The 43272-nt window shown below is 58.4% G+C and carries 41 protein-coding genes and 4 pseudogenes; 27 read left to right on the forward strand and 18 right to left on the reverse strand.

All coding sequences use genetic code 11. The features are described from left to right. Positions 1-301, reverse strand: a 301-nt coding sequence (locus tag NKH70_RS31080; protein WP_353027135.1) for a hypothetical protein, incomplete at its 3' end; no start/stop codon positions are given. Between NKH70_RS31080 and NKH70_RS31085 the strand changes: the two genes are divergently transcribed. From NKH70_RS31085 to NKH70_RS31095, 3 genes are all read left to right on the forward strand, one after another. Beyond that, positions 226-384: a CoA transferase gene (locus tag NKH70_RS31085; RefSeq protein WP_353027077.1), complete on the forward strand. Its 159-nt coding sequence runs from the start codon at positions 226-228 to the stop codon at positions 382-384. The genes NKH70_RS31080 and NKH70_RS31085 overlap by 76 nt on opposite strands. Positions 385-1094: 710 nt before the next feature. Next, positions 1095-2744 (forward strand): N,N-dimethylformamidase beta subunit family domain-containing protein, encoded by a 1650-nt coding sequence (locus tag NKH70_RS31090; RefSeq protein WP_353027079.1) that lies wholly within the window; start codon positions 1095-1097, stop codon positions 2742-2744. A gap of 236 nt (positions 2745-2980) precedes the next feature. Next, entirely contained in the window at positions 2981-3673 is a 693-nt protein-coding gene (locus NKH70_RS31095; protein ID WP_353027081.1) for an aspartate/glutamate racemase family protein, read from the forward strand. A 178-nt stretch (positions 3674-3851) separates the two neighbouring features. Here NKH70_RS31095 and NKH70_RS31100 read toward each other — a convergent pair. Together NKH70_RS31100 and NKH70_RS31105 are read right to left on the reverse strand one after the other, a co-directional pair. After that, positions 3852-4093 (reverse strand): annotated as a pseudogene (locus NKH70_RS31100) (cysteine peptidase family C39 domain-containing protein); the annotation flags it as partial. Positions 4094-4474: 381 nt separating this feature from the next. Continuing rightward, entirely contained in the window at positions 4475-5452 is a 978-nt protein-coding gene (locus NKH70_RS31105; protein WP_353027083.1) for a GlxA family transcriptional regulator, read from the reverse strand. Positions 5453-5576: 124 nt separating this feature from the next. Between NKH70_RS31105 and NKH70_RS31110 the strand changes: the two genes are divergently transcribed. The 6 genes from NKH70_RS31110 (at position 5577) to purU (ending at position 12457) form a co-directional block, all read left to right on the forward strand. Then, the gene (locus tag NKH70_RS31110; RefSeq protein ID WP_353027132.1) at positions 5577-6827 is read left to right on the forward strand and encodes a sarcosine oxidase subunit beta family protein; all 1251 of its coding nucleotides are present in this window, start codon (positions 5577-5579) and stop codon (positions 6825-6827) included. A gap of 9 nt (positions 6828-6836) precedes the next feature. Next, positions 6837-7127: a sarcosine oxidase subunit delta gene (locus NKH70_RS31115; RefSeq protein ID WP_353027085.1), complete on the forward strand. Its 291-nt coding sequence runs from the start codon at positions 6837-6839 to the stop codon at positions 7125-7127. Continuing rightward, positions 7124-10057, forward strand: coding sequence for a sarcosine oxidase subunit alpha family protein (locus NKH70_RS31120; RefSeq protein WP_353027087.1), 2934 nt, complete (start codon positions 7124-7126; stop codon positions 10055-10057). Before NKH70_RS31115 ends, NKH70_RS31120 begins: the two co-directional genes overlap by 4 nt. Beyond that, positions 10050-10616 (forward strand): sarcosine oxidase subunit gamma, encoded by a 567-nt coding sequence (locus NKH70_RS31125; RefSeq protein WP_353027089.1) that lies wholly within the window; start codon positions 10050-10052, stop codon positions 10614-10616. The genes NKH70_RS31120 and NKH70_RS31125 overlap by 8 nt, the downstream gene beginning before the upstream one ends. After that, complete coding sequence (gene folD / locus NKH70_RS31130) at positions 10613-11503, forward strand: bifunctional methylenetetrahydrofolate dehydrogenase/methenyltetrahydrofolate cyclohydrolase FolD (protein ID WP_353027091.1); 891 nt, start codon at positions 10613-10615, stop codon at positions 11501-11503. The genes NKH70_RS31125 and folD overlap by 4 nt, the downstream gene beginning before the upstream one ends. 69 nt (positions 11504-11572) lie before the next feature. Continuing rightward, complete coding sequence (purU, locus tag NKH70_RS31135; RefSeq protein ID WP_353027093.1) at positions 11573-12457, forward strand: formyltetrahydrofolate deformylase; 885 nt, start codon at positions 11573-11575, stop codon at positions 12455-12457. Positions 12458-12842: 385 nt separating this feature from the next. On the opposite strand, the gene NKH70_RS31140 is transcribed toward purU, so the two are convergent. Beyond that, complete coding sequence (locus NKH70_RS31140) at positions 12843-12971, reverse strand: hypothetical protein (RefSeq protein ID WP_353027133.1); 129 nt, start codon at positions 12969-12971, stop codon at positions 12843-12845. A gap of 53 nt (positions 12972-13024) precedes the next feature. Between NKH70_RS31140 and NKH70_RS31145 the strand changes: the two genes are divergently transcribed. The 9 genes from NKH70_RS31145 to NKH70_RS31185 all read left to right on the forward strand — a co-directional run bounded on the left by NKH70_RS31145 (position 13025) and on the right by NKH70_RS31185 (position 22158). Then, the gene (locus NKH70_RS31145) at positions 13025-13186 is read left to right on the forward strand and encodes a hypothetical protein (protein WP_353027095.1); all 162 of its coding nucleotides are present in this window, start codon (positions 13025-13027) and stop codon (positions 13184-13186) included. Positions 13187-13252: 66 nt separating this feature from the next. Next, on the forward strand, positions 13253-14032 hold the full coding sequence (locus tag NKH70_RS31150; RefSeq protein ID WP_353027097.1) for an ABC transporter permease: 780 nt from the start codon (positions 13253-13255) through the stop codon (positions 14030-14032). 37 nt (positions 14033-14069) lie between these two features. Next, on the forward strand, positions 14070-15077 hold the full coding sequence (locus NKH70_RS31155; RefSeq protein ID WP_353027098.1) for an ABC transporter substrate-binding protein: 1008 nt from the start codon (positions 14070-14072) through the stop codon (positions 15075-15077). 86 nt (positions 15078-15163) lie between these two features. Further along, positions 15164-15964, forward strand: a complete 801-nt coding sequence (locus tag NKH70_RS31160) for an ABC transporter permease (protein WP_353027100.1) — start codon at positions 15164-15166, stop codon at positions 15962-15964. Next, on the forward strand, positions 15961-16818 hold the full coding sequence (locus tag NKH70_RS31165; RefSeq protein WP_353027102.1) for an ABC transporter ATP-binding protein: 858 nt from the start codon (positions 15961-15963) through the stop codon (positions 16816-16818). The genes NKH70_RS31160 and NKH70_RS31165 overlap by 4 nt, the downstream gene beginning before the upstream one ends. Before the next feature lie 394 nt (positions 16819-17212). Continuing rightward, positions 17213-18823: a GMC family oxidoreductase gene (locus NKH70_RS31170; protein ID WP_353027104.1), complete on the forward strand. Its 1611-nt coding sequence runs from the start codon at positions 17213-17215 to the stop codon at positions 18821-18823. 262 nt (positions 18824-19085) lie between these two features. Further along, positions 19086-19271, forward strand: a complete 186-nt coding sequence (locus NKH70_RS31175; RefSeq protein ID WP_353027106.1) for a helix-turn-helix domain-containing protein — start codon at positions 19086-19088, stop codon at positions 19269-19271. 763 nt (positions 19272-20034) lie between these two features. Beyond that, complete coding sequence (locus NKH70_RS31180; RefSeq protein WP_352596149.1) at positions 20035-20691, forward strand: antitoxin Xre/MbcA/ParS-like domain-containing protein; 657 nt, start codon at positions 20035-20037, stop codon at positions 20689-20691. A gap of 315 nt (positions 20692-21006) precedes the next feature. Further along, positions 21007-22158, forward strand: coding sequence for a porin (locus tag NKH70_RS31185; protein WP_352819061.1), 1152 nt, complete (start codon positions 21007-21009; stop codon positions 22156-22158). 579 nt (positions 22159-22737) lie between these two features. On the opposite strand, the gene NKH70_RS31190 is transcribed toward NKH70_RS31185, so the two are convergent. From NKH70_RS31190 to NKH70_RS31245, 13 genes and pseudogenes are all read right to left on the reverse strand, one after another. Beyond that, positions 22738-22974 carry a hypothetical protein gene (locus NKH70_RS31190; protein ID WP_353027108.1) on the reverse strand — a complete coding sequence of 79 codons (237 nt, stop codon included), beginning with the start codon at positions 22972-22974 and terminating at the stop codon, positions 22738-22740. A gap of 63 nt (positions 22975-23037) precedes the next feature. Next, on the reverse strand, positions 23038-23166 hold the full coding sequence (locus NKH70_RS31195; protein ID WP_353027110.1) for a hypothetical protein: 129 nt from the start codon (positions 23164-23166) through the stop codon (positions 23038-23040). 159 nt (positions 23167-23325) lie between these two features. Further along, the gene (locus NKH70_RS35895; protein ID WP_502908437.1) at positions 23326-23439 is read right to left on the reverse strand and encodes a hypothetical protein; all 114 of its coding nucleotides are present in this window, start codon (positions 23437-23439) and stop codon (positions 23326-23328) included. 126 nt (positions 23440-23565) lie between these two features. Then, a pseudogene (locus tag NKH70_RS35900) lies at positions 23566-23998 on the reverse strand (IS66 family transposase); the annotation flags it as partial. Beyond that, a pseudogene (locus NKH70_RS35905) lies at positions 23965-24189 on the reverse strand (IS66 family transposase); the annotation flags it as partial. The pseudogenes NKH70_RS35900 and NKH70_RS35905, both read right to left, overlap by 34 nt. A gap of 148 nt (positions 24190-24337) precedes the next feature. Then, entirely contained in the window at positions 24338-24814 is a 477-nt protein-coding gene (locus NKH70_RS31210) for an IS66 family transposase (RefSeq protein ID WP_353027114.1), read from the reverse strand. Positions 24815-24863: 49 nt separating this feature from the next. After that, positions 24864-25214 (reverse strand): IS66 family insertion sequence element accessory protein TnpB, encoded by a 351-nt coding sequence (tnpB, locus tag NKH70_RS31215; RefSeq protein ID WP_353027116.1) that lies wholly within the window; start codon positions 25212-25214, stop codon positions 24864-24866. Beyond that, positions 25211-25651: an IS66-like element accessory protein TnpA gene (gene tnpA, locus NKH70_RS31220; RefSeq protein WP_353027118.1), complete on the reverse strand. Its 441-nt coding sequence runs from the start codon at positions 25649-25651 to the stop codon at positions 25211-25213. Before tnpA ends, tnpB begins: the two co-directional genes overlap by 4 nt. Positions 25652-25808: 157 nt before the next feature. Next, positions 25809-27215, reverse strand: coding sequence for an amidase (locus NKH70_RS31225; RefSeq protein WP_353027119.1), 1407 nt, complete (start codon positions 27213-27215; stop codon positions 25809-25811). Between the two features lie 176 nt (positions 27216-27391). Then, positions 27392-27775 carry an arginase family protein gene (locus NKH70_RS31230; RefSeq protein ID WP_502908438.1) on the reverse strand — a complete coding sequence of 128 codons (384 nt, stop codon included), beginning with the start codon at positions 27773-27775 and terminating at the stop codon, positions 27392-27394. Positions 27776-28029: 254 nt separating this feature from the next. Then, positions 28030-29646 (reverse strand): phytoene desaturase family protein, encoded by a 1617-nt coding sequence (locus NKH70_RS31235; protein WP_353027120.1) that lies wholly within the window; start codon positions 29644-29646, stop codon positions 28030-28032. Between the two features lie 156 nt (positions 29647-29802). Next, entirely contained in the window at positions 29803-30201 is a 399-nt protein-coding gene (locus tag NKH70_RS31240) for a RidA family protein (protein WP_353027121.1), read from the reverse strand. Between the two features lie 113 nt (positions 30202-30314). After that, positions 30315-31799, reverse strand: a complete 1485-nt coding sequence (locus tag NKH70_RS31245) for an FAD-dependent oxidoreductase (protein ID WP_353027122.1) — start codon at positions 31797-31799, stop codon at positions 30315-30317. 188 nt (positions 31800-31987) lie between these two features. Here NKH70_RS31245 and NKH70_RS31250 point away from each other — a divergent pair, with 188 nt between their 5' ends. From NKH70_RS31250 to NKH70_RS31280, 7 genes are all read left to right on the forward strand, one after another. After that, a complete protein-coding gene (locus NKH70_RS31250) occupies positions 31988-32770 on the forward strand; it encodes a 2-keto-4-pentenoate hydratase (RefSeq protein WP_353027123.1) in 783 nt (260 codons plus the stop codon). Positions 32771-33450: 680 nt separating this feature from the next. Then, positions 33451-34296, forward strand: a complete 846-nt coding sequence (locus NKH70_RS31255) for a fumarylacetoacetate hydrolase family protein (protein WP_353027124.1) — start codon at positions 33451-33453, stop codon at positions 34294-34296. Between the two features lie 182 nt (positions 34297-34478). Beyond that, the gene (locus tag NKH70_RS31260) at positions 34479-35390 is read left to right on the forward strand and encodes a dihydrodipicolinate synthase family protein (RefSeq protein WP_353027125.1); all 912 of its coding nucleotides are present in this window, start codon (positions 34479-34481) and stop codon (positions 35388-35390) included. A gap of 200 nt (positions 35391-35590) precedes the next feature. Continuing rightward, positions 35591-37138, forward strand: coding sequence for a UxaA family hydrolase (locus tag NKH70_RS31265; RefSeq protein WP_353027126.1), 1548 nt, complete (start codon positions 35591-35593; stop codon positions 37136-37138). A gap of 20 nt (positions 37139-37158) precedes the next feature. Next, positions 37159-38178, forward strand: coding sequence for a histone deacetylase family protein (locus NKH70_RS31270; protein WP_353027127.1), 1020 nt, complete (start codon positions 37159-37161; stop codon positions 38176-38178). A gap of 148 nt (positions 38179-38326) precedes the next feature. Continuing rightward, positions 38327-38878, forward strand: a complete 552-nt coding sequence (locus tag NKH70_RS31275; RefSeq protein ID WP_353027128.1) for a GNAT family N-acetyltransferase — start codon at positions 38327-38329, stop codon at positions 38876-38878. Between the two features lie 201 nt (positions 38879-39079). Next, positions 39080-40735 carry an MFS transporter gene (locus tag NKH70_RS31280; protein WP_353027129.1) on the forward strand — a complete coding sequence of 552 codons (1656 nt, stop codon included), beginning with the start codon at positions 39080-39082 and terminating at the stop codon, positions 40733-40735. A 502-nt stretch (positions 40736-41237) separates the two neighbouring features. Here the strand turns inward: NKH70_RS31280 and NKH70_RS31285 are convergent. After that, positions 41238-41347, reverse strand: a pseudogene (locus NKH70_RS31285) (IS110 family transposase); the annotation flags it as partial. Positions 41348-41450: 103 nt separating this feature from the next. On the opposite strand from NKH70_RS31285, the gene NKH70_RS31290 reads away from it, so the two are divergent. Together NKH70_RS31290 and NKH70_RS31295 are read left to right on the forward strand one after the other, a co-directional pair. After that, positions 41451-41798, forward strand: coding sequence for a transposase (locus NKH70_RS31290; RefSeq protein WP_353027130.1), 348 nt, complete (start codon positions 41451-41453; stop codon positions 41796-41798). Positions 41799-41893: 95 nt separating this feature from the next. Continuing rightward, entirely contained in the window at positions 41894-42805 is a 912-nt protein-coding gene (locus tag NKH70_RS31295) for an IS3 family transposase (protein WP_353027131.1), read from the forward strand. The last annotated feature ends 467 nt before the right edge of the window (positions 42806-43272 follow it).

A 43272-nucleotide genomic window follows, 5' to 3' on the forward strand; every position in this document is an offset into this window, starting at 1 on the left:
GCCCTGATAGCCTGAAGTCGCCCTCACGTATGTGAAAGTTCATAGAATTCTTTGTTACGTCGCGGTGTCGAAGTACATTAATGGCATTTTGCGTGCCATGGCGACTGAACAGCCGCAGGCCGTTCACCGTTAATCCAATCCAATATGTTGCGGTTTTACGAATTATGACAGTAGTAACATCGATTGCGGTAAGCTCGGCACTCACAGTGTGTTCAACATTATTAAATGGAGCTTCACGTGATCGGATCACCACTTGAAGGAGTGAGCGTGCTAAGTCTCGCAGAACAATATCCTGGTCCATATACAACCCTGCTACTGGCAGACCTAGGCGCAGATGTCACTCTGATCGAGAGGCCCAACGGCGGTGATCCCGCCCAGATTTGAAAGCATCCAGTTATCAAAGGCGTAGTCGGTCGACTGGACGAGAGCCCGCTATGCCGGCGCCAGTCGGCAGCGGCAAATGCGACGCAAGTCCGGGCGGCGAGAGTGTCGACAGCGACGGACTGGAGATGTCATCGGCGACGCGACCATTGGGTGGGCAGGGGCGGTTGCCCCGGCGATCCGGGAGGTACGTGCCGCATGTCCGAAGCCGACGTCGGTCGAGCTTGGCCGGATAGGCGTGGCGAATTGAGTCACGGGCGGAAAGTGGCGATCAAGGTTGGCAAATCTGGCGCTGATGGAAGACCTATCGGCACCTGACTCTCAAGCATGGTGCGCCATCTCCGAGTTGCATCGCGGCAGCGGCCAGTCAGTTGCTCCAGTTTTGCATTGACACGCGGTGTAGGAGCGCTATGGTTGGAACGACGTTCTATTAGAAAGGTGGTTCCAGATGAGTGGTCACCGCCCGCATCCGCTCCATTTGGCCAGGCGCGGTTGAAGCTGGCGTAGGTCCCCTCCAAGTCCGACGTTTTGTGGGCATGGATCAAGGTTCTGTCAGCGGTTTTTCTGACTCAATTTAAAGAATAAAAGCTTCCGAACACGGTCGCGAAGGAACAAGTACATAGCGGATACATGCCGATGGGGAGTTGAGACGCGTAATTTGCCTTAGCCGCTCGCAACGTGTGCGGTGAACAACGGAATGCTAGGAGAGCGTGATGAGCAGCGACGTGAGTGCCGGACTCCCGAGCCAGGAGCGTTTTGCATTTATTCCTCGGAGACAGGGGTTCGACGGAGTGAAGACGCTCTACTACGAGACTGTCTTCCAGGATCCGAGTCACCTCGAGGTATTTACGTATACTGATCGCATGTCGTACAGGCCTGGGGATGTCGTGCGGTTCCACACCAGCACGACTGCAGAGCGTTTCGACATCAGCATCGTCAGGGATGGTCTGAGATCTCAGACAATTGCTCAGCTGGAAAATATACGCGGCGAGTCGGCGGGGCTCCGCGATCGCTTTTACGAGCGAGGCTGCGATTGGGCGCAGAGCCATGCATGGAAAATTCCTGATGACGCACCCGCTGGGTTTTATATCGCGACTAGTCATGCAAGCCGGAGCGAGCAGCGCCAGGAGCAGGAACACGGTTTCTTTGTTTTACCCCGCAAAGGTCAGCAAAAACAAATTCTCATGGTCGCCGCAACATGTACCTGGACGGCGTACAACGATTGGGGCGGCTACAGTCACTATGTTGGTCACCATTTGCCCGGCGACTGGTCTTTCAGATTCACCCCCAGGATCACCCTGCATCGCCCCTGGGCGAGAGGTTTCATCTGGCTGCCACAGGGAGCTCCGCGGAAGACCGCGAGACAAACGACGCCCTTGGGGTCGCCACTCCGCTATGTTCAGGATGAATTCGCGTGCTCTCGGGGTTTTAGCAAGTTTTACACCAGCGCCGGCTGGGCGAACTATGAGCGGCCATTCCTGTGCTGGGCGGAGGCTGAGGGGTTTGGGGTCGATGTCGTTTCTCTGGCCGACATGGCCGCGGATCCAGATCTGTTAGCTGGATACAAATGCGTAGTGTTCGTTGGCCACGATGAATACTGGACTTGGGAGATGCGTGAAGCAATAGAGCGGTACATCAAGAGCGGAGGGAATGTGGCGCGCTTCGCGGGCAACTTCTGGTGTCAGGTTCGCCTGGAAGACAACGGAACGACTCAGGTCTGCTACAAGGGAAAGGCGGCCGAGAGAGATCCGTTCGCGGGCACGAAGGACGAGCGCCGCTTGGCGACCAATTGGTCCGATCCCCGAGTTGGCTGGCCTATAGAACGCACCTTTGGTCTTAATGCGGATTACGGAACGTTTGCAGGTGTAGGCGGGATGGCAGCCCGGGGAGTCGGCGGCTTCACGCTCTACGAGCCTAATCACTGGGCGTTTGAAGGACTGTACCTGGGGTACGGTGATGTTATTGGCGCCGAGGCGCAAATTTTTGGTTATGAAGTCGACGGATTGGATTACGAGATGATCGACGGCATGCCACGCCCGAGCGCGCGCATGCAGACCCCTGAGGGCCTGAAGATTCTAGCGATGGGGCTTGCCAGCAACCTAGAAGTAGGCCCCCCGTGCAAGGGTAGCATTCTGTGGTGGGGGGACACTACGGAGGGAGTTGCACTCGACCGCTATGGTGTCGACACTGAGAGGGCCCGGGCCGCCGCCGCTCGGGGGTCTGGAATGATTGTGGACTTCCAGTTGGGACGCGGCTCTGTATTTCATGCCGGTAGCTGCGAGTGGGTAGCGGGAATCCAGCAACGCGATCCTGCTACGTGTCGTGTCACGCGCAATGTATTGGATCGCTTTACACGATCCTAGGGTCGCCGATCCTGAACAATTGAACTCTTCAGGTAGCCAGCCGAATTGGCCCAGTCTGAAGCGGGTTGCATTGCGGTTTTAGGTAAGTCGAAGTCGCGAATAACCGCCCCATTCGAAAGATGAGGGCTACTGTGGAGTGATAATACATGGTCGATTCTCCTCTTGCCCAAAGTAAGCGGTGGCCCTCTTGGGTTAAGCCCCGAATGGCGTTTCACGGTGCACCGGTTGGTATCTTAATGCTTGATCGCCTGCCCGTACCCGGCATCCGCCCTTATATACCCGGCGACACCGGCAATGCCACCACGTGGAGTGTCCCTGTGCGCTACAAGACGGTGCCCGGCCTCACTGTCCCCCGGATTTTTGCCGGTGAAATGACATCGGCTGTGGTTCAGGCGGCGACCGAGCTGGTACGTGAGGGTGCGCAGTTGATCACCTGCGGCTGCGGGTACTCGATCCGATATCAGGAAGCGGTCCGCGCCGCGGTAGACGTGCCGGTGTTTTTATCAAGCCTTCTCCTCGCTCCTTTTCTCGAAAAGACGCTTCCCGCAAACAAGGCGCTCGGCATCATTGTGGCAGACAAGTCTGCACTAACTCAGGACATGTTGGAAATGACCGGGCTGCGAGCTGATATCGGGCGTAGGGTGGTCGTCGCCGGACTCGAGGACACTCCCGCCGGCCCTGCTTTGCTTAAGGGCGAGGGGGGCGACGCAGATATCGGCGCCTTCAAGACCGAGGTCGTCAATGCCGCGGTGGCTCTACAAAAGGACCGACCAGACATCGGGATGCTGCTGCTTGAGTGCGGCGACTTGCCGCCTTACGCCGCGGCGGTCCAGCAGGCGACGGACGGCATTCCGGTCTTCGACTATACGTCGATGGTTGAGTTCTTCATCGGTGGGCTGATACGCAGACCGTTCACGGGCCTCCTCTGAAGGCAATCGGATCGATTCGCGCGGAACCGCTGCTGAGGCCAGCAGTCTCCACCGTGTTCGGCGGGTGGACACCCTCCTAAGATGGACTAATCTCCGAGAAGGGGGTTACTAGTCGAACGCAAACCTGTCTGTACTCTGAGGGACGCTGGATCGATCTCAACTGGGCAGCGGAATTGTGCTGCGCGAAGCAGGCGAGAGGCGACGTGGTCTCGTCGCGGCGCTTGAAGATGTTTGCGGGAAGAGGAGCACCAGGACGCCAGTCCACTGCGCCTTGAACTCTTTGCGCAACAGCCTGCCGATTTCGCCATGGGCCGGGTCCATGACGGTGACCCACTTCGCGTCTATCGGCTGGATTACGACGAAATGGTGCAGGACTCCCTTGACAATTACATGCGCGACCGCGGGCTTGAGGGTCTTGTAGGCTGTCGAAGCTATCGCTCTGCGGCGCCCGATGGTCAAGCGAGCCGGGACCATTCTGGATCTCGGTCGTCCCGCGCCCGAGAGGGCCCGGCTTGCAAGCCCGATCAAGCGGTCCCTTTTTCTCCGCTATTGACCCATTCGCACTTGACTAATTCGCGTCGAAGATGCTCGCTGAAAAGGTGGTCGTGCTCACTCGTTCATCGGCAACATCCCGCCGGCGAAGGCGAGGCACGTTCGTGCGCCACTTGCTGGGTATATGGGTATGGCGGCGCGATTCGATCAAACGGCCGCCCGAAACCCGGCGCAATTCAGAGCGGCTAGCATTTTAAGATGCGAGATGAAAGGCAACAAGAGCAACTGTCTTGCCTACAAGTTCGCTGGCTAATGTACGCCATGGCGGCTCCGTTTTCGTCGGCTGGCGGGACCGACTCCGAAATAATCCTGAAAGGCGTGTGAGAAATGGCTGCGGTTGGAAAAGCCCGTGGCAAGCGCCACCTCGGTGATCGGGAGGTTCGACTGTTGTAGTATCTCGTCGGCCTTCTCCAACCGCAGAGACCGATAGAACTGCATCACGCTCTGTCCCAGCTGTTCCTTTGCCAACCGCTCCAATTGTCGCGCACCGATACCGCTCAGATGCGCCAGATCTTCCAGCTTCAACGGGTCGGCGATATGGCTCGTCATCAGCTCGACGATAGCGACCAGCGCAGGATGGTGCAGATCGTACTTCCGAACCGGGTCCAGCTGCTGCGGAGCCTCGGCCTGTCGGACGCCGGTGTGAATGAACCAGTCGCTCACCGCGCGCGCCAATTCCATACCATGGTCTGAAGCGATCAGCGCATGAGCCATGTCCATGGGCGCCATGCCGCCGGCGCAGGTAAAGCGGTCGCGATCGATGACGAAGAGGCGGCGTTCGATCAGCGCCTCAGGATAGATCTCGCGCATTGCATCGATATGTTGCCAGTGGATCGTAAACCGGCGTGACGACATCACACCCGCCGCGGCCAGGATTGCCGCCCCGCCTGAGATCCCGCCCAAAGGCACTCCCGACCGGGCGAGACGGCGCAGCCAAGCCAGGATACTGTCGTCTCGATAGGTGAGCGGGTTCCCGCCGGCGACGACGAAGAGAATACCGAAATCAGTGCCGGCTTCTGAAACAGGCTCTGTCTCGAACGCGCCCGAGACGGAACTGCGCATCCACCCGCCTTGGGCCGAGATGAAGTTCAGATCGTAAAGGGTCCGCCCGCTAAGAAGGTTGGCGGCGCGCAGTGGCTCGACCGCGGAGGCCGCGGACATCAGGGCATAGCCTTCAATCAGCAGGAAACCGTATCGCTGCGCGCTGCCGTGATTCCCGTCAATCATCCCGTGGGAAACCTATCGTCCACATCGTCCGCACATGTCCGGCAAAAGCACACATAAGTCAATTTTGAAAACACCTCACTGTCCTTGCCGTGACATAGTCTCGGCAGTCCAAGGAGTTCTTGATATGAAGTTTTCGGGCTTCCGCGTTTTTGCTGAAGCGCTCAAGGGGCACACCGGGTGGGGGCCTCTCTGGCGCAATCCTGATCCAAAGTCTTCCTACAATTATTTGATTGTCGGCGGGGGCGGCCACGGCCTGGCGACGGCCTATTACCTGGCCAAGACCTTCGGGCGATCTCGTATCGCCGTGCTCGAGAAGGGTTGGCTCGGATCCGGGAATGTTGGGCGAAACACGACGATCATCCGATCGAACTACCTGCTTGCCGGCAACGAGCCCTTCTATGAGTTCTCGATGAAGCTCTGGGAAGGGCTGGAGCAGGAGCTCAACTTCAACGCGATGGTTTCCCAACGCGGTATCATCAATCTCTTTCATACGGATGCGCAGCGCGATGCCTTCCGCCGCCGCGGCAACGCTATGATGCTGGCGGGGGCGGGCGCCCAACTGCTAGGTCGAGAGGAACTGCGCGCCATGGTTCCGTTCCTGAACTACGACAACGCGCGCTTCCCGATCAAAGGCGGCCTGATGCAGCCGCGTGCGGGCACCGCGCGGCACGACGGCGTGGCCTGGGGCTATGCGCGCGGGGCCGACAGTCATGGCGTGGACCTAATCCAGAATTGCGAGGTGACGGGTTTCCGGGTCGATCGCGGCAAGTTGCATGGCGTGGAGACGTCGCGCGGCTATATCGCAGGTGACAAGGTCGGCGTGGCAGTGGCGGGTTCCTCGGGCCGCGTCATGGCAAGGGCCGGAATGCGGCTTCCGATCGAAAGCCATGTTTTGCAGGCCTTTGTCACGGAGGGGCTCAAACCCACCATTCCCGGTGTGATCACGTTCGGGGCAGGCCATTTCTACATCAGCCAGTCCGACAAGGGCGGGCTAGTCTTCGGCGGCGACATAGACGGCTACAATTCCTATGCCCAGCGCGGCAACATGCCGGTGGTGGAGGACGTCGCGGAAGGCGGCATGGCGCTGATGCCCATGATCGGGCGGGCGCGGCTCCTGCGCATGTGGGGGGGCGTCGTTGATATGTCGATGGACGGTTCGCCGATCATCGACCGCACGCATATTGATGGCCTCTATTTCAACGGCGGCTGGTGTTATGGCGGCTTCAAGGCGACGCCAGCCAGCGGCTATGCCTTCGCCCATCTTCTTGCCACCGGCGCACCCCACGAGACCGCGCGCGCCTACCGCATCGACCGTTTCGCACGCGGACGTGCCGTTGACGAGCGCGGCGCCGGTGCCCAGCCCAATCTCCACTAAGGCGGTCCAATGCTGATTCCACATCCACTTCTGGGCCTGCGGAATGCGCAGGAATTCACCTATTTGGGCGACGCGCGGCTCATCGACCGTCCAGACCCATCCGCGCCCGATGCCGAGGCCGCCTTCTGCGATTACGTTTTTCTGCGCGACAACCCGGCGAGCGTGCACCGCGAGCTGTGGTTCCACGAGCAGGGTGACCGGTCATGGCTGGTGGTGACTCGCGACACCGTCACCCATGAAGTCCTCGGTGCGGAGCTGGCGCGCAATGTCGCGCTTGCGCAAAATAGGTGCGGCAAATGACACGGCTATTCGGAGGGCTGATTGACCGCTCGCAGATTCTGAACTTCACCTTCGACGATAAACGGTATCAGGGCCATGCCGGCGACACGCTCGCTTCGGCGCTTCTGGCCAATGGCGTGCGTCTTGTGGGCCGCAGCTTCAAGTATCACCGCCCGCGCGGGGTGCTCTCGGCCGGTTCGGAGGAACCGAACGCTCTGGTCGAACTGCGGACGGGGACACGGCAGGAGCCGAACACGCGCGCCACGGTGGTGGAGCTGTTCGAGGGGCTGGAGGCGCGAAGCCAGAACCGCTGGCCCTTACTTGGGTTTGATGCATTGGCGGTGAATGATCTGCTGTCGCCGTTTCTTACGGCCGGGTTCTATTACAAGACGTTCATGTGGCCGAAAGGCTTCTGGGAAAAGCTCTATGAGCCGGCGATCCGCAAAGCGGCGGGCCTCGGGCGACTCTCCATGCAGGCCGACCCGGATACATACGACAAGGGCTTCCTCCATTGCGACCTTTTGGTCATCGGCGGGGGGGCGGCCGGGCTTGCTGCAGCGCTGACGGCGGCGCGCGGGGGCGCACGTGTGATTTTGGCCGACGAGGATTTCCGCCTGGGCGGGCGGCTTCTGTCCGAGACGGAAACGCTGGACGGAGGGCAAACCACCGACTGGATATCAGCGATGGAGGCTGAATTCGAGAGCCTGCCGAACATTTGCGTGATGCGTCGCACGACGGTTTTCGGCGTCTATGATCACGGGGTCTATGGCGCGGTGGAAAGCGTTTCCGATCACCTCCCAGTGGCAACTGGGCGTGTGCGCCAGACACTCTGGCGTATCACGGCGAAACGCGCGGTGCTGGCGGCCGGCGCGACCGAGCGCCCCATCGCCTTTGCCGACAATGACCGTCCGGGAATCATGCTGGCCGGCGCAATGCGGGCTTACGCCAATCGCTGGGCGGCATGTCCGTCCGAGACAGTCGCCGTCTTCACCAATAACGATGACGGGCATCGCACCGCGCGCGACCTCGCCGCCAAGGATGTCCAGGTCGGCGCCGTCATCGACGTGCGCCCCGAGGCGAAGGCTCGCGGTGACTACCGACTGATCGCGGGGGGCATGGTGACTGGCTCACGCGGCCGGCTTGGGCTGAAGTCGATCGAGGTTCAGGCAAACGGCAGGTCCGAATGGATCGAGTGCGGCGCGCTTGGGGTCTCTGGCGGCTGGAACCCGAATCTGCATCTCTTTTCGCATCATCGCGGTCGGCCTGTTTGGAATGAACCGCTGCAGGCGTTCCTGCCTGGGGAGGATGGGCCTCTAGGATTAATTCCGGCAGGTGCGGCGGCGGGCAATTTTTCCACCCCCGACACCTTGCGTTCCGGCGCGCGAGCCGCACAGCGTGCGATGGACGAACTTGGAATCGCGGCATCGTTGCCCGATTTGCCGCGCGCCGAGGAGGCAGACTACACGGTTGCGCCCGTCTTCCATGTACCGGGCAAGGGGCGCGCCTGGGTCGATTTCCAGAATGACGTGACAGTGAAGGATATCAAGCTCGCCCATGCCGAGAACATGCGGCCGGTAGAGCATCTGAAACGCTACACGACTCTGGGCATGGCGACGGACCAGGGCAAAACCGCAAACGTGACCGGGCTTGCCGTGATGGCGGAGCTAACCGGGAGGTCGATCCCGGAAACTGGGACAACGGTTTTCCGCCCACCTTACACTCCAGTGACGCTGTCGGTCCTGGGCGGCGGCGATATAGGGCCGCATTTCCGACCGCGCCGCCTGACACCGACTCATCATTGGGCAGAAGCGAAAGGCGCCGTGTTCGTCGAGGTCGGCCAGTGGATGCGTGCGCAATACTATCCGCGTCCGGGCGAAACGCAATGGCGCCAGAGCGTGGACCGCGAGGCCAGGGCCGTGCGCAGGGCGGTGGGCCTGTGTGACGTGACCACGCTCGGCAAGATTGATGTGCAGGGCGCCGACGCGGGCGAGTTTCTCAACCGGCTCTACTGCAACATGATGGTCACGCTGAAAGTCGGTCGAGTCCGCTACGGGCTGATGCTGCGCGAAGACGGCTTTGCCTATGACGACGGCACCTGTGCGCGCCTTGCCGATGATCACTACTTGGTCACCACGACCACGGCCAATGCGGGGCTAGTCTACCGCAATATGGAGTTCGCCCGGCAGTGCCTTTGGCCGGAACTTGAGGTCCAGATCATCTCCACGACCGATGCCTGGGCCCAGATCGCCGTCGCCGGACCGAAGTCGCGCGCTCTGCTCGCCCGCGTCGTTGACGGGTTCGACCTGTCGAACGAAGCCTTCCCCTTCATGGCCTGCGCGGAGCTCACCGTCTGCGACGGCCTGCGCGCGCGGCTCTTCCGCATCTCCTTCTCGGGCGAACTCGCCTATGAGGTTGCGGTTCCCGCCCGATACGGCCACACATTGACGGAGCGGCTGATGGAATTAGGAGCCGATCTTGGAGCGACGCCCTATGGCACCGAGGCTCTGGGCGTGCTGCGGATCGAGAAGGGCCACGCCGCCGGCCCCGAATTGAACGGACAGACGACGGCCCCCATGCTCGGACTTGGCAGTATGGTGTCGCAGAAGAAGGATTCCGTCGGCGCTGTGATGTCGCGGCGCGAGGGCCTTGCGGGCGACAGGCGACGCCTGGTGGGGCTGCGGCCCGTCGATCCGGCCGGGAAGGTGGTCAGCGGCTCGCATCTTTTTGCGGAAAGCGCACCGCGGAAATTCGATACCGATCAGGGTTGGATCACGTCGGCTTGCTACAGTCCGCATGTCGGCTCGATGATCGGTCTTGGTTTCCTCGAGAACGGCGATGAACGGCTGGGGGAGGTGATCGTGGCCGCGAACCCGCTCGAAGGCGAAAGCGCGCGCCTGCGCGTCGTGCCGGCGCATTTTGTCGATCCTGAAGGAGCACGTCTTCGTGAGTGACCTGAGACCCATCACTGCGCTCGGTGCGGCGATATCACGCCTCGCTTCGTTCGGGGCGTTGGACATCCGTGAGAACACGGGGTTCGCGCTGGCCTCTCTGGCGCTGCACCGCGGAACCGTTGAGCCCAAGCCGTTCGGCCTCACTCTTCCCGGACCCGGCCGCTGGGTTGCAGGGCAGGGGGTTGCCGCGCTGTGGACCGGACCGGATCAGTGGATGATCGAGTACGAAGGCCGCGCCGAGCTGGATTTTGCCGCCGAGCTCAAGCAACTCGCCCCCGGCTGCTCGGTAACGGAGCAGACCGATGGCTGGGTCGCGTTCGAGATCTTTTCGCCGGCCGGCTCAAGCCCTGTCGAGGCATTGCTGTCGAAGCTTGTTAACGTCGATCTCGCGGACTTTGGCCCGGGCCTTGCGACGCGTACCGGCCTTGAGCATATGAGCTGTTTCGTCATCCGCCGCAGCGACGCTCATGTCGCCGTGCTGGGCGCGCGCTCGTCGGCCGGATCGCTCTGGCACGCACTGGAAACGGCGGCGAAGCGGCTAGAGGAAAGGGTAACATGACTGCTCAGATCATCGACGGCAAAGCGTCCGCGGCGCAGCTACGTTCAAGGGTTGCTGGGCATGTGGCCTGGCTCAAGGAGGAGCACGGCATTACGCCGGGCCTGGCTGTGGTTCTGATAGGCGATAATCCGGCGTCGGAAGTCTATGTGCGCAACAAAGGACGGCAGACTATCGAAGCTGGCATGAGCAGCCTTGAACACAAGCTGCCCACTGAAACATCTCACGCCGATCTGCTTGCTCTAATCGAGCAGCTGAATTCCGATCCTGAGATTCACGGTATTCTCGTCCAACTGCCTCTACCCAAACATCTGAAAGCCGATCTGGTGATCAATGCGATCCATCCGGCAAAGGACGTCGATGGGTTTCACATTTCGAATGTCGGGCTTCTCGGTATCGGACAAAATGCGATGGTGCCGTGTACCCCGTTGGGGTGTCTTATGATCCTGCGCGGCCATCTGGGCGATCTGTCCGGGCTCGAAGCGGTGGTCGTGGGGCGCTCGAACATCGTCGGAAAACCGATGGCGCAGCTTCTGCTAGGCGATAGCTGCACCGTAACCATCGTTCATTCGCGTACACGCGATCTAGCATCAATTTGCCGCCGGGCCGACATCCTCGTGGCTGCCGTCGGCCGCCCAGAAATGATCCCCGGCGAATGGATCAAGCCGGGCGCAACCGTGATCGACGTTGGCATCAATCGGATCGCGCGGGACGGCAAGCAGCAACTGGTTGGCGACATGGATTTCAGCAGCGCGGCGGAGATAGCTGGTGCGATAACGCCCGTGCCGGGAGGTGTCGGTCCCATGACCATCGCCTGTCTGCTCGCCAACACGGTCACGGCCTGCTGCGGTGCCCACGGGCTGCCCGCGCCAGAGGGACTGACCTTATGAGCCGCTTCATCCGGCCTTCTGTCTGACGCGCCCGCACAAAACTTTACTGAACACACGAGCAAGTTCGATATGGACAAATACTGCCTGACGGTCACCTGCAAATCGAGGCGCGGGATCGTCGCCGCCATCGCGGGCTACCTCGCCGAGAACGGCTGCAACATAACCGACAGCTCGCAATTTGACGATACGCAGACCGGCAACTTCTTTATGCGCGTCAGCTTCAGTTCCGAAGAGGGCATTGGGCTCGACACACTGCGCAATGGGTTTGCCGACACCGGCGAGGCGTTCGGAATGGACTTCGCCTTCCATGACGAGAGCCAAAAGATGAAGGTGATCATCATGGTCTCGCGCTTCGGCCATTGTCTCAATGACCTTCTGTACCGCTGGCGCATCGGAGCGCTACCAGTGGACATTGTGGCGGTGATATCGAACCACTTTGACTACCAGAAGGTGGTCGTGAACCATGACATCCCGTTCCATCTTATCAAAGTGACGAAACAAAATAGGCGCGAAGCCGAAGCGCAGCAGATGCGCATCGTCGAGGAGACCGGCGCGGAGCTGATCGTGCTCGCCCGCTACATGCAGGTGCTGTCGGATGAGATGTGCCATAAGATGTCTGGCCGCATCATCAACATCCACCACTCTTTCCTGCCCTCCTTCAAGGGGGCAAACCCCTACAAGCAGGCCTTTGAGCGCGGGGTGAAGCTCATTGGCGCGACCTCGCACTATGTCACCGCCGATCTTGACGAGGGGCCGATCATCGATCAGGACATCGTGCGCGTAACGCACGCCCAAAGCCCATCTGACTATGTATCGCTCGGGCGCGACGTCGAAACCCAGGTGCTCGCACGTGCGATCCACGCGCATATCCACCGCCGTGTCTTCCTCAACGGGAACAAGACAGTGGTCTTCCCCGCTTCGCCGGGCTCGCACGCTTCGGAGCGGAGGGGATGAAGGCATAGGAATAAAATCTGATTCTATGCCGAGATTTCGCAGCCTGGCGGTGCAGACAGTTACGTGGCACTTCGACAAAGGATTGTCGATTAATGCGCAAAGAAATCGCAATTTGATTTTTCTGGTTCTGAGCATCCGATCAGCCTTGCGGGCGTTGGCGAAGGATTTTGCACGGCACCCGTTTGGGCCGGACACCAGGCGTGATCCCCGCCGCCTCTTCTATCTGGGCAGTCAAAAGAGCGAGGCATCCGTCGAGCGATCCGAAAAATCGGGGCGAAGCAGTTTTCTCCTGCCTCCTATAGTCTGACCTCCACCCAATCGAGCAGGTCTTCGCCAAGCTGAAGACGTCCTTACCGAAAGCTGCCGCCCGATAGCAACGTGTCTCCTACAAAGATGGAACTGGCCCGGCGAAAAAGCAGAGCGCCTTCATCTCGTCGCCGATGGCAGTGCGCCCAGCCGAGAGCCGGATGTGAGACTTCGGCATCGGGATGCGGGCGAGCGCGATGGCACGCACGAATCCGATCAGTGGGGTCGGAGTCGGCAAGGGCGTTCCGGGGGTCGGGATGAATGTTGATCAGCATGCTTTCCGAAGGCTCGGGCAAATTTGACCAGCATGCCCTGCCGATCGGCCATCTCCCCAGTGTGCCGACAATGCCGCCGCGCAAGATCTTGATGCCGCTGACCACGGATATTGTCGGTCATTTTTCAAAAACCGATTTCCGCTGTTGACTCAATTAAAAAAAAGGCCAATGATGGAACGACGTTCCAGATGAGTAGACGTTTCAAGTGAGATCGATGGTCGGACTGCGAAGCCCTTCGGGAAAGAAGATCAACCTGCCAGATTGGCTGATCGCGTCGTTTTGGATCTTGGTCGTGGCAGCGATGTGGTTCGCCGCTGTCAGGTATTTGAAAATTCCAGATTATATCCTTCCGAGTCCTGAGCTCGTCGTCGCTTGGATCGTCGATAGGCCGGGCTATTTCTTGGCTGCGACCGCTTCCACACTTGAGCTCATAGCTATCGGCTTTTGCGCTGGTATCGCAGCTGCCATTCCGGTTGGCTTCGCGCTCGCGAAAATACAATGGCTGGAGCGAACACTGTATCCCTTCATCGTTTTCCTCCAGACCATGCCACTCATCACGATTGTGCCGGTGCTGATCATTTGGCTCGGATACGGGCTGGCTTCGACTTGGATTTTGGTTGCTTTCAGCGTCTTCTTCCCCGTCGCGGTGAACACAATTACAGGGGTCCGCAGCACACCCGATCGACTTTTCTTCGTCACGAGGACCATGGGGGCTAGCCGTCTTCAAACCTGGAGACACGTCGATTGGCCTATGGCGCTTCCTTACTTGATGAGCGCCTTTCGCATATCTTTGGCCGCCGCCGTCACGGTCTCCGTAGTCGCTGAATTCATAGCCTCAAACGACGGGCTCGGATACGCGGCATTGCGGGCCGTCAAGAATAGGGACACCGTCCAAGTTTTTGCGGTGGTGCTAATAACAGCAGCCCTAGGGGTCCTGCTTAATGCAATTGCTCAGGTTCCGGAACAAAGACTCTTAAGAAAATACCGGGATTGAGAGTAAAGGTGAGGTCAACAACCAGAAGGTGGAGCACATGTTGAATTTTCGAAAGTGTTGGACGCGAGCCGCCGGAATCGGCCTTGTACTTGCGGCTGTCGCGAACTCGTCAGTCGGGGCGGCAGAAAAGGCCAAGGTAACCCTCAACTGGCTGCCAGATAATGCAAGCGTCGGAATTATCTACGCTGATGCTCTTGGCTACTATAAAGATGCCGGGATTGAGCTTGAAATAGAGCCCGGAAAGGGTTCGGGAGCGACATCGCAGTTGGTCGCGGGTGGCAGTACCGACATCGGGCTTGCTGCCGCTTCAAGCGCGATTGGGATTGCAGCAAAGGGAGCTCCACTCAAAATCATCGCGCCAATTTGGCAGGTGGCTGATTGGGGTATCACGTCTCTTAAGGATACGCCAATCTCAAGTCCAAAGGACCTGGAAGGGAAAACGATTGCTGTTCAGCCGGGCAGTGCGGACATGCCTCTTTTTGACACGATGGTCCGTGCCAATGGCGTCGACAAGTCAAAGATCAATCTTCAAATGACGGCTGGCACAGGGGGGATCGGTCTTTTGGCGGAGAAGAAAGTCGATGGTGTTTCGGCCGCGCCCGGCGACATTATGATCCCGCTCGCCGAGAAGGGGATTGAGGCTAAACAAATGTTCTACAAGGATTGGGGTGCGTCGATCCCCGGACTGAGCCTGATCGCCCGGGAGGACAAGCTCCAACAGAATCCCGAATTCTACAAGAAGTTCGTTGATGCGACCCTCAGAGGGTACGCGGCGGTCGCCAAGAATCCGGAGGCTGCCATCGATGCCCTCCGGGAGCGCTATCCCGATGCCGCGGCTAAGGAGGTCCTGCTGGAGGAGTTGACAAAGTTTGCAATTCCTGAGTGGTGTGCGCCTGGCGCGCCGGGTCTCGGCAAGTTGCCTGCCGATCATTGGGCCATGGCGGGAGAGATTCTTACCGCGACCTTTGGGTCTCTGGGCGATGGCGGCATCGAAGCGAAGTACACCGAAGCCTATCTTCCGAACCCGCTTCCTGCATGTCCCTGACCGCAAAGGATGGTGGTTCGCGCAACTGTTGCGCGCACCACCATTTCTTTTTCTTTACATAGCCGGATCAAAAAAAGCAGAAAACTATGGCCAACGCGTTTGCCGAAATCTCAAGGCCCTTCCGACTTCACGTCTGGAGAGGGGCCGAACGGATAGTCCCACCAGCATCACTTCTGATCGTACTCCTCGTTACCTGGCAATTCAGCAGCGACTGGTTTGACGTGCCAAAATACCTTCTTCCGGCGCCAACTGACTTCATGGGCAGGTTCGTCGCCGATTGGAGGGTGATCGGCTATCACGCTCTGGCCACCGGGTACGTCGTTGTGATTGGTTTTATCATCGCAACGTTGATTGCGATCCCACTGGGGCTGGCAATCGCCTCATACCCATCGCTGCGGCGCAACTTAATGCCGGTGATCGTTTTTTTCGAGATAATACCCAAGACCATCACGGCTCCCCTTTTTGTTGTATGGCTCGGCTTCGGGTTTCCACCTCGCATCATTTTGACAGTGGTGATGACGTTCTTTCCGATTTTGTTAAACAGCATTGCTGGATTCACATCAATTAACCCGCGGCTGCACCTCATCACGAAATCCATGGGCGCCAGCCCGTGGCAGTCCTTTCGCTTCATTCGACTTCCAGCGGCGATGCCATACATTTTTACCGGGATGAAGATTGGGATGGTATACGCAGTGGCAGGCTGTATAACGGCCGAATTCATCGGTGCAAATGAAGGTCTTGCGGCGATGATACTACAAGCGTCAGATTACATGGACCTTCAGTTAATGTTTTCTGGAATAATTGCGACAGCCATGCTCGGAGCGTTACTAACAGGAATTTTACTTGGCCTAGAAAAGTGGCTGATGCCTTGGAGGAGCGACCAGTGAGCGGAATCCCTAGTTTAGATGACAAAGTGACTCAAATGCGAACTCCACATGTGGTCAAGGGCGTACCACCTCTCGCAGTTGCGCAAGAGAGGCGCAAATTTATCGCCGCATCGGATGTTTCCAAATCATTTGGAGCTTTCCGCGCCCTTGGGCCGGTTAGCGTCGATATCGGCGAAAGAGAATTTGTAAGCATTCTCGGCCCCTCTGGATGTGGCAAGAGTACCCTGATGCTAATTGTCGCGGGGTTGCTTAAACCAACGAAAGGACTTATCGAAGTCAACGGAAAAGTCCTTACAAGTCCAATGACTGATGTTGGAATTGTATTCCAAGATCATTTGCTACTTGAGTTCCGGACTGCTATTGAGAACGTCCTTCTTCAGCAAGAAATCCGACGTCTTGACCGCACTGCAACCCGAAAGCATGCGGAGGAACTGTTCCAAAAGCTTGGACTTTCCGGGGCTGAAACGCGCTATCCACGGCAATTGTCGGGCGGAATGCAGCAGCGCGTCGCTATCGCTCGTGCCTTGGTTCATGATCCCTCGGTTCTGCTGATGGATGAGCCATTCGGGGCTCTTGACGCCATTTCACGGACGCAAATACGGCATGACCTTGAAACGCTATGGATGGAGACATCCAAGAGCGTTCTGTTCATCACCCACTCAATCGAGGAAGCAATCGGGTTGTCAGACCGGATTTTGGTCATGTCGAACTCCCCTGGAAAAATTGTCGAGGAGATACGCATCGATTTGCCAAGGCCACGGCCCGCTTACCTTGGGCAGTATCCAGAATTCGATAAATATGCGGAGCAGATCTACAGGATTTTTGAGAAACTGGGTGTTTACCGCTTCAAGTAGAGGGCGACAGTGATGCTCAGCAGCATTTCGAGCAGTGCGAAATCTATGACGCGTCAGTAGTGAAGACGGCAAAGGTGGAGAGCGCCGACTCTCTCGGAAGAATAATAGTGGGATCAGCTGATTTAGCCATATTGGAAGTGACGATCAGATCGGAGCCTCTACCTCACGCCACTTCCCAGTGCAACTGGTCCAATTTGTCGATCCCAAGATTGACGTGACGTACCATTGGAACATTGTTCTTGCAATATGGGGGAGGGCGCAGCGTTGCGTTTAGCCTCTCTGAGTGCTGAGTCTCAGCCGAAACACTAAATAGTCACCGCAAACCGCGATTACAGTCAGAGGTCAGGCGCTCGTCGAGGGCCACCTTGCATTAGAAACGAGTATGGATCCGAGAATGGTCAAAGCTTGGGATTTTGAGACCGATTATTGCGTCGCTGGCGCTGGGTCCGCTGGCAGCGTCATCGCCGCTCGCCTATCCGAGGATGAGAGCTCGGTGCTGTTGTTGGAGGCCGGCCCGAGCGACTGGAACCCTTTCATCCACATCCCCGCAGGATACTTCTATCTGTTGAAGGATCGCCGCTTCAACTGGATGTACAAGACCGAGCCGAATCCTTTGACCTTCGATCGGAGCATCATTGCTCCTGCCGGCAGAGGTCTCGGGGGCAGCAGTTCCATAAACGGCATCCTATTCGCGAGAGGACAAGCTGCTGAATATGACTGGTGGGCTGAGGACCTGGGATGCCAGGGTTGGGATTATGAAGGATTACTTCCGTACTTTAGAAAAGCAGAGACCTTTGTAGGCGAAGAGTCCCAGCATCGCGGCACCTTCGGTCCCGTGACGGTCGCCCCGTTTCGCACGGTTCATCCGCTTGCACAGGATTTTGTAAGAGCGGCTACCCAGGCTGGATATGCTGAGGTAGCAGACATGAATGCTCCCGACAGGGAGGGCGCTAGCCTCTTCCAACAGAATCGCAATGGTCGTTTTAGGGCGAATACCGCCTCGGCTTACCTTCGTCCCGCCTTGAAGAAAGGCCGCAATCTGCGGGTCGAGACGAATGCAATTTGCGCTCGGATTGTATTTGCAGGAAAGAAAGTGGATGGCATTGAGTTTGTCCAAAATGGACATCGCCGACGAGTGAAGATAAATCGTGAGCTGATTGTTTCTTGTGGCACTCTGCGGTCGCCGCAATTGCTCCAACTAAGCGGGATCGGGGATCCGGCACACCTGAAGCAAGTCGGCGTTCCAGTCGTTCACGCCTCACCCAAGGTCGGCCAGAATCTTCGTGACCAGTATTTGGTTAGGATCTCTCATCGCACTCAGGGTATCCTCACGATCAACGAAATGAACAATTTCGCGACCATTGCCCTGGAGGCATTGAAATATCTCACCCAGAATAGGGGACTGCTCACCCTGGGAGCGAGTATGGCTTCTCTCTACTGCAGGAGTTCCCCATCAGCAAAATTTGCCGATCTGCAACTTATGTTCGCCCCAGTGAGTTTTTCGCCTTCAGTACCAGGCGCTCTTGAGAGTGCAGGGGGAATGACAATGGGCGTATTCTTGACCTGCCCCGACAGCACCGGGAGTGTGTTGGTTCGCTCCTCAGACCCTCGAGAGTTGCCCGCCATAAGTCCGAACTATCTTAGCGCGCCAACGGACTGGCCGCGACTGCTTGTTGGATTGCGCGCTGCTCGGCGAGTATTTGAAATGGACGCTCTCAAAAGGTGGAGTGTGTGCGAGACGACCCCTGGCCCCGGCGTAGCCACCGACGACGAACTGTACGACTTTGCGCGACGCGTAGGTTCAACGGCCGCTCACTATGCCGGCACATGCCAGATGGGTTCAGATGACACGAGTGTAACGGATACTTCGCTTCGCGTTCGCGGAGTGTCAGGTCTGAGAGTAGTCGATAATTCTGTCCTCCCGAGTCCCGTGTCGGGCGGGATGAATGCTACAGCAATCGCGGTTGCCGAGAGAGCTGCAGACCTCATTCGAGGACGCGTCTGATCCCTCGCTGATCGAGCCGTGGTGAGATGTTACCCCTGGAGTGCCCTCCGTTTGAATTGGACTCCGTGGAAAGGAGACAGAAATGAAGAAAAGCCTGTCGAGCGAGGAACATATCAGCGTTCTGAAGGAGCACAGCTAGGCAGGGATTCCAGCGGCGGAGGTGTGCCCCAAGCATGGGAGTTTCGGAGGCGACCTTCTATAATTGGCGGTAACCGACATGGCGGCATGGAAGTCTTGCATGCTCGGCGGCTGAAGAGCCTCGATGGTGAGAAACGCAGAGCAAGAAGCTGCTGGCAGAATCGATGCTGGCGGGCTGACGGCGGCAGCCGAAGAGCCCAAGATCGCCCAATCGGCAGTCAGCCGGCATGTCGCTAATCTCGAGCGGGAACTTGCGGTCGCCCTGTTCACGCGCAAGGGCAATCGGCGCGACTGCCGGTATCCCATCTAGCGGCATCCGTTTCCGGTATCCCATTTTTATAGCGTTACTCATCCGTCGAGAGGCCCATCATTGAGCAGGATACCGCGCGTAAACGGTAAGCGATGCGCCGAGGCACCTTGCAACAGGCCGATGAACATGGAGGGTTCGGGCCAGGACATTTGAACATGCAGATATGGTCGCCGAGTTAAGGCCTGCTGCGGCGGCGGCCGAAGATCTGGCAACGGTGCCCGGGCGCGTGCGGCAGCCGAACGTATGGCTGGATCGAGCGATCTTGGAGAGAAAAAATGAATCGCCCACGACAGGCCTTCAACATTGTGATGAAGGATTTGCGGCGCATTCTTGTCCAATGCGATGAGCCAACGGTGAGGCATGCACACTGCCAGTAAATGGGTGCCTCAAATTAGCTGTCGAACGTACAGTTCGTCCAAACGCGTAATACGTTCAATTTGTCCAACTAACACTCAAGAAATAGTTGCATAAAAGCAACGTCTAAATTACATAAGGCGGGCAAGCTAAACTTTGAACTTGCACAAACGAGCGTTGCGGATAGCGTCACGCTGCTAAGGAACACCGCTTATCTGCATCTGTTTCGATCGTGGGGACAAAAACGGTCGTCCATCGACGTTCTTTGTTGAGAGGCACAAGTTGAAGCCGCAAGACGGCTGCTAGGTTGCGCGCATACGAAAACGCAACACATCGCCGTCCCCCCAACTTCATGTCTTTAACGCTCTTTCGGCGGCTTGCTGAGGGAATGCTATTGGGAAAGCCAGATATGTCCGCGTCGAGTGATCTTGGGGATGAAAAGCGCCAGACCGAGCTTTCAAGCTTTGTCATGAGGGAGGTGCAGCGCATTCTTGCCCAATGCGATGAGGCGAAGCAGGGTGACAAGGCTGCTGTTGCGCCTTCTGGTTCTCCTTCCAACGAATTGACCGTCGTGGCCGCCGAATTTCTTGGTAGGCTCGAGGCCGAAGCAGCGCGACGGCTAAACGCCCAGGCGGGTGAGATCGCTTCGCGACCACGGGCAGCCGATCATCCGCTCGGGCATCCGGTTCTGAAAGATTGCCCGAGAGAAGGCGCGCGCATTGCAGAATGGGCCGGTCCAGTTGCGGGGTCGACGCATCTCGAGAGACGTTTTGGAATACCGCGGTCCACTTTGTATTGGTGGCAGCAACACAATGATGTGGTTGCCTTTCGGAGAGGCTCCCGCAAGCATGTATTTCCCCTAGCTCAGTTCATCGACGGCAGGCCTATGCCCGGAATCAGGCAGGTCCTTTCCTCGATCTCCGATCCCAGACTGGCTTGGCTGTGGCTGATCAGCCCCTCGCCTCTTCTCAAGGGTCGCGTCCCTATCGAATTGCTCAGAGAAGGTATGAACACAGAAGTTGTTACATCCGCCGCCCAGGCTGTTTCTCTGATTGAATCTATCTGACAATTGGCCGGATGCCGATGGCTGTCCGCGCATTATGTAAGTGCGCACAAGCAGATGTACCAATTGTGCGATTTGTGCAAATGTATAGTTGTTCAATTTGTGCAAGTAACACAATAGATTTAGTGGCAATAATGCAACGGATACTTCTATATATGGTTGGCAGACGGAATTTGAACTTGCACTAATTCGCTCAGCGAATAGCGTTCGAGCCGGGAAGGATGCATCGCGATGCGCATCTTTTTCGATCGTGGGGACAGGGAGCGGTTCGTCCATCGACGTCCTCGCCCTTTTCAAATCATTGAATGGAGATCAATTATGAACATCAAGAGCCTTCTTCTCGGCTCAGCTGCGGCTCTGATCGCAGTTTCCGGCGCCCGCGCCGCCGACGCGGTGACCGTCGCCGAGCCGGAACCGGCTGAATACGTCAAGATCTGCGACGTGTACGGCTCGGGCTACTTCTACATCCCCGGCACCGAGACCTGCCTGCGCATCGGCGGCTATGTCCGCTACGACATCGGCGTCGGCGACGTTGGATCCTACGACGGGGCGCGGACCCACGACGTCCAAGACGGCAGCGACCAGGGCACCTGGCGCAAGAACGCCCGCTTTGACCTAAGGACTTGGACCGGCCAGGAAACCGAACTCGGTACTTTGAAGACATACACCGAGACGAAATTCAATTTCGGTAACCGCAACGCCTATTCGGGTCCCGACAGTCCCCAGAACTACGCCTTCAACAAGGGCATCACACTGAACTTCGCCTGGATCCAGCTTGGTGGCCTGCGCGTCGGTAAGGACGAATCGGCCTTCGATACGTTTATCGGCTATGCCGGCAACGTCATCAACGATACGCTCGTTCCCTACGGCGATTTTGACACCAACGTCGTGCAGTACTACTTCGACGCAGGCAATGGCTTCTCCGCCGTGGTATCGCTCGAAGAGGGTTCTGGCGTCGTCGGCACGATCGACAGCTACGTTCCGCATCTTGTCGGCGGCGTGAAGTACACGCAGGGCTGGGGCGCCATCACCGGCGTCGTGGCTTACGACAGCAACTACGAAGAGGTAGCCGGCAAGGTCCGATTGGATGTGAACGCCACCAACGAACTGTCGCTGTTCATTATGGCTGGCTATGGGACCGACGACAACCTAACCGACGGGACCTACGCTATTCCTGCCGGCGGTCGCGGCTTCTACAAGCAGTGGGGTGGCAACTGGGCCGTCTGGGGCGGCGGCACCTACAAGTTCAACGAGAAGACCTCTTTCAACCTTCAGGCGGCGTATGACGAGTGGAAGAACCTCGGCATTGCCGCCAATGTCGCCTACGATATCGTTCCTGGTCTGACGATCACGGCCGAAGTCGACTATCTCCACGCTGGCAAGTTCGGGGATGTGGACTTCTCTAACTGGACCAATGCCGACAAGAAGAACAGCGTCGGCGGTCTCCTCCGCTTCCAACGCTCGTTCTGAGGATTGAAGAGCCCGTTGCCGCGTTCGAAGCGGTAACTGTGAGCCTAATTTGCGGCTGAACCATTGTGGTGAGGCTTGTAGAGGTTTTCGGCGGATTGCTTGATCACGGACCTCCAATCCGAGCATTTCGTCGATGAGAAGGGCGCCCTGTTCCCGGGCGCCCTTTTTAAGGGTTATCATCAGACTCGCGCAAGCGAGATGGATCGCGCCCAACAGTGAGGCGGACCGCACTCTCCATGCCAGAACGGCATGATCTGCAACTCGGCGCTGGCGGCAGTTCAATGTTGAAAAGCAAAGGCGTCGAGCCGGCATCCGGTCACCCGATTCCGCGCCGGCAAGAGGTCCGCGCCGCCGCCCCCTGGGACCAGCATCTCGCACTTGGAAAGTTAGGCGTTCCCCGCCGGCTGCGGTATCGAAAGCGCTCTCGCCGATCTCCTCGACTTCTATCGAGATCGGATTGCCGGTATATTCTGCCTCTCGGTTCATCAAAGCCCACGCGGGCGTTTTTTGGCGCCGAGGCACCTTTCCCGAAATCGTCTTGATGGTTAAGTCGCTCGTTGGTCGGCGCGCCGGCGCCGATCACTCCGGGTCATAATGGGTGACGTAGTGGAGTTCGCGCAGAGCGGGGATGACGAGGGCGATGTCTTTGTACGCCTCGTGTTCGATGAAGTGCGCGGTCTCGGGCCCCGGCATGGGCTTGCCGAGGACGGGCCTCCCCTTTTTATCGACGCAGTAGATCAGGATCGGCAGCAGCAGGCCGTGGTTGGGATTGTCGAGGTCGAGTAGCCGTTTCCATTTTTTGATGTTGAGATTCATGGCCGCGTAGAACCCCTGGGACCACGGCCGGGGGTCGATGCCGCCGCAGGGCTTGGTTGCGAATCAGGGCGCATAATCCTGCGGTCTGTCGAAGAGCGTCTCGTTGATCCGGTTGTGGATCCTGGCGACGCTGGCAAACACGGCGTGATAGGTTGCAGACCCTTTGGCCAAGACGTCGCGCCGCAATCCCATGACCGCGCACATCCAGTATTGCGGGTCCGGGAACCGCGACCGCTGCCGTTACGAAGCCATCCAGCGCCGACATGGTCCGCACCAGCGGGCGGCGGTTGGTCTTGGCGGCCATCCAGGCCTCCAGCGCCTCGTCCGACAGCGCCATGTCATCGATCGCGCTCATGCCGCCAACGGGAGCGGCATCTCTTGGCGGCGTGCCCAGTTCCACGGCATCAGCTCGTCCCAGCGCGAGGCTGTCCAGTCGTTCTGGATGCGCTCGGCGACATCGGCCATGTAGGCTTCGGCATCGACGCCGCAGAGCTTGCAGATCTCAGTGATGCTGAGGACGACCGCTGACTGCTCGGCCGCGGCGAAGCTGCCCGAGAAAAGCCAGTTGCGCCTGCCGACCGTAAATCCGCGAATGGCGCGCTCCGCGATGAGGTTGTCGGGCTCGAGTTGGCCATCGTAGAGGAAGCGGTTGAACGCGCGCCATCGCCTGGTGCCATAGGCGAAGGCCTTCGCGATATCGGCATGGCGCGACAAACCTTTGCCCTGGCGCATGAGCTGTCGTCGCAGCCTGGGTACCGGCCATCGCCGTCGTGCTGAGCTCGGTCGGCTGGCTGTCGTGAACGTCGAATATTTTGCGACGCAGATGGGCCAGGCAGGCGGCTTCTCGAATGGCGCCGCCCTCGTAGAGCTGATTGTAGCCTTTGAAACCGTCGGCCTGGAGGGTACCGGTAAATCCGGCGAGCTCGCCATCACGCTCTCGCCGGCGCGGCCCATGGTGGCACGATACCAGGCGATCGGCGGCTCCTTCGAACCCGAGTTGCGGTCGTCGGCGACGTAAACCCAGAGCGCGCCCTTGTGCGTCTTGCCGGTGCTGGGCGCCAGGATCGGAAGCCGCGTGTCGTCGGTGTGAATCTTGCTGCGGGTACGGCCGATCTCACGGATGCGGTTGTAGATCGGATCGAGCAAGGCAGCGGCGTAGCCGGCGCTGCGCGCAAGCGTGGATCGCTCGATATCGACGCCCTTGGCGGCCATCATCTGGGCCTGACGGTAGAAGGGAATGATAACCCCACTTGGCCATCATGATATGGGCGAGCGCGGCATAGCTGAGCTTGCCGCGTGCAATGGCCTTGGCTGGTGCCGGCGCCTGGATGATTTTATCGCAGGTCCGGCAGCTGTACTTGGGTCAAATGGTCTCGATCACCTGCCAAGCATGGGCGACCAGATCGAGCATCCCCTCACTATCTTGGCCCATGGCGCGCATGTCGCCGCCGCAGCCCGGGCAGCTTGCGCAAGAGGGCTCGCGAACGATCCGCTTGCGCGGCAGGTTCGGGTTGAGCTTGCGCACCGGCAACACCCGGACCTTGTCGGTGTCCGCGACGATAGGCAGATCGAGATCGGGCACGCTGGCGGCGAAATCGGTCTCGAGATCTTCGAGTTCGAGCTGCATCTGGCCCAGTTTCTCGGAGGAGCGGCCGAAGGCCTTGCGGTTGAAGCGATCGATCCGCAGCTGCAGGCGATGGATGCGAAGCGCGGCCTCGGCGCGCTCTCTTCGCAACTGCTCATCCCGTTCGGCGATGGTGATGTCACGGGCGGAAACGGCCGCCTCCAGCAGGGCGATCCGGGCGAGGAAATCAGCGGTTGAGGGAGCTTGTTCCGACACCCAAAGACGGAAGCAGAATCGACACAAAATCAATAAGAAACGAGCAAAATCAGCCAGCCAAACGCGGTCGGTAAGACTTGCTTGGCCGGCGCCAGTCGATCCCCTCCAGAAGCAGCGAAAGCTCCGCCTTGGTGAGCGACACCGCAACCTGATCTTTGGTCGTCGGCCAGGCAAAACAACCATCGGTGAGCCGCTTTGTGAAAAGGCAAAATCCCTGGTCGTCATGCGCCAGAATCTTGATGATATGACCCTTGAGTTCTCGGAAGCAGAAGATCGCGCCAGTATGCGGGTTGAGCGCGAGCACCTGCTGCACCATCCGTGCCAGGCTATTGATCCAGCGGCGCATATCGGTCGTGCCGCAGCAAAGGTAAATCCGGTCGGTCGGCACCACCGTGATCATCTGGTCAACTCCGCCAGGACGATACGCAGCGCTGTCGGATCAACGGTCCCATCAATCCGCAGTCGCGTGCCGCTCGGAAAGGCCACGACGATCCTGCGGGCCGGGTCCGGGCAATCGGCAACGGGGCGTTCGACACCGGGCAGATCGCTCACTTCGATCCGCGCGAAGGTCGCTATCGCCTGATCGGCGTCAAGCTCGCCGCCGGCCATCTGCTTGCGCCAGGCATAGAGTTGTGACGGAGCTACGCCGAACGCTTCCGCGACCTCGGTCACCGACGACCCCGCCGCGCTCGCCAGGTCGACCAGCGCGCGCTTCTCGGTGCAACTCCACCGCCTTCGTTGCCGCACGCGCCCGCGCACGGTTGCAAGATCTTCGGCCGCCGCCGCGGCGCCGCTTAACTCGGCGACCATATCGCCCGTTGCATGTTCCAATGTCATGGCTCGAAAACTCCATGTTCATCGGCCTCTTGCAAGGTGCCTTGGCGCACAGCTTACCGTAAACGCACGCCGAGAGCCCATCCAACACGCCGCGGAACCCAAGCTGCTCCGAACCGATCTGCAGGTGGGAATTCCATGCACCATTGGTACTTCAACGTCATTCGGTGAAGATCCGCGGTCGCAGGCCCCCCATTAACCCGCACTTTTCGACCGCCCGACCGATCTTCAACACCATCGCCTCATCGAATCGGCGTCCAACAATCTGCGCACCGATCGGCAATGGCCCCGGGCCAACGCCGCAGGGAATCGAGAGCACCGGGCAATGCGGCGTAAAATTGAAGGGGTAGGCCATTTCCGCGCTCGCCAACTTCCCGTCCACCCTAACCGGTTTGAAATCCTTGTCCCGCAACGACGCGAGCGGCGCCGTAACGCTCGTGGTCGGGCACAATAACGCGTCATGGCACTCGAAAACAGAAACGAGGTCCAGCCACATCTTCCGTCTGAGGACCTCAATGCGTTTGTAGGTCGGACCGTCGATCTTGAACGCCGCCTCGAGACAATCGGCGACTTCCGGGTCGAGCAAGTCGCGCTTCGTCTTAAGTAGGTCGCCTTCGAACGCCGCCAGATAGACACGCCAACTCATCTGCGAGGCTTCGGCAATCGATCCATCCCACGGCATGTCGATTGGCGTTACGGTCGCCCCGGCGGCGCGCAATACGTCCGCCGTCGTCTGCATCGCTTTGGCGACCGCATCGTCGACGGCGAAATAGCCAAGGTCGACGGAAAGGGCGATCCTCAAACCGCTTACGTCGCCCTCCATATCGAACGGGATGGCCTGCTCTGGCAAGGACATCGGGTCGCGCTCGTCAGGCCCCTTGGTCGCGTCCAAGAAAAGCCAAGCGTCTTCGACCGTGCGGGCAAGAGGGCCAAAGTGCGAAAGGGTGTCGTGGACGGACTTGAGAATGTCCATTGGAATGCGTCCAAGCGACGGTTTCAACCCGACGCAGCCGCAGTAACTGGCCGGGATCCGAATCGACCCGCCCATATCCGTGCCTTCGGCCAAGGGCACCATGTTGGCCGCGACCGCCGCACCGGCTCCGCCAGACGATCCGCCTGACGTCCTAGTCGTGTCCCAAGGGTTCACTGTAGTCCCAAAAACCCGGTTGTGGCAAAAGCCGTCATGCGCGAATTCGGGCGTGTTGGTCTTGCCGATCACGATCGCGCCGGCCGCCTTTAGCCGCTGCACGTAAATCGGATCGAACGCGCCGATGTTGTCCTTGTAGACCAGCGAGCCGTATGTCGTTCGCTTTCCCTTCAGGGGCGTGAAATCCTTCACCGCGACCGGGACCCCGGCCAACGGCCCGACATCCTCTTCGTCGGCGATACGGCTGTCGATCCGGCGCGCCGCGGCCAGTGCGTCCTCCTCATACAAGTCGCAAAAAGCATTCAACGCCCCGTTGGTGCGGCGGATCCGTTCAAGAGACGTAGCGACGGCTTCAGCCGCGGAAGTCTCCCGATTTCGGACTGCGGACGCGATACTCTTAGCCGTCGTCGGGTCACTCATAGTCTTCATTCCTTGGCGCCCTGGAAAAGTTTCCAATCTCTAGAGGGGCGCGCGCTAATGTCAGAGTAGAGCCCCCACTGCAAACCATGCTCGGGTCAGAACAAGGTGTCGGTAGGCCGGCAGGGAGTAGATGGTGCAAGTCCATCGCAATGAACGAGTAGCAATCTGATCTTCCCTCACGTTGATGGGCTCTCCCGCACTTGCGTCGATACGCTGCCAAGAGCACTCTCCGGCGCAGAAGATCGAAGCCGGCCCGTCCAGGAACGTGAGGCGCGTGATCTGGCCCTCAGCTTGCCCACTGCTCCGTCGCCGATATCGGCGACCTTGAGTTCATGAATAGCTGCGCAGTGAAGCACACGATTATAGGTATCGACGCAGTCGACGGCGCGCAGCGCGCGGGGACCGAAGCGGGCACCCGAGCGGTTGGCGACGCCGAGATCCATGGGCACGCCTGATATTGCGATCTGCAGATCGCCAAAATCCGGGTTGTCGGGGTCGATTTGCCAGTACGGGGCCGACAAGAACGTCTGCACGCCTGTATAGGGCGGCGCTCCTGCCACTCTTGTGCATTCGAGCCGCGACCTTGCGGAAGCGCGGGTCCAAGAACACGCGGTCTCCTTGACCGCTGTATTTAGCGTGCAGCGCAGCGAGACTGGCCTCGTCCCACGTCATGAAAATCACCTCTTTTTGTAATAATGGAACAGCGTTCTTTCTTGCGCCACACCCGCACTCTTCGGCTAGTCCTGATCCGACTGGCTGCGGTTGCCTATGAAACAACTATCGTCCTGCGACGCGAGCGCTTGCGGACGCTGAGCTACGCTGCCAAGCGACGCTTCCTGAAATCACTGATGATCTCCCGCGCGGCGTTGTGGCCGGGCAGGCCGGAGACGCCGCCGCCGGGGTGCGTACCGGAACCGCACATGTAAAGGTTCCGAAGCGGTCCGCGGTACTGGGCGTAGCCGGCGACCGGGCGCATGGACCAGAGCTGGTCCAGGTGCAGGGCGCCGTGAAAAATGTCGCCCCCAACCAAGCCGAATTCGCGCTCCAGGTCCAGCGGGCTCAGCACCTGTCGGCCCAGGATGCTGGATTTGAAGTTTGGGGCGTAGCGGTCGACCGTAGCGACGACCAGGTCGGCCACCTCCTCCTTCACGTCGTCCCAGGTCCGGCCACCGGAGAGCTGCGGGTTGAAATGCTGGCAGAACAGACTCATCACGTGTCGGCCTCGCGGGGCGAGGCTGTCGTCATAAAGGCTCGGGATATGCATCGAGATCACCGGCTCTTTCGACCAAGAGCCGCGCTTCGCATCATCGTAGGCGCGTTCGAGGTAGTCCAGCGACCAGCAGATATGGATCCCACCATTCAGCGCCGTCGCAGGAGCTTCTATCCGGTCCAGACCACTGAAGCGCGGCAACTCCGACAGTGCTACATTCATCCGAAAAGTGCCTGAGCGACAGCGCCAGCCCTTGATCTGGCGGATGAATTCCGAGTCCAGGGACGAGCGGTCCATCATTTTGAGATAGAGCAGCTTGGGGCCGACATTGGCGGCGACGGCTCTCGCGCGGATCGCGGTGCCGTCCTCTAATACAACCCCGCGCGCAACACCCTTCTCCACGATCACCTCGCGCACGGACGAATTTAGACGGATCTCAGCGCCCTTGGCCTCGGCGGAGCGGGCCATCGCCTGGGTGATTGCACCCATGCCGCCGCGGGCATGGCCCCAGGCGCCTTTCTTGCCGTTGATCTCGCCGATTACGTGATGGATGAGAACGTAGGCGGAACCCGGGTGGTAAGGGCTGACCATGTTGCCAACAATGCTGTCGAAGCTTAAATGGCCCTTAAGCGGATCGCACTCAAACCACTCGTTCAGATAGTCCCCGATACTCATTGTCATCAGGTCCACGAACCCGCGCTGCATGGCAGGAGAGAGCTTACGGAACCGGTTGCCCATCGTCAGCAGGCTTAGCAGGTCTCGAAACCCGCCGCCGAGATTTGGCGGAGTCTCCAACAATGTGCTGCGGATCACGTCTGCAGCACTTTCCAGCTGAGCCTGGAAGGCACGGTAGCGGCTGGCGTCACACTGGGAAAAGCGGGCGATCTCCCGCTCAGCGGCTTCGGCATTGCCCGGCATTATCATGGCGCCGCCGTCGGGCAGAGGCAGACAGGTGGGACCCGACCGCTCCATGATCTCCAGGCCGTGGGCGCCAAGCTCCAGGTCCCGAATGACCTGAGGATGAAGTAAGCCAACGACGTAGGAGCACACTGAATTCCGGAAACCGGGATGGAATTCCTCAGTCACGGCAGCGCCGCCAACTACGCTGCGCCGCTCGAGCACGACGGTTTTCAGGCCGGCGCGGGCAAGATAGCCGGCCGTCGTCAACCCGTTGTGTCCGCCGCCGACGATCGCGACATCGTAGTCCGCTTTGTTCGACACTTTTGACCCTTTCTACATTTCGCTTTCGTCGTTGCCGTCGAAAGCGTGGCGTTAGACCAGCCCGATCTCCATTCTTGCCTTACAAAACAGCACGGGCCGACCGGGGCGCTGACGACGACCGCGTCGTACTTGTCCATGTCGGCCGCCCGAACATCCTCACGGGACCACGGCTATGACCTCGACCTCAATGCGCGCGCCGGGATCAGGGAGAGCAGAAATCCCAATCAGAACTGATGCAGGCGGGATCTCAGCCCTGAGATAGCGGCGACGGACCTTTCGAATGATGTCCATTAGCGAGGGCTCAAGATCGGTGATGTAGTACGTCACTCGCGCAACGTGCTCGAAGCCAAGGCCGCCGGCTCTCAATGTACGATCAATACTCTCGAAGACTGCCATGAGTTGGTCCTCGAAGGAGGACACAACTATGTTCCCCTTCTCATCGGCGCCAACGTGTCCGCTGGAGACGAACACACCGCTACCCTTGAGGATTATACCCTGTGACAAGCTAGGCACGGCTTCTGACGGGTTAACAGGAACGAGCGAACTATTTTCCATAGCGGACTATTCTCCATAGCGGGTGGCGGCATATTCTACCGGCATGGCGATATAAGCATCGCCCAGCTGGCACATGACGATGTGACTAGGTCGGGGCTTTTGGGTGCATCAAGTCATTCCACCTCCCGAAGGGCAGCAGCTCGGCCTGCCAACCTGCCAGACGTAAACGCCCATCCCAAATGGTGGCCATGGCCTTCCAGGATGATCCCGCCCTGGCCGGTTGCTCCGGCAGCAAAGAGACCCGGGATGGCTTCTCCACCTTTCGAGAGAACCTCCATAGCGGTCGAAATTCTTAGTCCCCCTTCAGTCAAGACCCAGCTTCGAACTGGCCCGAGTGCAATGAAGGGCGGCTTCAGCAACCCTGGCGTACCTGCACGGGGATTACTATTGTAATCCGAGACAGTTTTCTCGAGTTTAGTTGAAGGAACACCAATCTTTCGAGCGAGTGCTCGTAGTGAATTCGCCGTACTATAAATATCTTTGCGATTACGCTTATAGTCTGGAAGATAGGCATAAGCGATTCCTGGAGCTGTCGAAATATAGTTAGGCCAACTGCTGAATTTCTTGGCAAGAAGACCATCCAATATTATATACGCTTCTTTGTATGGCTGCTGAGGTACGGCGAGCTGAGGCTTGTCGCATTCGTCAGCAAAGCGAGAGCCGTCTCTGTTTATCAGTATCGCGCCACTTTCATATAACTTTCGCTGTGGTTCCAGTACTGTTGTAAGAAACATCATGATGAAAGGTCGGATTATAGGTTGAGGCAAGTTGGCCATGGACCATTTCATCAGCAATGCCAGAAATCGACTCGGTGGCAACATTGTCATGAGATTGATCCTGGGTGGCACGAATCGAAGTTGCGGGCCGCTGACGATGTCGCCGTTCACAATTTCAGCACCAATGTCCAATGCAAGCTGATGCGCATCACCTGTGCTTGTTTCAACCAGTGCACCCGCCTGCGCGATTGCTTCGCCGGCATAGGTTCTTTTCATTTCCCGATTGGCGCTGAAATCTCCGCCAGCCAGGACGACGCCACGAAGCGCCATGAAGCGACGCTGCGAGCCATCTGCTTCAGCCTCGACCCCAACAACCCTCCCGCGCTCGAACAATAGACGACGAACACGATGATTAAGGCGTATATCGACGCCAAGCTCACGGGCGCGCCCATACAACGCATGTGCGTAGGCTCGCGAATTTGGCAGGACGTTGTGCATACGAGGAACGCGATGGGGAGGTTCTGGCATGGGGCCGAAAAAGACGACTCCCATGTCGAGTAATTTCTTTAGAGTATCGGGAACATTCTCCACGAAGGCTCTGCGGAGCTCGGGATTGTCGCGGCACAATAGTGCGCCGTGAAACAGCGCCATGTCGTCAAAGTGCGCAGCCGGCGTGTCGTGGATGCCCATGGCAGCCTGCATCGGCGATGCGCTCGACGAGAGAGAACCAATAGCCCAATTTGTCGTTCCGCCCGGCGCCCAATTCTTCTCTAGCACCAACACGCGTCGGCCCATTTCAGCCGCCTCGACCGCAGCGAACAGACCAGATCCTCCGGCTCCGACGACGATCACGTCTGCGGAATTTACAGCGGCATCCGCCACGAACTTTCTCCTTCGACTGAGCTCTCAGCGTCAACATTGCTGAAACGATCCCTCATCGTTCCGGCTGCGCCGCCTTTGTTGTGTCCCGAGGATTTTTCTGGCGAGGCCGGTTGACCTCGCCAAAGAAAAGGCCTACCCATTGATGGAATAACGTTCCAGATAATATGAGATGTCACAGAAGAAGCAAAATGGCAAGCGAAATTGTTCAAAAACTCGTCGCTGCACATCAAGGCGGCCACCGCGTTCTGGTCGAGGCATCAGAGCTACAAGCGATGAGTCGCGCTCAAGCCTTAAGCATTCAGGGTGAAGTCGTAAGTGCATTGTCGGTTCCAGTTGTTGGCTGGAAAGTTGCCGCTCTGCCTGATGGAGACTTGATATCAGCGCCCATCGTCGAAAGCCGGCTTCAATGGAGTCCGGCATCGATTTCTCCTGCGATTTTTGGGCTCGGCGGCGTCGAATGCGAGATCGCCTTCCGCTTTGGGAAAGAGCCAGTTCCCGGGAAAAACGGCTTCGCGAGAGAGCACATTATCGAGGCCATCGGCGGGGTCTGCGCGGCAGTTGAGGTCGTAGATAGCCGCTGGACGACCACCTTCTCCACTCCTCGTAACGCAATGATTGCGGACTTGCTTTCGAACGGCGCGCTGGTCGTTGGCTCGGTAAACAGCAACTGGCGAGATGTGGCTTTTGAAGCCCTGAGGGCTCGTCTCGTCATTAACCGAATTACGATCTGCCAAGGTACCGGCGGCCATCCCGACGGAGACCTCATTGGCCTCTTGGTCATGTTGGCAAACGACCTGCGAAAAAGGGGCCTTGCCCTCAGGCCCGGCGAGTTTGTCACGACTGGAAGCTACACAGGTTTTCATACGGCAAATCCCGGTGACGAGATTGTAGCCGAGTTTGACGGGTTCGCGTCCGTTTCGGTGAACTTCAATAGTTTTGAGAATAGCGGAGAAATCTATGCTTTGCGGTAAAGGCATGGTGGCCATCTGGAACGGAATATCAGAGGACGGGCGCCTAGACTTCTATCAGTGGCACATACACGAGCACATGCCTGAGAGAACCGGCATTCCTGGGTTTTTGCGGGGCCGACGCTATCGAGCTGCCGATAGGGAAACCCATCCTGAGTTCTTTACACTCTACGAAGTTGAGCAATTCGATGTCATTACAGGCGAGGAGTATGCCAAGCGGCTCAATGCCCCTACTCCGTGGACGAGGCGGGCAACATCGCATTTTCTCAATACGTCCCGCGCGCTAGCGCGAGTCCTCTCGTCGGAAGGCCCTGGGCCGGGTGGCGTCCTTGCCACGGTGCGCTTCCAGTCTGCGGCAACCGATGACCAGCAGGCCACGAGTGAGCTATCAGCGCTCGTGTCCAGCACTACGCGATCCCCGCTCCTGACTGGAGCGCATCTTTGCAAGGCAGATGAAGAGGCCACCCGGGTACGCAGCGCGGAGAGTGAAGGGCGCACGGATTATGATGCGCCGCCCAATTGGTTCATCCTTCTGGAGGGATGTACCGTGGAGTCCTTGGAGGCGCCTCTCCAAGCTGTTCTTCAACATCCTGTCGTACGAAAGGCGCAAGTCGGCCGCTATCTGCTCGAATACACTCGTTTGAAGACCGACGCGGCGGCCGGCTGAGCTTAAGGAAAATGATATGAAACTTTTGCGGTTTGGGCCACCCGGCTCAGAACGACCGGGGTTGCTGGACGAGACCGGGGCCATCCGGGACCTTGGCGATGTTATTCCGGATTTTCGAGGCAGTTCCTTATCACGCGCTGGCTTGGAGATGTTGCGCTCGGTAGTTCCTTCGTCATTGCCCCGTGTAGAGGATAATGTTCGCCTCGGGCCTCCGGTGGCCGACGTCCGTCACTTTATTGCGGTCGGCTTGAACTACACCGATCACGCAATCGAGACCGACGCTCCCATTCCAGATGAGCCGGTTATCTTTTCGAAGGCGCCATCATGCATCGTTGGACCGAATGATGACGTACTGATGCCTCGAGAGTCGCGGATGTTAGATTGGGAGGCGGAAGTTGCAGTGGTCATCGGCGAGAATGCCTTTGAACTGGCTGAAGATGACGCGCTGTCGGTCGTTGCAGGCTATCTTATCTGCCACGACGTTTCCGAACGCGAGTTCCAGATCCATCGTGGGGGGCAGTGGATAAAAGGCAAGTCTTCGCCGAGCTTTGGTCCGCTTGGCCCTTGGCTAGTGACGCAGGATGAAGTCCCCGATCCACAGAACCTGAATCTCTGGCTCACAGTAAACGGGATCACCCGGCAGTCAGGATCGACAGCCAAGATGATTTTCCCATTCAGGCATCTAATCTCATACATCTCGCGGTTCATGGCGCTTGAGCCCGGTGACGTCATTACGACCGGCACTCCACATGGTGTGGGGCTCGGGATGAAGCCGCCGGTATTTCTGCAGGCCGGCGACGTGGTCGAGTTAGGCGCCGATGGACTTGGCCGACAACGGCAAAAGATTGTCCTTCGAGAATAAGTTTCGATCTGCGTCCGTTCGCACTCGGCGGCATTGCTTCCCAGACATACGGCGAATGTGGCGCTTATCCATGCCGATGTGATCGCGTCCACATTGACAATGCCAGCGAGTTCCAACAGAATGGAGTTCCATTGAGAACGCCATTCGGCTCTCGTAACGAGACGACAAACGAGGAATTAGAAATGAGAACTAAGTGGGCAGGCGTTTTCCCGGCGGTCACAACCAAGCTGGAGGAAAATGGCGATGTTGATCTGCTTGCGACGCAAGGCAGTATTGAGCGCCTTATTCAGAGTGGCGTTTCGGGGATTATTGTTCTCCCGATGCTGGGTGAAAACGCGTCTCTGACCCTGGATGAGAAAGAGAAAGTTATTCGAGCTGCAAAGGAAGCTGTCGGCGGGCGCGTTCCGCTTCTTTCGGGTCTCGCCGAAGTCTCAACGGAAGCCGCAGTCGATACGGCGCGCAAATTCCAGAGCTTTGGGGCGGAAGGATTGATGGCGTTCCCAAGCATTGCATACAAATCTGATCCCCGTGAGACCTCCGAATGGTACCGGACGCTGGGGGCTGGCTGCGATCTCCCAATCATGATCTATAACAATCCGATCGCGTATGGTGTCGACGTGACGCCGCAAATCCTGCGTACGCTTGAGGATGTCGATCAGATCGTCTGCATCAAGGAGGAATCCGGCGACATTCGCCGTGTCACCGATCTCTACAACGAGCTCGGAGATCGCTTTGCGGTATTCTGCGGCGTCGACGACTTGATACTCGAGAGCCTCGCCTTGGGTGTGACGGGATGGGTTTCAGGAATGACGAATGCTTGGCCTGAAGAGTGCGTGCGGATCTTCGAATTGGGCCGAGCCGGAAAGTTTGCCGAAGCGCGGGAACTGTATCGGATTATGACCCCGGCTTTTCATCTGGATACCAGCGTCAAGCTTGTCCAGTACATCAAGCTTGCTGAGCATCTTGTTTACGGAGCGCCCGAGTGGACACGTGCGCCGCGTTTGCCACTGGTCGGAGATGAACGCGAAAGGGTGGCTTCTGTGATCAACAACACTATCGCCTCGCTGAGCGCGCGCAACTCTAAGGCGGCTTAGATCAGGACGGGCGTGGTGAGCGATATTCGCGTGAGCCGCTGAAGCTTTCAGGCTCTCCGTTTCGTTTCGATCGTCCTGGCCCAAATCAGCGATCGTTCAGTTGAGGCTCTGCTGGAAAGTAAGGTCGGCCAAACGGTGTTTGATTTGTTGATTGATAGGAACGGTTCGGGTCTCTGCTCGCCAGCAGGTCAGGAGTAGCGATGCAAAGCGATATGACGCAACATCAGGACTTTACTCCGGTGCTGATCCTGCACGCTAGCGACAATGTCGCGATAGCGCGCCGAATGATAGCGCAAGGCATGCCGTTAGGTGGTTCGATAGTCGCTAAGAGGGCGGTCCCGGCAGGACACAAGGTGTCTATCAGATCCATCAAGTCCGGCGAACCAATTCTACGCTACGGTCAGATAATCGGTTTTGCCACGAAAGACATAGAGCCCGGTTTGCATGTTCATTTGCAAAATATGGCGCTCGGTGATTTCGAAAAGGACTATGCCTTCGGCGCAGCGGCTCATCAGACCGACTATGTTGAAACCCCCGACACGTTTTCGGGTATCCGCCGCTCCGACGGGCGGGCTGCAACGCGAAACTATGTCGGAATCCTTAGCAGTGTGAACTGTAGCAGTCACGTTGCGAACTTAGTGGCGGAGGTGTTCAAGAAAAATCCTTTTACCGGCGCCGACCCCTTGGCTGAGTTTCCGAATGTGGATGGTGTGGTCGCGCTAACCCACAAGACGGGTTGCGGCATGACAGGGGGCGAGCCACTAAACGTCCTGCGCCGCACGCTTGGCGGTTACGCGCGACATGTAAATTTCAGCCATGTCATAGTTCTCGGATTGGGCTGCGAGGTGAACCAGGTCGGTGGTCTGCTCGACGATCAACGTCTGGCTGGACGGGTGCGCAGCATGGACATTCAGACCATGGGCGGCGCCAGAAAAACCGTGGCAGCCGCAGTTGAATTCGTGCGGGAAGTACTCAAGGAATCGAACCGGGTTACCCGGCAACCGATCCCTGCCAGTGAACTGATCGTCGGGCTGCAGTGCGGGGGATCGGACGGCCTTTCGGGAGTCACAGCGAATCCAGCCCTAGGAGCTGCCAGCGATATTCTCGTGCGGCATGGCGGCACGGTGATCCTGTCCGAGACGCCCGAAACCTACGGCGCCGAACATCTGCTGACGCGCCGCGCCATGTCGCGCGAAGTCGGCGAAAAGCTGATCGCTTTGATGGAATGGTGGGATGCTTACTTCAAGCGGGAAGGTGCCGTTATGAACGATAATCGTTCCCCGGGGAACATGGCTGGTGGGATAAGCACGATTGTCGAGAAGTCGCTGGGAGCTATGGCCAAGGGCGGCACAACAAACCTGGTCGATGTCGTCAAATACGGCGAGGCCGTCAAGGGCCCTGGATTGGTGTTCATGGACACTCCCGGATACGACCCCGTGTCGGCGACTGGCCAAGTTGCCGGTGGCGCGAACCTCATCTGCTTCACGACGGGAAGAGGCAGCGTATTTGGATGCAAGCCGTCACCTTCCATCAAACTGGCATCTAATACGGCGATGTATCAGCGCATGCAGGACGACATGGACATCAACTGCGGCGAGATCCTCAGCGGGGGCGAGACCGTTGAGGAATGCGGGAAGCGAATTTTCGATCTGATTCTGCGTGTAGCTTCAGGAGAACGCACCAAAAGCGAAGAGTTCGACTTTGGTGCGGCCGAATTCGCGCCATGGGTTCTTGGGGCCACGGTCTAGTTCTCAAGAAAGCTATAAACATGAAAATCGTTTACTCGGAAGGCCACCGGAGCCATGATCCGCAAACGTTCATTCATCGCGGAAGGCTGGTCCAAAGCCCCGAGCGGCCCGAGCGTGCCGACATGCTGCTCTCGTCGGCCATCAATGCTGGCCACGAGGCGCTCGAGGCAAGCCAAACCGACGCCTCTATTCTGGCGCGTGTGCACACGCCGAGGTATCTCGACTTTCTGGAGAATGGCATAAATGAATGGCTTGCGATGCCTCACGCCGGCCCGGAAATTGTCCCCAACACGCACCCCAACCGTTTTGCGTCACACTACGCCAGCCATATCGTTGCACGCTCTGGATTCCACCAGGCCGACACAGCGTGTCCCGTGGGGCGCGGAACCTGGGCGGCGTCGCGATCCAGTGTCGATGTCGCCCTTAACGTCGGTGATTTGATTGCGCGCGGTCAGCACCGTGCATATGGACTTTGCCGGCCACCAGGCCATCACGCCTGCACCGAGATGGCCTGGGGATTTTGCTACCTTAATAATATTGCAATCCTAGCTGAATCCCTGCGGATGAAAGGCGCTGGGGGCGTCGCGATTCTGGATATCGATATCCACCATGGAAACGGCACTCAGCAGATCTTCTATGAGCGGCCTGACGTTTTGACGGTATCGGTTCATGCCGATCCTGATGGATTTCCGGTGTTCTTTAGCGGCTATGCAGATGAAATTGGCTCCGGTGCCGGAGAAGGCTTCAATGTCAATCTGCCGCTGAAACATGGCGGCGATGACGGGGCCTTTGTCGATGCAATTGCAGCGGGTATGCACAGGATAGCGGATTTCGGACCGGATGTCCTGCTCGTTGCGCTTGGCCTCGATGCCTATCGCGGCGATCCCCTCAGTGTTCTTGACGTCACTACCGACGGCTTCCGGAAGGCCGCGAGGGTCATAGGCAACTTCGATGCGCCCATCGCCATGTTGCAGGAAGGTGGATATCCATGCCCCGAACTTGGTGAGAACCTTGTGGCATTTCTCGGAGCTATAGAATGAATAACTCCAAAAGGCGCGCCCTTGGGTTCTCAAGCAAATCGGCGGTTGTGAACGGCAGAAAAGCCCTGTCGGGCATGGGCACGCGGCTGGCCTGGGACGAGTGCAGTTGCGAAGTGCTCTTCGATGTCTCGAGCGGGAGGAACTACTGATGGAGCTGCGGACAAAACGACTACTGCTGCGAGGATGGACAGACGAAGACGTCGAACCATTCGCCCGAATGAATGACGATCCTACAGTTATGAAATACCTCAAAAGACACGTTGATCGGGCGGCGATTGAGGCACGGGTAAACGCCGAACGTGAGCATTTCAAGGAACACGGATATGGCCTTTGGGTACTCGAGCGTTTGGGCGCTGCCGGATTTATCGGCTTCTGCGGTCTCATTAACGTTGGCGATCAATTACATTACGCACCGGCGGTTGAAATATCTTGGATGCTGCATCCGGATTTTTGGGGACGGGGGTATGTAAGCGAAGCCGCCGTCGCCGTTATCGCCTTCGGGTTCGAGAACTTAAAGTTGACCCAAATCGTCGCGAACGCTGCAGTTGGCAATGCCAACTCGCGACGCGTTATGGAACGCATAGGAATGTCCCACGATCCAAAGGACGACTTCGATCATCCGCTCAAGGCCATTGATGATGCATTGCGGCGCCAAGTCCTTTACCGGCTCACGTATGATGATTGGCAGCAAAAACGCTAGTAGCGCATCTTGATGTCGCGTTTTCTATACGCCCTCCCAAGGCGCACCAGCCCGGTAGGTAGCTTAGTCTCCTGCCGGGCTTTCAATTTTGCTGAGCGTCCAGGCTCAGGGATTTCGGGCTCGCAGCTGGTTGCGTTGAGTGGCGTCCGTTTGGCTAACAACGGAATGTGGCGAATGACACACGAGCAAAGGCCCATTTAAATGGGGAAGGTGGCGGGCACAGGTCCGGATCCAATTTCGCCTACGACGTTTGCGCCGCTCAGGAACCCTGCCTTTCGTTCGATCTGGCTAGCCACGCAGGTCTCCAGCCTTGGCTGGCTGATACAGACCGTTGCCATCAGCTGGTTAATGGCAACAATCTCGACTTCCGATCTGATGGTTGCGCTGGTGCAGGCTTCCTCGAATCTGCCCGCTTTCATTTTGTCCGTCTTCGCCGGGGCCCTGGCCGACAATTTCAGTCGTCGAAGGGTCATGTTTGCCGGCCGGTGCATTATGGCGATAGCATCTGCCATGCTGACCGCGTCTGTGGCGCTGGGCTTGGCCGACCCGTGGATGATCCTCGGCTTCAGCTTCTTAATTGCGTGCGGCGGCGCTCTTAACGATCCTGCCTGGCAAGCCTCAGTTGGCGATATCGTGGAGCGACGCGATGTTCCCGCCGCCGTTACTCTGCTCGCCGTCGGCTTCAACACTGTTCGAACCGTGGGCCCGGCGCTCGGCGGCATCGTGGTTGCCTCGTTCGGGCTTGTGACGGCTCTGGCCGTGACCACACTCAGCTATCTGGTACCTTTGGTCACCATATGGCGCTGCAAGTGGAAGGTTCGCTCTTCGCCTCTCCCGCGTGAACCGATGAGGACGGCGATCTATGACGGGGTGCGCTTCACGGCGATGTCTTCGGAAATCAAGGCGGCGATCGCGCGCGGAACCCTCTTTGGCCTGGCGAGCATTGCCATACTCGCGCTGCTGCCGCTGGTTGTCCGCGATCAGTTGGGAGGAGGCCCTGTCGCCTATGGCACGCTCATGGCTGGCTTCGGGACAGGCGCTGTCTTCGCCGGCGTCTCCAATGGCATCTTCAGAAGGCGTTTGTCTCAAGAACGGTTGATGACGCTCGCCTGCGTCGCCTGCGCGGCATGCTCCCTCGCACTTGCGCTGACTTCCTCGCTTGCGGTGGCGGCAATTGCACTCGCCTTGGGTGGCGCGGGTTGGCTCACCGCCTGGTCGGGGGTTAGCGTGAGCGTGCAGCTGGCGAGCCCGCGCTGGGTCGTAGGGCGCACCATCTCGATCTATTATGCATTGATAGATGGCGGCATCGCGGCCGGCAGTTGGGTGTGGGGCACCGTGGCCCAGGACTATTCCCTGATCGTGGCGCTGGAGGGCTCCGCTGCAGCCCTGCTTCTGGTCGCTGCAGCCGGTTTTCTGTTTCCTCTTCGCGAGCGAAGCGACTCCGAGCCCGATCCTTTGGAGGAATTCGACACCCCAGCTGTCGCCCTCGATCTGAAGCCGAGAAGCGGCCCAATCGTGGTCAAGATCGAGTACCTGATACATGAGAAGAATGTCGAGGCTTTCCTGGGCCTTATGCGCGAACGCCGACGTGTGCAGAGCCGCGTCGGCGCTCGGCATTGGACGCTTCAACGCAACCTTCAGAAGCCGTCTCATTGGACCGAGACATTTCGCACACCAACTTGGACGGATTACCTTCGCCTGAACCATCGTCTCACGACGTCGGATAAAGAACTGGACGAAAGGATATCCCGCTTGCACGGAGGGGAACTCCGACCTCAAATTGCGCTTTTGATCGAGCGACCGACAGGGCCCGCTCGCAAGCCCGAGCAACCTGTCCCTTATCTTTCCCGCCATTGACCAGGCGACTTTGGCTTCCGGTCGGGCATTTCGATTGCCGATCAGGACGGCGTTTTGGCAACATGTCGATGCTACCGTCGCATCGCACAAGCCGTCGCTGTCGCAGGGGCGCGACGTCGACCGATCGTTGCCCTGTAGGTGAGCTCCGTGACCGTTCCTATTCCCGGCACAGTCATGGGACGACGGCAGACTCTGATCCTTCCTAAGCAGGGGCTCGATGGTTCCCGTCAGAAGCCGATTTGGTTCCACATGCTTGCATTAAGTCTCGGACGCCTTTTCCGGTAAGTCCCGGACCCGCGACTTAGTGGAAAGTGTTGTCCGGTTTTGCGAAATGCGCACACAAGCTCGCGTAGCCGCTTCGAAACCGGCACGCGTGCCGCGCCAATCTTCAATCCAGCAGCTGCAGAAGCCCGCGATAATCTGCTTGTTTGCTGTCCTCGCCCAGCGGCTTCCGCGCTGCCGTAAACGTCCGTAGCCCCCTGGCCAGCAGCAGACTTCATAGAACGGATTTGAACCAGCCGGTGCGGACAATCTGAGGAGCACCTGGGCATCATTGCGGTCTGTTTTCACGGTCATGGCGCCGAGAGCAGCCTTGACATGCCGACTTTCGAGAGTGCGCATTTCGCAAAAGCCGGACAGGGGGTTCCGCTAATTCCCGGACAGTGATGGAGTGCACCCCTCGACTGAGACAAATAAATAGGGGACAGTTTCTGGATTGCAGGAACTGGAAATGGTTGGAAGAAAGCCGAGATTTAGCGAACAAGAGAAGCTCTCCATGCTCTTGCGGATGCAAAACGGGGAGAACGTCAGCCGATTAGCTGATGAACTGGGTATTCACCGCCAACGCTTATATGCCTGGCGTGAGCAGCTGCGGACGTGTGGCAATCTAATGCCGAGCCGACCGGGGCGCCCAAAGAAGCGGCCTCCCGAGGCACCGCCAGATCGGGATGCCTTGGCGGCAGGTTTTGCACTGTCGGCTGAACAGCGTCGTGCCGATGTGTTGGCGAAAGCCCGCCGCCGCATTGTCGAACTTGAACGCAAGATTGGGCAGCACAAGGTTTAACTTGATTTTTTTCAAGAAGCCTTGCGGCATGTCAGGGGCAATCAACAGCAGAAAGACGCACCTGGCGGTGACGCGTCTTCGAGGTCATTCAAAAAATGACAGCCCATGTGCCGCAAGGCTCTCCAGGAATTGAACAGATGTGCCGTCTCGCCGGCGTCAGCAGGGCTGGATACTACCGGCACTGGCGGCAGTCGGCGCCGCGGCAGGAAGAAACTGGTCTGCGAGATGTCATTCAAAGGCTGGCCTTGGCCAACCGGCACTATGGCTATCCCCGGATCGGCGCCCTTCTTGGCCGCGAGGGTTGGCTGGTAAACCACAAACGTGTGTTGCGGGTAATGGGGGAGGATAATCTCTTATGCTTGCGCACTCGGCCATTTGTGCCGCGCACTACAGATTCCCGGCACAGCTGGCGGGTGGTGCCGAACCTTGCCCGACGGATGGAACTGACAGGCGTCAACCAGCTTTGGGTCGCCGACATCACGTATTTGCACCTTGCCGAGCAGTTCGCCTATCTGGCGGTTGTGCTCGATGCATTCAGTCGCAAGGTCATCGGATGGTCGCTCGAACTCCACTTGCGGGCCAGCCTTGCTGTCGATGCCCTAAAAATGGCGATCTCCGCACGTGTTCCGGTTCCCGGCAGTTTGATCCATCATTCGGACAGGGGCGTTCAATACGCTTGCACCACCTATTCTGATATCCTGCATGGGCATGGGATCCAGCCGAGCATGAGCCGGGTGGGGAACCCTTATGATAACGCACGCGCGGAAAGCTTCATGAAAACCTTGAAGCAGGAAGAAGTCGCAGGATTGGCCTATCGCGATGCACCAGATGCGCGGCGGCGTATCGCGAGCTTCATTGAAAATGTTTACAATCGGCAAAGGCTGCATTCAGCACTCGACTATCTCACCCCGGAGGAATACGAAAAGACCTTGTCGACACCGTCGGAAAATGCCGCATTTGAACTCACGAGCAGGGAATTGTCTCGCAATTTCTCTGTCTCACAATAGGGGTGCACTCCACATTGTCCGGGAATTAGCGGAACCCCCGTCCGGCTTTTGCGAAATGCGCATTCGAGAGACCACCGTCACTTTGACGTCGGCCAGATGAAATCCACTCGGATGTCGCGCCGGCCTCTGGACCGCTACGAACGAGGTAATCTTCCCATAAGCCATAAGCTGAGGGCGGCGGTTACGGCACCGAGATCACCGTAGACTTTGTCTGCCAAAGCATCTCACCGCTCTCGCTGACGACGCAACTGGCCACCGCCTCGAACGATATATCCAGTTCTGCAGTCCTGGATATACGCCTATGCTGGTCTACTCTTATACTCTTGCCAGGCCGGCTCAGATCATCGGGCGTAAGCGCTATTTTCGCTGCACGTTGACGCGAGCGCTTTCGACGGATGGCCTTCGAATCGGGAACGGTATCTGGTCTGATCAGGCTGCTGTTGCTTTGGCGAAGTTGAAGGGCAGCA

Source organism: Mesorhizobium sp. M0991 (assembly GCF_040318915.1).
Lineage (GTDB): Bacteria > Pseudomonadota > Alphaproteobacteria > Rhizobiales > Rhizobiaceae > Mesorhizobium.

What these genes read in the sequence shown, in the direction of transcription:
- NKH70_RS31085 (WP_353027077.1), top strand. Translation starts at nt 226, where the DNA reads ATGGAGCTTCACGTGATCGGATCACCACTTGAAGGAGTGAGCGTGCTA.
- NKH70_RS31090 (WP_353027079.1), top strand. Translation starts at nt 1,095, where the DNA reads ATGAGCAGCGACGTGAGTGCCGGACTCCCGAGCCAGGAGCGTTTTGCA.
- NKH70_RS31095 (WP_353027081.1), top strand. Translation starts at nt 2,981, where the DNA reads ATGCTTGATCGCCTGCCCGTACCCGGCATCCGCCCTTATATACCCGGC.
- NKH70_RS31105 (WP_353027083.1), bottom strand. Translation starts at nt 5,452, where the DNA reads ATGATTGACGGGAATCACGGCAGCGCGCAGCGATACGGTTTCCTGCTG.
- NKH70_RS31110 (WP_353027132.1), top strand. Translation starts at nt 5,577, where the DNA reads ATGAAGTTTTCGGGCTTCCGCGTTTTTGCTGAAGCGCTCAAGGGGCAC.
- NKH70_RS31115 (WP_353027085.1), top strand. Translation starts at nt 6,837, where the DNA reads ATGCTGATTCCACATCCACTTCTGGGCCTGCGGAATGCGCAGGAATTC.
- NKH70_RS31120 (WP_353027087.1), top strand. Translation starts at nt 7,124, where the DNA reads ATGACACGGCTATTCGGAGGGCTGATTGACCGCTCGCAGATTCTGAAC.
- folD (WP_353027091.1), top strand. Translation starts at nt 10,613, where the DNA reads ATGACTGCTCAGATCATCGACGGCAAAGCGTCCGCGGCGCAGCTACGT.
- purU (WP_353027093.1), top strand. Translation starts at nt 11,573, where the DNA reads ATGGACAAATACTGCCTGACGGTCACCTGCAAATCGAGGCGCGGGATC.
- NKH70_RS31145 (WP_353027095.1), top strand. Translation starts at nt 13,025, where the DNA reads ATGTTGATCAGCATGCTTTCCGAAGGCTCGGGCAAATTTGACCAGCAT.
- NKH70_RS31150 (WP_353027097.1), top strand. Translation starts at nt 13,253, where the DNA reads ATGGTCGGACTGCGAAGCCCTTCGGGAAAGAAGATCAACCTGCCAGAT.
- NKH70_RS31155 (WP_353027098.1), top strand. Translation starts at nt 14,070, where the DNA reads ATGTTGAATTTTCGAAAGTGTTGGACGCGAGCCGCCGGAATCGGCCTT.
- NKH70_RS31160 (WP_353027100.1), top strand. Translation starts at nt 15,164, where the DNA reads ATGGCCAACGCGTTTGCCGAAATCTCAAGGCCCTTCCGACTTCACGTC.
- NKH70_RS31170 (WP_353027104.1), top strand. Translation starts at nt 17,213, where the DNA reads ATGGTCAAAGCTTGGGATTTTGAGACCGATTATTGCGTCGCTGGCGCT.
- NKH70_RS31175 (WP_353027106.1), top strand. Translation starts at nt 19,086, where the DNA reads ATGGTGAGAAACGCAGAGCAAGAAGCTGCTGGCAGAATCGATGCTGGC.
- NKH70_RS31180 (WP_352596149.1), top strand. Translation starts at nt 20,035, where the DNA reads ATGTCCGCGTCGAGTGATCTTGGGGATGAAAAGCGCCAGACCGAGCTT.
- NKH70_RS31185 (WP_352819061.1), top strand. Translation starts at nt 21,007, where the DNA reads ATGAACATCAAGAGCCTTCTTCTCGGCTCAGCTGCGGCTCTGATCGCA.
- NKH70_RS31190 (WP_353027108.1), bottom strand. Translation starts at nt 22,974, where the DNA reads ATGAATCTCAACATCAAAAAATGGAAACGGCTACTCGACCTCGACAAT.
- NKH70_RS31195 (WP_353027110.1), bottom strand. Translation starts at nt 23,166, where the DNA reads ATGGGATTGCGGCGCGACGTCTTGGCCAAAGGGTCTGCAACCTATCAC.
- NKH70_RS35895 (WP_502908437.1), bottom strand. Translation starts at nt 23,439, where the DNA reads ATGGCCGATGTCGCCGAGCGCATCCAGAACGACTGGACAGCCTCGCGC.
- tnpB (WP_353027116.1), bottom strand. Translation starts at nt 25,214, where the DNA reads ATGATCACGGTGGTGCCGACCGACCGGATTTACCTTTGCTGCGGCACG.
- tnpA (WP_353027118.1), bottom strand. Translation starts at nt 25,651, where the DNA reads ATGACATTGGAACATGCAACGGGCGATATGGTCGCCGAGTTAAGCGGC.
- NKH70_RS31225 (WP_353027119.1), bottom strand. Translation starts at nt 27,215, where the DNA reads ATGAGTGACCCGACGACGGCTAAGAGTATCGCGTCCGCAGTCCGAAAT.
- NKH70_RS31240 (WP_353027121.1), bottom strand. Translation starts at nt 30,201, where the DNA reads ATGGAAAATAGTTCGCTCGTTCCTGTTAACCCGTCAGAAGCCGTGCCT.
- NKH70_RS31250 (WP_353027123.1), top strand. Translation starts at nt 31,988, where the DNA reads ATGGCAAGCGAAATTGTTCAAAAACTCGTCGCTGCACATCAAGGCGGC.
- NKH70_RS31255 (WP_353027124.1), top strand. Translation starts at nt 33,451, where the DNA reads ATGAAACTTTTGCGGTTTGGGCCACCCGGCTCAGAACGACCGGGGTTG.
- NKH70_RS31260 (WP_353027125.1), top strand. Translation starts at nt 34,479, where the DNA reads ATGAGAACTAAGTGGGCAGGCGTTTTCCCGGCGGTCACAACCAAGCTG.
- NKH70_RS31265 (WP_353027126.1), top strand. Translation starts at nt 35,591, where the DNA reads ATGCAAAGCGATATGACGCAACATCAGGACTTTACTCCGGTGCTGATC.
- NKH70_RS31270 (WP_353027127.1), top strand. Translation starts at nt 37,159, where the DNA reads ATGAAAATCGTTTACTCGGAAGGCCACCGGAGCCATGATCCGCAAACG.
- NKH70_RS31275 (WP_353027128.1), top strand. Translation starts at nt 38,327, where the DNA reads ATGGAGCTGCGGACAAAACGACTACTGCTGCGAGGATGGACAGACGAA.
- NKH70_RS31280 (WP_353027129.1), top strand. Translation starts at nt 39,080, where the DNA reads ATGGGGAAGGTGGCGGGCACAGGTCCGGATCCAATTTCGCCTACGACG.
- NKH70_RS31295 (WP_353027131.1), top strand. Translation starts at nt 41,894, where the DNA reads ATGACAGCCCATGTGCCGCAAGGCTCTCCAGGAATTGAACAGATGTGC.